This is a genomic window from Streptomyces sp. NPDC034103 (assembly GCF_055575395.1).
This window is the reverse complement of the sequence record NZ_JBVISS010000007.1, coordinates 395200-450309: the sequence shown is the minus strand read 5'-3', so window position 1 is coordinate 450309 and position 55110 is coordinate 395200. Positions and strand designations below refer to the sequence as shown.

Here is a 55110-nt window from a genome sequence, read left to right as displayed (position 1 = left end):
GCCGCCGGCGGCGGCCGGGACGACGGCGACGGAGTCGGGGCCGAGGTCGGCGAACTGGAGGATTCCCATGGTCGTACGCCCTGTTCCGATCATGGCGACGGCCTGGGCGAAGTCCAGGTTCGGCGGGATCTCGTGGACGCGCTCGACGTCGGTGACGGCGAGTTCGGCGTAACCGCCGGGGGCGAAGCCGAGGTGGGCGACGACGTGCTTGCCCAGCCAGTGGGCGCCGACGCCCTCGCCGAGGGACTCGACGGTGCCGGCGACCTCGCGGCCGGGAATGGTGGGCAGTTCGGGCAGGGCGGGCAGGGGGCCCTGCATGCCCTCGCGCAGGGCGGTGTCGAGGAGGTGGACGCCGGCCGCCCGCACGGCGACGCGGATCTGGCCCGGGCCGGGCCGGGGGTCCTCGACCTCCTCGTAGGTGAGGTTCTCGGCCGGGCCGAAGGCGTGCAGGCGGATGGCGCGCATCAAGGACTCCTCTGGTCGACTGTCCTGTCCTCAGGCCGTCCACTGTTCAACCTCAAGCGCGATTGAGGTCAAGTGGCGTTGTCAGTGGTGGGGTGCAGCATGGGGGCATGGCGAGCAGAGCGGTGGGTGGAGCGGGCGGGGCCGGGGTGAAGGGCGCGCGGCGGCCGGAGGTGCGGCTTCCGCCCCTGGTGGCGTACGAGGGGGGCGGGTTGGAGCCGGACGGGGACTATGACGGGCTGGCGTTCACGGAGGCGGACTTCGCCGGGCAGGACGGCTCGGGTGCCCGTTTCATGGACTGCGCGTTGACGGGGTGCGCGCTGGACGAGACGCGGCTGCGCCACGCGCGCCTGCTGGACTCGGTCCTCTCGGGGGTGCGGGGGGTGGGCACGGACCTGTCCGAGGCGACGCTGCGGGACGTGGAGCTGGTCGACGCCCGGATGGGCGGGGTGCAGTTGCACGGGGCGGTGCTGGAGCGGGTGGTGATCCGCGGCGGCAAGATCGACTATCTGAACCTGCGTTCGGCGCGCCTGCGGGACGTGGTCTTCGAGGGCTGTGTCCTCGCCGAGCCGGACTTCGGCGGGGCCCGGCTGGAGCGGGTGGAGTTCGTGGACTGCGCCCTGCGCAGCGCGGACCTCACCGGGGCGACGCTCAGGGACGTGGATCTGCGGGGCGCGGCGGAGCTGGACATCGTGCGGGGGGTGGAGCGGCTCGCGGGGGCCGTGATCAGTACCGCGCAACTGCTGGATCTGGCGCCGGTGCTGGCGGGGCAGTTGGGGATCCGGGTGGAGGGCTGACGGGGTGGGGGCTTTCTACGGCAACGTCCTGGTCGCGCGGGAGTGCGCCGAGGTCGTGCCGCTGCTCGCGGGCGCGGTGCGGGCGGGCGGTGTGGCGCTGCGGGGGTACGCGATGCCGGTGGGGCCCCTGCACACGGCGATCTTCCCGCCGGAGCCGGAGCGCGACGCGATCGAGCTGGCCGGACCGCTGAGTGTGCTGCTGGGCGCGGCGACGCTGAGCGCGTACGTCCATGACTCGGTTGTGCTGGACCTGCGGGTGTTCGTGGAGGGGGAGGAGCGGCACCGCTTCGACTCGTGTCCCGGGTACGTCGAGACGGGGCAGGCGCGCGCGAACGGCGGGGCGGTGGGCGTCGGCCCCGCCTGCCCCGACCCGGTCGGCGCCGACCCGGATGCCTTTCTGCCGCTGGCGGCCGGGCCCGTGGACCGGCTCGTGCTGGGGTCGGTGCTGCGGGGCATACCGCTGGATCCCGACGACGCGGAGGACGGCCGGTATCTCTTCGCGGACGCCCAGCACCATGACGTGATGGAGGCGCTGGGCCTGGACGCCCACCGGTTGAGCACCGGGTTCGCCTTTCTCGCCCGTGGTTATCTGCCCGAGGGGCTGCCGCCGCAGGAGCTGCGGGCGTTCGGGTCGCTGCCGGGCTGACCGGGGCGGCGGGGGCGGCGGGCGGAGCCGGTTGTCAGCGGATGCGGGGGAAGCGGGCCTGGAGGGTCCAGATCGCCGGGTTCTCGGCGAGGTCGTCGTGGAGGTCGCAGAGGTCGGCGATCAGGTCGTGGAGGAAGTCCCGTGCCTCGCGGCGGAGTTCGGCGTGGGAGAAGGTGAGGGGCGGTTCCTCGGCCGGCATCCAGTCGGACTCGATGTCGACCCAGCCGAAGCGGCGCTCGAAGAGCATGCGGTCGGTGGACTCGGTGAAGTCCAGTTCCGCGTGCTGGGGGCGGGAGGCGCGGGAGCCGGCCGGGTCCCGGTCGAGGCGTTCGGCGATGTCGCACAGCGCCCACGCGAAGTCGAGCACCGGCACCCATCCCCAGGCTGTGGACAGTTCCCGGTCCGCCTTGGTGTCGGCGAGGTAGACGTCGCCGCAGAACAGGTCGTGACGCAGCGCGTGGACGTCCGCGCGGCGGTAGTCCGTCTGGGGCGGGTCGGGGAAACGGTTGGAGAGGGCGTAGCCGATGTCGAGCACGTACGTGATGGTGTCACGGCGGGGTGGCCGAGACGGGGGCACGGTGGGGCGCGCGGCCCGCGCGCGGTGGGGGCAGGGTGGGGCGGCGGCCCGCGCGTGACGGTGTCGTGGTGGACGGCGGTCCGTGTCTGACGGACTCAGGGTGGGGCGGTCTGCGCGCGATGGGGGGCACGGTGGGGCGGCCTCCCGCGCGTGACGGGGGCGCGGTGGGGCGGCCTGCCGCGCGTGACGGTGTCGTGGTGGACGGCGGCCCGCGCGTGACGGGCTTACGGCGGGGCGGCCGCCCCACGGTGTCACCGTGTCGCGACCCCCGCGTCCTAGGATCACTGTCATGTCCCGATCCGCACGCCTTGTCCCGGACCGTACGTCCCTGGACCTGGACCTGGTCCTGGCCCTGGCGCTGGTCCTCGTCCTGGCGCTCACGGCGTGCGGCGCGAGTGGGACGCGGGGTGCGCCCGGCGGGGCCGGGGTGGGTGACCCTTACTTCCCGGAGGCGGGCAACGGTGGCTTCGACGTCTCCCACTACGCGCTGCGGCTGTCCTACGACCCCGACGCGGAGCACCTGTCCGGGACGGCGACCGTCACCGCCCGCGCCACCGGGGACCTGTCCGCCTTCGACCTGGACCTGAAGGGGATGGACGTCGCCGAGGTCACCGTCGAGGGACGCACGGCCCGTTGGGAGCGCGAGGGGCAGGAGCTGACCGTGCGTCCGGACGGTGGCCTGGAGAAGGGCGAGACCTTCGAGGTGCGGGTCCGCTACTCCGGCACCCCGCGGACGATCACGGACCCCGACGGCTCCGAGGAGGGCTGGCTGCCCACCGAGGACGGCGCGGTCGGGCTCGGCGAACCGACCGGCTCGATGGCGTGGTTCCCCGGCAGCCACCACCCCTGCGACAAGGCGTCGTACGACGTCACGGTGACCGTGCCGGAGGGACTGGAGGCCGTGTCCAACGGGGAGTTGGCGCGGAGGACGACCCGCGACGGCCGCACGACGTTCACCTGGCGCACCGCCGAGCCGATGGCGAGCCATGCCGTCACGCTCGCGGTCGGCGACTACGAGGTGAGCCGCTCCACCGCCGGTGACCTGCCGGTGTACACGGCCGTCGCCGCGGGGCAGGAGGAGGCGAGCGAGGAGGTCCTGGCGCGGCTGCCGGAGGCCCTTCGGTGGGCGGAGGTGAACTTCGGCCCGTACCCCTTCGCCTCCACCGGCGCGATCGTCGGCGGCGAGGCCGACGCCGGGTACGCGCTGGAGACGCAGAACCGCCCCTTCTTCCCCGGCGCCCCGGACACCGCTTTGCTCGTCCACGAGCTCGCGCACCAGTGGTTCGGGGACTCCGTGACACCGCGGACCTGGCGGGACATGTGGCTGAACGAGGGCTTCGCGACGTACGCGGAGTGGCTGTGGGAGGAGGACGAGGGCGGCGACAGCGCCGAGGAGACCTTCGACGCGCTCTACGACCACGGCGAGGACCGCTTCGAGGACCTCTGGGCCTTCCCGCCGGCGAAGCCCACGAGCGCCGCGCACATCTCCGACGAGGGCCCGGTCTACCAGCGCGCCGCGATGGTCGTCCACAAGATCCGGCAGACCGTCGGCGACGACGCCTTCTACGACATCGTCCAGGGCTGGACCGCCGCCCACCGGCACGGCAACGCGGACACCGGGGACTTCACCGCGTTTGTGGAGCGGCGGGCGCCGGGCGAGGACTTCGACGGAATCTGGGCGGACTGGCTGTACGGGGAGGGGAAGCCGGCGCACCGCTGACCCGCTGACCCGCTGACCCGCTGACCCGCTGTCCCGCGATCAGTGCCCGTCGTACGCGTCGAGGCGCTGTGCGAGGTCGGGCGGCCACATCGCCTCGGGCGCCTGTCCGAGTTCCCGCCGGGTCCACCAGCGCCAGCTGAGGATGCCGTCCTCGGCATGGGCGGCGGCGAGGTGGGGGCCGGTGGGTTCGCGGCGCGGGCCGTGGGTGACGTAGACGTGCTCGTGCTGGCGGACGGGGCCGACGGCGGCGTGCGTGAAGTCGTGCTCCCACGTGCACAGCAGCGGTCCGACCGCCAGGTCCGTCCAGCCCGTCTCCTCGCGCAGTTCACGCAGGACGCCCTCGTGCGGGGTCTCGTCCGGTTCCAGGCCGCCGCCGGGAGGGGCCCAGTGGACGCCGACCTCGACGTTGTCGTACCGGAAGAGGAACACCGCGCCCTCGGGGTCTAGCACCACGGCCCGGGCGGCCCGGCGCGGGGTGCGCAGGGGCTTGCGCAGGACCGCGCAGGGGCGGCCGAGCGCGCGGTCGTCGCGGTGGTCGACGACCTCGTAGCCGAGGGCGGTCCAGAAGGCGAGGCCCCGGGGGTTGGCGTCGAGGACGGCGAGACGTACGGCGTCGCGGCCGGCCTTGCGGAAGTGGTCCTCGACGAGGCCGGCCAACCGGCGCCCGTACCCGCGCCGCTGCCTGTCCGCGGCCACCATCAGCAGGCCGATCCACGGGTCGGGGTCGGCCGGGTCGGGGTGGTGGGCGAGCGTGACGACGATCCCGACGAGCCGTCCCTCGCTGCGGGCGAGCAGCACCTCGGCGTCCGGGTCGGCGAGGTCGTCGGCGAGCGCGGCCGCCACCTGCTCGGGGCGCACGTCGTCCGGGTCCGGGAAGTCGCCGCTGAGGGCGTGGAAGTCACGGTGGGCCGCGTACAGCGCGGTGAGTTCGGTGAGGACCGGGGCCGGGATGTCGTGGTCGGGGGTGAGGGGGACGGGGGCGAGGATCATGCGGGGCAACGTATCCCCGTCAGGCCCGGCGATGCCGGAACCCCCGGCCGAAACCGGGGGTCCCCGTACAGCGTGGCGGCCGAGCGGCCGTCGGGTGGGTCAGACGCTGACGCCGAAGTCCTGGGCGATGCCCACCAGGCCGGAGGCGTAGCCCTGGCCGACGGCGCGGAACTTCCACTCGGCGCCGTTGCGGTAGAGCTCGCCGAAGACCATGGCGGTCTCGGTGGCGGCGTCCTCGGACAGGTCGTAGCGCGCGATCTCGGCGCCGCCGGCCTGGTTGACGATGCGGATGTAGGCGTTGCGGACCTGGCCGAAGTTCTGCGAGCGGTTCTCGGCGTCGTAGATCGAGACCGGGAAGACGATCTTCTCGACGTCGGCGGGGAGGCCGGCCAGGTTGACGTTGATCGCCTCGTCGTCGCCGGCGCCCTCGCCGGTGCGGTTGTCACCGGTGTGGACGATGGTCTGGTCCGGGGTCTGCTTGTTGTTGAAGAACACGAAGTGGCCGTCGGAGTACACCTTGCCCTCCGGGTTGACCGCGATCGCCGAGGCGTCGAGGTCGAAGTCCGTGCCGGTGGTGGTGCGGACGTCCCAGCCCAGGCCCACGGTGACGGCGGTCAGGCCCGGGGCCTCCTTGGTCAGCGAGACGTTGCCACCCTTGGACAGGCTTACAGCCATGGTTGGGATTCCTTCCCTCGTTATGCAGTGCACGCACAGGCGGTACGGGCTCGAAGCTACATCTACCCCCATGAACGCCGTGAGGGGTACCGAAGGTTCCAGGTGTCTTTACTTTCTTTACCGAGCACTTTCTTTACCGAGCCGTTGGCCGGGGATATTCGCGTGACGTGTGCGGGTCAGTCGCGCGACCATAGGGGGCATGTCCGGTCCCCACGTCATCCGCGGCTCCGTCTCCCTCCCGGAGGCCGAGCTCATGTGGCGTTTCTCGCGCTCCTCGGGGCCCGGCGGGCAGCACGTCAACACCAGCGACTCGCAGGTGGAGCTCCGTTTCGACCTGGCCGGCACGGAGGCTCTGCCCGAGGTGTGGAAGCAGCGCGCCCTGGAGCGCCTGGCCGGCCGCCTCGTCGACGGCGTCCTGACGGTCCGCGCCTCGGAACACCGTTCCCAGTGGCGCAACCGGGAGACCGCCGCGGTACGCCTGGCCGCCCTGCTCGCCGAGGCCACCGCCCCGCCGCCCAAGCCCCGCAAGCCCACGCGGATCCCGCGCGGCATCAACGAACGCCGGCTGCGCGAGAAGAAGCAGCGCGCCGACACCAAGCGGGGCCGCTCGGGCCGCGACTGGGGCTGACCGGGGCCGGGAGCCGGGCGGTTCCCGGGCGCGGGCCCTGTCACATCAGCGTCGTCCGATCCGTCATGTCACCGACCCCATGACGAGAGGCTGTGACGTCGGATGAGCGAGAACGACTTTCTTGCCGAGCGGTTCGAGGAGCACCGGCGGCATCTGACCGCGGTCGCCTACCGGATGCTCGGGTCGGCCGCGGAGGCGGACGACGCGGTGCAGGAGGCGTGGGTCCGGCTGAGCCGTTCCGATCCGGAGCAGGTGGCGAACCTCGGGGGATGGCTGACGACGGTCGTGGGGCGGGTGTGTCTCGACATGCTGCGCTCCCGCACCTCGCGGGCCGAGCAGCCGCTGGAGCCGGACGTGCCGGTGCCGGGCGTGGTGCCCGGTCCGGAGCAGGACGCGCTGCTCGCCGACTCGGTCGGTGTCGCGCTGCTCGTCGTCCTCGAGACGCTGACGCCCGCCGAGCGGCTGGCGTTCGTGCTGCACGACCTGTTCGCGGTGCCCTTCGAGGACATCGCCGACATCGTGGGCCGTACGCCGACCGCAGCGCGGCAGCTCGCCAGCCGGGCCCGGCGCCGGGTGCGGGGTGCCCCGGAGCCCGAGGCGGACCTGGCCCGGCAGCGGGAGGTCGTCGACGCCTTCCTGGCCGCCGCGCGCGGGGGCGACTTCGAGGCGCTGGTGGCCGTGCTCGACCCGGACGTCGTGGCGCGCGCCGAGGCCGGGGTCACCGCGGGCGCGCTCGCGGTGGCGAAGGGTGCGACGAGCTTCGCGCACCTCGCGCTCGTCGCGCGGCCCGCGCTGGTCGACGGGGCCACCGGGCTGGTGGTGCTGTCCGAGGGGCGGGTGGAGCGGGCGCTGACGTTCACGTTCGTACGGGAGCGGATCGCCGTCATCGACGTCGTGACCGACCCCGCGCGCGTGGCGGGGCTCGACGTCGAGCTGCTCTAGGGCTCGCAACAGGCCCCAGGCGCCGTGGCCGTCGCGACTAGGCGAGGTCGAGGACGGCCACGACCTCGCCCTCCTCTACCTCGCCGTTGGGGCGGAAGCCGAGGCCGAGGTAGAAGTCCTGGGGGCCGTGTTCGCCGGGGTGCCAGCTGACGTACAGCTCCTTGCCGCCCCGGCGGCGGATCTCGGCGGCGACCGCGCCGACCGCGAAGCGGCCGTATCCGCGGCCCTGTTCGTCGGCGGCGATGTTCAGCCGCCACAGCCCGGAGCGGAACAGGGTGCCGTCCTCGCGCCAGTCGATGTCGAGGAAGGCCATCAGGAAGCCGACCGCCCGGTCGTCGTCGACGATCAGGCGCGGCCAGGCGGTGCCGGGATGCGCGTAGGCCTCGGCGAGGGATTTCACCACGGGTGCGACTGCGAATTCCTGCTCGGGGCGCACCCGTATTCCCAGGGCCGCTTCGAGATTACGGGAGGTGATCTCCTCAAGACGGATCGTCATGCGCGCACCCTAAGCCCTGCCGTCACCCCAACTGCCGGTACCGGCCCCGGAAGTAGGCCAGCGGACCGCCGTCCGCGCTGGGGAGGCCCGCCGTCAGGACCCGCCCGATGACCAGGGTGTGGTCGCCGGCCCGCACCCGCTGTTCCGTGCGGCACTCCAGGGTGGCGAGGGCGCCGCCGACCAGGAGGGCGCCGGTGGCGTCGCCGCGGACGTAGGGGATGTCCTCGAACAGCAGGCGGTCGCTGATGCGGCCCTTCATGGCGAAGCGGCCGGCGATGTGGCGTTGGCTCTCGGAGAGGACCGAGACGGCCCACAGGGGCTGTTCGTCGAGGAGGTCGTCCATGCGGGAGCCGTCGCGCAGGCTGACCAGCACCAACGGCGGGTCGAGGGAGACCGACATGAACGCGGTGGCGGTCATGCCGACGTCCTCGCCCTTGGGGCCGTCGGGGCCGAGCGGGGCCTCGTAGGCGGTCACCAGGACCACACCCGCGGCCAGCCGGGACATGGCGGCGCGGAACTCGTCGTTGCTCACCCCCACAGGATGCCCGTCGGCGGGCGGAGCGGTGATCGGGGAAGTGTTCGGCACGTCGGGAACGCTAGTGTCCGCCCGGTCCGGTGCGCATCGGACCTCCGCCCGAGCCCGGTCCTAGGACCGCCGGAGTACCTGTGACCAGGGCCTCCACAAACACCCAAAGTTTGCGTTCAGTAAACGCACAGGGAAAACGCAGAAACCCCACTCAATTGTTCATCTTTCGCTGTGACTTGAGTCACAAGGGGCATTAATTGTTGACCCTGTGTACCGAGTGGGCAGCGCGCTGTGATTCAGTGGCTGGGAAACTGCCAGAACGATACGCCGATGAGAACCCTTGATTCGCTGCGAGGTCTCGGGGGGAGGGCGAGCATGGAGACCGAGTCGGAACCCTACGTCCGTCTTGCGACTCTGCGACAACTGCATCAGGTGATGGCGGACATGAACACCGCCCGGTCTCTCGCGGACACCCTCCAGACAGTCGCCGACGGCGTCGTCACCGGCCTCGGCTACGAGCTTGCCTGCGTCAACCTCGTGCGCCCCGACGGCGACCTGGTCGTCGCCGCCTTCGCCGGCAATCCCGCCGCCGAGGCGCTCATCACCGGCCGGGTCGGCTCCCGGGACTCCTGGGAGCGCCGCCTGAGCATGGGCGAGAACTGGGGCGACCTGGTCTTCATCCCGCACACCGAGGGCTGGGTCCTCGACGACGACGACGTGCCGCAGTGGTACACCGACGGCCCCGCGCCCCGTTTCGAGGACGAGTGGCACCCCTCGGACCGGCTCTTCGCGCCCATGTTCACGCCCGGCGTGCAGGGCGCCTCCTGCGGCGAGCTGATCGGCGTGCTCTCGGTGGACCGGCCGCGCAACGGCCGACGTCCCGGCGCGTGGGGGCGCGAGGCGCTCCAGATGTACGCGTTCCAGGCCGCGATCGCGATCAGCAACGCCCGGCTGCGCGCCAACATGCAGCGCGCCCTGGTCCGGCTGGAACGGGACCAGCAGGCGCTGCGCGCCAGTGAGGAAAGCTTCCGGCAGGCCTTCGAGTACGCCCCCTCCGGCATGGCCATCGCCGAGATGGGCGGCGACCAGCACGGCCGCATCCTGCGCACCAACGACGCCCTGTGCCGCCTCCTGGGCCGCCCCGCCTCCGCGATGCGCCGCTACGCCTTCTCCGACCTGGTCCACCCCGAGGACATAGGAACCCTGCTGCGGACCTCGGCGGAGGGCGGCCGGGCGGAACTCCGCCTCGGGCGCCGTGACGGCACCTACATCTGGGTGTCGCTGCGCAACTCCGTCGTCGCCGACGCGGCCGACGGCCCCCGCTTCCTCCTCAGCCATGTCGAGGACATAGAGGAGCGCAAGCGCCGCGAGCTCCAGCTCGCCCACCGTGCCTCCCACGACTCCCTCACCGGCCTGCCGAACTCCGCCGAACTGCGCGCCCGGCTCGCCGCCCGCCTGTGCAAGCGCCCCACGCACGCCGCCCTGGAGTCCATCGACGCGGCCTACGGCCACGCCGCCCACGACGCCAACGGCCACGGTTTCGACTTCCGGCCCGACGTCGAGGCCCTCGACGTCGCCTACGACCACCACGTCCACACCGTCGCCCCCGAGAACGACCACGACGACGGCACCAAGGGGCTCGCGGTGCTCTTCTGCGACCTCGACGGCTTCAAGTCGATCAACGACCGGTTCGGGCACAACGCCGGTGACGCGGTCCTCATCGAGGTCGCCCGCCGGCTGACCCGGCAGGTCCGCGACGGTGACACCGTGGCCCGGCTCGGCGGCGACGAGTTCGTGATCCTCGCCGACGGCCTCGGCCGCGCGGACGCCGCCGACCTCGCCGCCCGGCTGCGCAACGAGATCATCCAGCCCATCCGCGCCGAGGGCCGGGCCGTCCGCGTGGGCGCCAGCTTCGGCATCGGCTGGGCGCACTGCGGGATGACGGCGGACGAAGTGCTGAAGTCGGCCGACGAGCGGATGTACGTAGAGAAACGATCTCGTCCCAAACAGCACAGGCGCGCGGGCTGATCCCCAGGTCAGCGAGCTGATGCGATCCGGGTCACCCGTTTGGGTCAGCAGGAGCGGGTAGGCTCGCCCTTCTCAACCCCTCGTATCGCATCCGCCCCGCACCCGCTGAGGAGTACCTGGATGACGTCCGGCACCAACGGCGCGAGCACGCCGCCCGAGGACGACGACCCGTTCGGCTACCTCTACGCCGACGGGCAGGCCAACGGAGCCCAGCCGCCGTCCGGTGGCTACGGATACCCGAACACCGTCAACCGGGTACGTCCCGTCGGTCAGCGCCAGTACGGCCAGCAGCAGCCGACAGCGCCGTACGGACAGGTGCCGCAGCAGCAGGGCGCCCCCGGCCGGCCCAGCGCGCACTACGCGGCCCCCGAGACCCTCCCGGGCGGCCCCACCACCACGCAGAGCCCCCAGCCGGGCTACGGCGGCGGTGGCCGCGGCCGGGGTCCCAACACCAGGGGCCTGCTGATCGGCGCGATCGCGGTGGTCGCGGCGGTCGTGATCGGCATCGGGGTGGCGATGCTGGGCGGCGGCGACGACGACGCGAGCGGCGACGACGCCTCGAGCACCCCGTCGGTGGCGCAGAGCGACGAGCCGAGCCCGTCGCAGAGCACCGGTGAGGCCGCCGAGGAGGACGACCTGCCGAAGGCCGACGTGAAGGCGCTGGCCCTCAGCCCCGGGCTGACCACGGCGACGGACGTCCAGGGCGCCAAGGCGGACGGCGGCGCCTACATCAACGGCTTCAACACCGTCGGCGCCTCGATCACGTGGAACGTCAGCGCCATCCCGAAGACCGGCAAGTACACGCTGTACACCGGCTACAGCGTCCCCGGCAAGGACGCCACCGCCACCCTCGCGGTCAACGGCACGGCCTCCACCACTCCGGTCGGCATGGACAACTACGCGCACGCCGCCGAGGGCGACTACGCCAAGGGCTGGACGCAGACCTACAACTACGTGCAGCTCAACAAGGGTTCCAACACCATCAAGATCTCCTGCGAGCAGGGCAACCAGTGCGACGCCCTCCTCGACCAGCTGTGGCTGGTCAAGGGCTGGGTCAAGTAGTCAGGCGGCGGTGGCCTCGGCCGTGACCGCCACCCGCCCCCGCAGCTCCTCGTAGGCCTCCCGGTCGAACTCGCCCGCCACCGGCGCCAGTACGGACGCCGCCGACAGGGCGACCGCCTGGATCAGGCGGTCCGGCCAGGGCAGGTGCCGCACCAGCCCCGACAGCAATCCCGCGACCGCCGAGTCGCCGGCGCCCGTGGGATTGCCGTGCAGGCGGGCCGGTGGGGCGGCGCGCCAGCGGCCCTCGGGGGTGGCGGCCAGCAGGCCCCCGGCACCGAGTGAGGTCACGACCGCCCGGGCGCCCCGCCGCCGCGCGTCCTGCGTGGCGCGCAACGGCTCGTGGGAGCCGGTCAGTTCGGCCAGTTCGTCGGCGTTCGGCTTGATGATGTCCGGGCGGGCCGCGACCCCGCGCCGCAGGGCTTCGCCGCCGGTGTCGAGCAGGACCGGGACCCCGGCGGCTCTCGCGGTGCGGACCAGCCCCGCGTACGCCCCCACCGGCACGCCCGGCGGCAGGCTGCCGCACAGGGCCACCGCGGACGCCGAGCGGAGCAGGTGCGCGTAGGCCTCCTGGAAGGCGGACCACTCGGCGGGCTCGATGAACGGGCCGGGTTCGTTCAACTGCGTGGTGTCGCCGGTCCGTTCGTCCACGACCGCGATCGTGCGCCGGGTCGGTCCGGTGACCGGGACGAGCGCGTCGGTCACCCCCGGGGTCGCCGTGAGCAGCTCCTGGACGACCCGTCCCGTCGCGCCGCCCGTGAAGCCGGTGACCGTCACCTCGTGGCCGAGGGCCGCGAGCACCCGGGCCACGTTCAGGCCCTTGCCGCCCGGGCGTTCGGTCACCGCCAGGACGCGGTGGGAGGCGTGCGGGGTGAGGGACCGCACGCGATGGGTGATGTCGAGAGCGGTGTTCAGCGTGACCGTGAGGATCACCCGGACCGACCTCCCCCGAAGACTCGATGGACCACCCATCCAGTCTCCCAGGACCGGCCCCGCCCTCAACAGCCGGACACATCACCCCAGTTGCGGATCGACCACCCATTCACCCCGGCGCATGACGCCCTTGAGGGCGAAATGACGGTCCAGCAGTACGAGATCGGCGTACTTGCCCGGCTCCAGCGAGCCGATCGAGTCGTACATCCCCAGCAGCCGGGCCGGGTTGGCGGACAGGGCGGCGACCGTGTCCTCGACGGACAGCCCGTCCACCGTCACCGCCCGCTGGAAGGCGCGGTCCAGGGTGAGGGTGGAGCCCGCGATCGAGCCGCCCTCCACCAGGCGGGCCACGCCCTCGCTCACCTCCACCTCCAGCGGGCCGAGCAGGTATCGGCCGTCCCCGAAGCCGGCCGCGTCCATCGCGTCCGTGATGAACGCGACCCGGTCCGCGCCCGCGTGGTGGAACGCCAGCTGGAGGGCGGCGGGGTGCAGATGCGTGCCGTCGTTGATCAGCTCGACCGTGATCCGCTCGTCCTCCAGCAGGGCGGTGATCGGGCCGGGGGCGCGGTGGCCGAGGGCGGGCATCGCGTTGAACAGGTGGGTCGCCACGGTCGCCCCCGCGTCGATGGCCTCCACCGTCTGCTCGTACGTCGCGTCCGTATGGCCGATCGCCGCGATGACGCCGTGCTCGGCGAGCAGGCGCACGGAGTCGAGGCCGCCGGGGAGCTCGGTGGCCAGGGTGAGCATCCGCGCCTGTCCGCGGGCGGCGTCGAGCAGCTTGCGGACCTCCGCCGGGTCGGGGTCGCGCAGCAGTTCCTCGGAGTGCGCACCCTTGCGGCACGGGGAGATGAACGGGCCCTCGAAGTGGATGCCCGCGATGTCGCCCTGCTCGGCGAGTTCGGACAGCAGGCCGGCCCGCTGGGCGAGGAAGTCCATGTCGCCGGTGACGGTGGAGGCGATGAGGGTGGTGGTGCCGTGGAGGCGGTGGGTGTGAATGCCCTTCAGCACGTCCTCGACCGTGCCCGAGGTGAAGGAGGCTCCGCCGCCGCCGTGGTTGTGGATGTCTACGAAGCCGGGCACGAGCGTGTGACCGGTGACGTCGACGACCCGGGCGTTCTCGGGAGCGGCGCCGACGATTCGGGTGCCGTCCACGATCACTCGGCCGTCCTGGACGGTTCCGGTGGGGAGGACCACGGTCGCGCCGGACAGGATGAGGGGGGACGAGCCCGTCGCGGGGTGCGCGTGCGCTGTGGCTGGGCGCGCAGTTCCCCGCGCCCCTAGCGGCGTTGCCATCAGGCTGATTCCTCCGTGCGCTCGGGTGTGGTGAGGAGGTCCCAGGCCAGTAGGCCGGCACCCAGGCATCCCGCCGTGTCCCCGAGTGCCGCGGGGACGATCGTCGGCAGCTTCTGGAAAGTGATCCGCTGCCGGACCGCGTCCCGCAGTGGTGTGAACAAGGTTTCCCCCGCCTCCGCCAGACCGCCACCGATGATCAGGGTGCGCGGGTCCAGGAGGGTGAGGGCGGTGACCAGGCCGTCGGCGAGGGTGTCCACGGCGGACTGCCAGACAGTCCGCGCCCGCGGGTCCCCGGACTCGACGGCCTTCGCGCAGTCGGCCGCGTCCGCGTCCGGGTCGCCCGTCGCCGCCGCCCAGGCCTCGCTGACGGCAGAGGCGGAGGCGTACCGCTCCAGACAGCCGCGCTGGCCGCACGGGCACGGGGTCCCGCCGGGTCGTACGACGATGTGGCCGATCTCGCCGGCGAAGCCGTGCGCGCCCGCCTCCACCCGGCCGGCGATGCCGATCGCGCCGGCGATGCCGGTGCCGAGGGGGACGAAGAGGAAGCGGTCGGCGCCCCGGCCTGCGCCGACGCGGCCCTCGGCGAGGCCGCCGGTGCGGACGTCGTGGCCGAGGGCGACCGGGACGCCGCCGAGCCGTTCGGTGAGCAGCGCGCGCAGCGGCACGTCGCGCCAGCCGAGGTTGGCGGCGTAGGCGGCGATGCCGCGCTCGGTGTCGACGATGCCGGGGACGGCGACGCCGACGGCGGACGCGCTCTGCCCGAACCGCTCGGTGCCGTGGGCGCGCAGTTCGGCGGCGAAGCCGAGGATGCCCTCGACGACCGCGTCGGGGCCGCGCTCCCGGCCGGTCGCGCGGCGGGCCTGGTGCAGCAGCTCGCCGGAGGGGCCGACGAGGGCCGCCTTCATCCCGGTGCCGCCCACATCGAGGGCGATGACATGTCTCACGGGGAGTAGTGTGGCCCGCCGACCCATGAGAGGTCTAGTCCACTTACGTGGTGTAGACCTTATGTCTGACCTTTCGAAACTTTCGGCGAGAATGGGGCCTGGCAGTGCAGCGGCGTAGGACGGGAACGATCGCGGTGGTGTCCGCACTGGGCATGACGGCGGTACTGGGCGGCTGCGGCCTCGGGTCGGACACCGACGAGGTGACGCTGAGACTGGTCGCCGCCGACTACGGCGACAGCGAGGCCAACAGCTCCAAGAAGTACTGGGACAAGCTCGTCGAGGAGTACGAGTCCGAGCACCCGGGCGTGACGGTGGACGTCACCGTCCACTCCTGGAACGACGTGGACCGCGAGGTCAAGGAGATGGTCGACGCCGGGGACGCGCCCGACATGGCGCAGATCGGCGCCTACGCCGACTACGCCGCCGAGGGCCTGCTGTACTCGGCCGACGAACTGCTCTCCATCTCCACCCAGGCCGACTTCGTCTCGCAGCTCTCCTCCGCCGGCGAGGTGGAGTCCACGCAGTACGGGATGCCGTTCGCCGCCTCCACCCGGCTGCTCTTCTACAACAAGACCCTCTTCGCCAAGGCCGGCCTCAGTGCCCCGAAGACCTGGGATGAGCTCGCCGCCGACGCCGCCGCCCTCAAGCAGGAGGGCGTGAGGTACCCCTACGCGCTCCCGCTCGGCTCGGAAGAGGCGCAGGCCGAGACCATGCAGTGGCTGCTCAGCGGCGGAGGCGGCTACACCGAGAACCTCGGCGCGTCCTACGGCTTCGACTCCGCCGAGAACGTCGCGACGCTGACCTGGCTCAAGGACGACCTCGTCGGCAAGGGCCTGACCGGGCCGGTCGCGCCGGGCAAGCTGAACCGGGCCGCCGCGTTCGCCGCGTTCGCCGACGGGAAGGTGGGGATGCTCAACGGGCATCCCACGCTGATGAAGCAGGCCGCGAAGAAGGGCGTGAAGTTCGGCATGGTGCCGATGCCCGGCGTCGACGGCCAGACCAAGTACTCCATGGGCGTCGCCGACTGGATGATGGCCTTCAGGAAGAACGGCCACGCCGAGCAGGTCGGTGACTTCCTCGACTTCGTCTACGAGGAGAAGAACGTCCTCGACTTCTCCCGCGAGTACGACCTGCTGCCGGTCACCACGTCCGCGTCCAAGGCCATGAGCACCTCCGCGCAGGACGAGCACCTGCGGCCCTTCCTCCAGGAGCTGCCCGGCTCCGAGCTGTACCCGGTCGGGCGGACCTCCTGGGCCACGGTGAGCGCGGCGGTCAAGCAGCAGATAGGGCAGGCGGTGACGGCCAACGGCAGCCCCGAGGCGGTCCTCGGCCGGCTCCAGGCGACCGCCCTGCGCGTGGAGGGCGAGGAGAACGAGTAACCGCGCGCCCGGCCCGGTGTCAGTGGCGGGGGCTACCGTGCGGGGTATGGACGACCAGGAGGGGCTCGGGGCCCGGGAGCGGGCGATCCTCGTGCTGGAGCGGCGTGGTTTCGCCGGGCCGGGAGCGAAGGAGCGGGCGATACGGGAGGAGCTGGGACTGGCGCCGGTGCGCTACTACCAGCTCCTGAACGCCCTGCTGGACGACCCGCGGGCGCTGGCGTACGACCCGGTGACGGTGAACCGGCTGCGCAGGGTGCGGGAGTCCCGCCGCTCGGAGCGGTGAGGCGGGCATCGCGCCGGTCCTGACCGGGCCGCGTCCTCGCACACCGGACGGGCTCGAAAGACACGGCCTAAAGACCGCCGCGCTGGATAGGGTCCCCGTATGGGCAGCCACACCTACGACAGCCACGACACGGACGACTCCCTGCCGACCCCCCTCACCCAGGCCGGCCGCGACGGACTGCGGGCCATCCTCGACCGGCCCGACAAGGCCGTGCTCGCCTTCGACTTCGACGGCACCCTCGCGCCGATCGTCCCCGACCCCGAGCAGGCCGGCGCCCACCCCGACGCGGTGCCCGCGCTCGCCGCGCTGGCCCCGAGGGTCGCCTCCGTCGCGGTGATCACCGGGCGCCCGCCCGGGCTCGCCGTACGGCTCGGCGGGTTCGCCGGGGTCGCGGGCCTGGACCACCTCGTCGTCCTCGGCCACTACGGCGCCGAGCGCTGGGACGCCGCCACCGGCGACCTCTCCGCCCCCGCCCCGCACCCCGGGGTCGCCGGCGCCCGCGCCGAACTGCCCGGGCTCCTCGACCGGATCGGCGCCTGGCAGGGCACCTGGATCGAGGAGAAGGGCCGCGCCCTCGCCGTCCACACCCGCCGCGCCACCGACCCCCAGGCCGCCTTCGAGACGCTGCGCGCACCCCTCACCGACCTCGCCGGCCGGCACGGCCTGATCGTCGAACCCGGCCGCCTGGTGCTGGAGCTGCGGCCGCCCGGCATCGACAAGGGCGTGGCCCTGCTCGACCACGTCCGCGAGCTGGGCGCCGAGTCCGTCCTCTACGTCGGCGACGACCTCGGCGACCTGCCCGCCTTCGGCGCCGTCGACAAGCTCCGCTCCGACGGCGTCCCCGGCCTGCTGGTGTGCAGCGGCAGCGAGGAGGTCACCGAGCTGGCGGAACGCGCGGACCTCGTCGTCGACGGGCCGCGCGGGGTCGTGGGGCTGCTGCGGAAACTCGCCGCTCAGCTGGGCTGATCCTCCAGGGCGTGCAGCTGGTCCAGGAACCACTGGGCCGGCGGCAGCGCCGTGGCCGCCGCGGCCAGGCGCTTGGTCCGCTCGGCCCGCTCCGCCGCCGGCATGGTCAGCGCCTCGTGCAGGGCGCGGGCCGTCCCGGTCACGTCGTAGGGGTTCACGACGATCGAATCCTCGCCCAGCTCCTCGTACGCCCCCGCCTCCCGCGACAGCACCAGCGCGCACCCCTCGTCGGAGACCACCGGCACCTCCTTCGCGACGAGGTTCATGCCGTCCCGGATCGGGTTGACCAGCGCCACGTCGGCCAGCCGGTACGCCGCCAGCGAGCGCGCGAAGTCGTCCTTGACGTGCAGCACGACCGGCTTCCAGGTCGCCGTCCCGTAGGCCGCGTTGATCTCCTCCGCCTGCCGCTGCACCTCCGCGGTGTACTCCCGGTACACCGCGAGGTCCTGCCGCGAGGGGTAGGCGAACGCCACGTGCACCACCCGCTCGCGCCACTCGGGGTGGTCGTCGAGCAGCTGCCGGTACGCCAGCAGCCCGCGCACGATGTTCTTCGACAGCTCGGTGCGGTCGACCCGGACGATCGCCTTCCTGTCGCCGTCGCCGCCGATCTCCGCCCGCAGCGACGCCATCCGCTCGTCGACGTCCGCCTCGTGCGCCCGCTCGCGCAGGAAGTCCGCGTCCGCGCCGAGCCCGTGCACCCCGACCCGGGTGTCCCCGAGGCCGCCGGCGAACTCCGCCGCGCAGGCCTCGAACGCCGACGCCCACCGCCGGGTCAGAAAGCCCAGCCGGTCCGCGCCCAGCATGCCCCGCAGCACCTGCTCGGCCACGTCGTCGGGGAGCATCCGGAAGTACTCCGGGGGTGCCCACGGGGTGTGCGAGAAGTGGCCGATGCGCAGGTCCGGGCGCAGCTCGCGAAGCATCCCCGGCACCAGCGTCAGGTGGTAGTCCTGCACCACGACCGCGGCGCCCTGGCGGGCCTCCTGGGCGAGCGCCTCGGCGAAGGCGCGGTTGTACGTCTCGTAGGACGCCCACTGGCGCCGGAACTCCGCGTCGAAGACCGGCTCCAGCGGGGTCTGGTACAGCATGTGGTGGACGAACCAGAGCACCGAGTTCGCGATGCCGTTGTACGCGTCGGCGTGCACGTCGGCGGGGATGTCGAGCATGCGGACCCCCGCCTCGCCCGCCCCGCGCCGGACCGCCTCGCGGTCCCCGTCGGAGAGCGCCGAGCACACCCACAGGGAGTCCGCGTCCGACCCGATCGCGGAGAGTCCGGAGACCAGCCCGCCGCCGCCGCGTTTGGCGGACAGCGTGCCGTCCTGCCGCACCTCGTAGGAGATCGGGCCGCGGTTGGACGCGACGAGCACTCGGGCACCCTGGTCAGACTGCGTGGAAGCCATACGCCTCAACCTAGCCCGACCCGTAAACGCTCAAACGTACGGGTTCGCCGTATACGGAACCGTGTCCGCCGTGACCCGGCCGAGGTCAGGCCACCTTCCGGGAGGCGTACTCCGCGATCTCCGCCATCGGCGGTCGTTCCTCGGTGTCCACGGAGTGCGTGCGGGGCTCGAAGCCGTCCTGGCCGCGCTCGAACTGGGTCAGGGCCGGGCGGATGAGGTGGCCGCGGGCCAGGCGCAGCTGGGCCGTGCGGTAGATCGCGGCGGACATCCGGCCGAGGGCCTGGCCGTCCTGGTGGCGGTGCTTGCGGACACCCACGTCCACCTGGGCCAGCGCGTCCAGGCCCACCAGGTGCAGCGCGTCCACGAGCATGCCGAGCTCCACGCCGTAGCCGACGGGGAACGGCAGCCGCTCCAGCAGGGAGCGGCGGGCCGCGTACTCGCCGCCGAGCGGCTGCACGAAGCCGGCCAGCTGCGGCCAGTGCATGTTCAGCAGCGGGCGGGCCATGAGTTCGGTGACCCGGCCGCCCTGGCCCGCCGCGCCGCCGAGCGGGCGGTCGTACATGCCCTTGACGAGGTCGACACCCGGGTCGGTGAGCAGCGGGCCCACGATCCCGGAGACGAAGCCGGAGGAGAACTCCCTCAGGTCGGCGTCGATGAAGCAGACGATGTCGCCGCGGGTCACCAGCAGCGACCGCCACAGCACCTCGCCCTTGCCGGGCACGGCCGGGATCCGGGGCAGGATCTCGTCCCGGTGCACCACGGTCGCGCCGGCCGCCGCGGCGACCTCGGCCGTACGGTCGGTGGAGCCCGAGTCGACGACGACTATCTCGTCGACCAGGGGGACCTGGAGCACGAGGTCGTGGCGGATCACGGAGACGATGTCACCGACCGTCTCCTCCTCGTTGAGCGCGGGCAGCACCACACTGACCGACTGGCCCGTGCGCTGCTTGGCCGCCAGGATCTGGTGGAGCGGGCGATCGGTCAGGGACCAGGACCGGGTGGTCAGCCAGCGCTCGACTTCGTTCAGCACAGTGCGCGGCTCCTAACGTGTGTGATCCATCTCGCGGTTCGGACGACTCTCTCAACTGTCCTGGTCGTCGGTTACAGTCTTGAACAACGCGGATGACCATCGCATGTCCAGGGTGGCCCGCCGTTCACACAACTTCATACCGCTCATCCAGAGGGGCAGAGGGATACGGCCCGATGAAGCCCCGGCAACCCTCCAGTCGGTTCTCGTAGATCACTGTTGATCGCTCAGCGAGGCTCCCGACTAGGGAAGGTGCCAAATCCGTCTCACGGCGAGATGCGTCGTGAGGAAGATGAGGAGAAAGGGCCTCGCCTCCATGGCTGCGCAGACTGTTGCAAGCACCACCGAAACCACCGTAGACCTCGGCCCCGCCGCGGCTCTCAGCTGCCGCGAGTGCGGTCACCGCGTGCCCCTCGGCCCGGTCTTCGCGTGCGAGGAGTGTTTCGGCCCGCTCGAGATCGCCTATGACTTCTCGGCCTACGACACCGAGGACCTCCGCAAGCGGATCGAAGCGGGACCCGCGAACATCTGGCGTTACGCGCCCCTGCTGCCCGTCCCCGCGGACGTGGCCGACAAGCCCAACATCAACCCCGGCTGGACCCAGCTCGTCAAGGCCGACAACCTGGCCCGCGAGCTCGGCGTCACCGGCGGCCTGTACGTGAAGGACGACTCCGGCAACCCGACGCACTCCTTCAAGGACCGTGTCGTCGCCCAGGCCCTGGAGGCCGCCCGCGCCTTCGGTTTCACCACCCTGTCCTGCTCCTCCACGGGCAACCTGGCCGGTGCCGTCGGCGCCGCCGCGGCCCGCGCCGGCTTCCGGTCCTGCGTGTTCATCCCGCACGACCTGGAGCAGGGCAAGGTCGTCATGGCCGCGGTCTACGGCGGCGAGCTCGTCGGCATCGAGGGCAACTACGACGACGTGAACCGCTTCTGCTCCGAGCTGATCGGCGACCCGGCCGGCGAGGGCTGGGGCTTCGTCAACGTCAACCTGCGGCCCTACTACGCGGAGGGGTCCAAGACCCTGGCGTACGAGATCTGCGAGCAGCTGGGGTGGCGGCTCCCCGACCAGCTGGTGGTGCCGATCGCCTCCGGCTCGCAGCTGACGAAGATCGACAAGGGGCTCCAGGAGCTGATCAGGCTCGGGCTCGTCGAGGACCGGCCGTACAAGATCTTCGGTGCCCAGGCCGAGGGCTGCTCGCCGGTGTCGGTCGCCTACAAGGCGGGCCACGACGTCGTCCGTCCCCAGAAGCCGAACACCATCGCCAAGTCCCTCGCCATCGGCAACCCCGCCGACGGTCCCTACGTGCTCGACATCGCGCGCCGGACCGGCGGCGCGGTGGAGGACGTCACCGACGAGCAGATCGTCGACGCGATCAAGCTGCTGGCGCGCACCGAGGGCATCTTCGCCGAGACGGCGGGTGGCGTGACGGTGGGTGTCACGAAGAAGCTGATCGACAGCGGGCTGCTGGACCCGACGCTGACGACCGTCGTCCTGAACACCGGCGACGGACTGAAGACGCTGGACGCGGTGGCGGGTACGGGTCTCACCGCGACCATCCGCCCCAGCCTCGACTCCTTCCGTGAGGCTGGGCTCGCCTGACAGGTAGTTGTTCGTCTGCGGGCCCGCGGGGGCCGGCCGCGCAGTTCCCCGCGCCCCTGGGTGCGTCATCCCGACCGGAGGTTTCCACGTGAGCGTCAACGTCCGCATCCCCACCATCCTGCGCACCTACACGGGTGGCCGGGCCGAAGTGACCGCCGAGGGCGCGACCCTCGCCGAGGTCATCGCCGACCTGGAGAAGAACCACACGGGTATCGCCGCGCGCGTGCTCGACGACCAGGGCAAGCTGCGCCGGTTCGTCAACGTGTACGTCAACGACGACGACGTCCGCTTCGAGCAGGGCCTGGAGACGGCCACCCCGGACGGGGCCGGCGTCTCGATCATTCCGGCGGTCGCGGGAGGCTGACCGGAGCCTCGTTCGTTACCCTGGGTAACGTCGATTACCAAGAGTTCATCGAATTGCCCCCTCCGCGAGAGAAGCGGAGGGGGCAATTCTCTATGGTTGAGCGCGGTACAGTTGGGGAACCCGCTCCACTCCTCATGCCACCCGCATATGAGTTCTCGCGTCGCATGCGATGAGAAGTAGCCAAAGTGTGCGGTTCTTTTGCGAATTTTGCGCCTTTTGTGGAGCCCGACTTGCCCCGAATTCGGGCGAATTCTCACTACATTCCGGACCCTTCGCGTCCAGAATTCTCGTCCGATTGACCTGTTGCAGACGGCAGTTGGACAGATACATTCAGCCGCGGTCGACGCGTTCCGGCGCACGCCCCCAATCCGTGGGGGGTGAGGTCTGACCCGGATCCGCGAAGTGTGGATCTGTGCAAGGGCCAGTAATAGGGGAGTTAGGCATGGCTCAGGGCACCGTCAAGTGGTTCAACGCGGAGAAGGGGTACGGCTTCATCGCGGTCGACGGTGGTGCGGATGTATTCGTCCACTACAGCGCGATTCAGATGGACGGCTACCGCACCCTGGAAGAGGGTCAGCGGGTCGATTTCGAGATCTCGCAGGGCCAGAAGGGGCCGCAGGCGGACATGGTCCGACTGGCGACCGGCTGAAGCACGCGCCGACTGAACTAGCAGCGACGTTCTTCTTCGAAGGGCCCGCACCTCATGGGGAGTCATGGGTGCGGGCCCTTCGGCGTGCCCGGAGCCCCTCCGGCCCCTGCCCGGACCCCGTGCGGGGCCTGGACGATCCCGGAGAGGCGCTTGCACTCGACGGGGTCGAGTGCTAATCATTGGCGTTAGCACTCTGAAGGTGAGAGTGACAACGAGGACCGGGTCGGTGAGGCCCGCAAGCCAGGTGGGGCAAGGAACCACGAGGTGTGCGAGCCGTCCGTCGCGGGCGCGGGCGCGGTCCGAAGGAATCACCCCCAGTCCTGGAGGGACCACTTCACATGGCCAAGATCATCGCGTTCGACGAGGAGGCGCGGCGCGGCCTCGAGCGCGGCATGAACCAGCTCGCGGACGCCGTGAAGGTGACGCTCGGCCCCAAGGGCCGCAACGTCGTCCTCGAGAAGAAGTGGGGCGCCCCCACGATCACCAACGATGGTGTGTCCATCGCCAAGGAGATCGAGCTCGAGGACCCGTACGAGAAGATCGGCGCCGAGCTGGTCAAGGAAGTCGCGAAGAAGACCGACGACGTAGCCGGTGACGGCACGACGACCGCGACCGTCCTGGCCCAGGCCCTGGTGCGCGAGGGTCTGCGCAACGTGGCCGCCGGCGCCAACCCGATGGCTCTCAAGCGCGGTATCGAGAAGGCCGTCGAGGCCGTCTCCGGTGCCCTGCTCGAGCAGGCGAAGGATGTCGAGACCAAGGAGCAGATCGCTTCCACGGCCTCCATCTCCGCCGCCGACACCCAGATCGGCGAGCTCATCGCCGAGGCGATGGACAAGGTCGGCAAGGAAGGCGTCATCACCGTCGAGGAGTCCCAGACCTTCGGTCTGGAGCTCGAACTGACGGAGGGTATGCGCTTCGACAAGGGCTACATCTCCGCCTACTTCGCGACGGACATGGAGCGTATGGAGGCGTCCCTGGACGACCCGTACATCCTGATCGCCAACTCCAAGATCGGCTCCGTCAAGGACCTGCTCCCGCTCCTGGAGAAGGTCATGCAGTCGGGCAAGCCGCTGCTGATCATCGCCGAGGACGTCGAGGGCGAGGCCCTGTCGACCCTGGTCGTCAACAAGATCCGCGGCACCTTCAAGTCCGTCGCCGTCAAGGCCCCGGGCTTCGGTGACCGCCGCAAGGCCATGCTCGGCGACATCGCCATCCTCACGGGCGGCGAGGTCATCTCCGAGGAGGTCGGCCTCAAGCTGGAGAACGCGACCCTGGACCTCCTGGGCCGCGCCCGCAAGGTCGTCATCACCAAGGACGAGACCACCATCGTCGACGGTGCCGGCTCCGCCGACCAGGTCCAGGGCCGGGTCAACCAGATCCGCGCCGAGATCGAGAACAGCGACTCGGACTACGACCGCGAGAAGCTCCAGGAGCGCCTGGCCAAGCTCGCCGGTGGTGTCGCCGTCATCAAGGCCGGTGCCGCGACCGAGGTCGAGCTCAAGGAGCGCAAGCACCGCATCGAGGACGCCGTGCGCAACGCCAAGGCGGCCGTCGAGGAGGGCATCGTCGCCGGTGGTGGCGTGGCCCTGCTCCAGGCCTCCTCGGTCTTCGAGAAGCTGGACCTCGAGGGCGACGAGCTGACCGGCGCCAACGCCGTCAAGCTGGCGCTGGAGGCCCCGCTCAAGCAGATCGCCGTCAACGGTGGTCTCGAGGGTGGCGTCATCGTCGAGAAGGTGCGCAACCTGCCCGTCGGCCACGGCCTGAACGCCGCGACCGGTGAGTACGTCGACATGATCGCCTCCGGCATCATCGACCCGGCGAAGGTGACGCGTTCCGCCCTGCAGAACGCCGCCTCCATCGCCGCGCTGTTCCTCACCACCGAGGCCGTCATCGCCGACAAGCCGGAGAAGGCCGCCGCGCCTGCCGGTGGCGGCATGCCGGGCGGTGACATGGACTTCTGATCGACCTGACGGTTGATCGCCTGTCCTTCGTTCCGAGGGCGGCACCCCCAGCGGGTGCCGCCCTCGGGCGTTCCCGCCCGCCCGTTGTCCGGCGTGTGCGGGATCACAGGGCCTACGGGACGAGCGTGGTGGCCGCGGCGGTTGAAGCGTGCGTAGTGTTCATGCGCGTGCACATACCAGCCGGTATCACCCGGCCCGTCCGTCCCCGAGGAGCCCCCACGTGACCGCCCCCGCCCCCACCCGCGCCGCCGAGGTCCTCTCGCGGCCGATCTCGATCAACGGCCTCGACATCCCGAACCGCATCGCCATGGCGCCCATGACCCGCATGTTCTCCCCGGGCGGCGTGCCCGGCGCGGACGTGGCCTCGTACTACGCGCGCCGGGCGGCGGCCGGGGTCGGCCTGATCGTCACCGAGGGCACCTACGTCGGTCACGACTCGGCGGGCGAGAGCAACCGCGTCCCGCGCTTCCACGGCGAGGAGCAGCTCGCGGGCTGGGCGAAGGTCGCCGCGGACGTGCACGCGGCCGGCGGCACGATCGTCCCGCAGCTGTGGCACATCGGCATGACCCGTACCCCGGGCAAGGGCCCCGTCCCGGACGCCCCCTCCGTGGGCCCCTCCGGTCTGCGCCCCGGCGCCGACGAGCCCACCGGCCGGGCGATGACCCAGCGCGACCTGGACGACGTCATCGGCGCCTTCGCCGAGGCCGCGGCCGCCGCCGAGCGCATCGGCTTCGACGGTGTCGAGATCCACGGCGCCCACGGCTACCTGATCGACCAGTTCCTGTGGGCGGGCACCAACCGGCGCACCGACGCCTACGGCGGTGACGCCGTCGCCCGGACGAGGTTCGCCGCCGAACTCGTGGCCGCCGTGCGCGAGACCGTCTCGCCCGGCTTCCCGATCATCTTCCGCTACTCGCAGTGGAAGCAGGAGGCCTACGACGCCCGGCTCGCCGAGACCCCGCAGGAGCTGGAGGCCCTCCTCGCGCCGCTGGCCGCCGCCGGTGTCGACGCCTTCCACGCCTCCACCCGCCGCTACTGGCTGCCCGAGTTCGAGGGCGCCGACCTCAACCTCGCCGGCTGGACCAAGAAGCTCACCGGCAAGCAGGTCATCACCGTCGGCTCGGTCGGCCTCGACGGCGACTTCATCAAGGGCTTCATGGGCGAGGGCTCCCCGGTGCGCGGCATCGACGACCTTTTGGACCGCCTGGAGCGCGAGGAGTACGACATGGTCGCCATCGGCCGCGCGCTGCTCCAGGACCCGCAGTGGGCGGCGAAGGTGCTGGCGGGCCGGACGGACGAGCTGAAGCCGTACGACGCGGCGGCGCTGCGCTCGCTGAGCTGATCGCGCCGCGGGCCGGCGGGGGCGCGTCCCTGGGGCTGCGCTTTCGTCGGCCCGAAGGGCCTCGTCCTCGAACGCCGGACGGGCTGAGACACACGTCAACGCGCACTACAGGTTGCCCAGCGGCTCGATGTCCACCTTCACCGGTGTGCCCCACACCCGCAGCACCTCGTAGTCGGTGAACTCGTGCACCAGCCGGTACGCCATCGCGGCACGCGGGGCGCGGCGCTGGGCGGCGAGGTAGATCTCTGCCTCCCGCCGGTCCCGCCTCGGCGTGCCGCACAGCTGCCACACCTGCCCGTTCCACATCTCCGGGAGCCACCGCTGCTGCGGCCGGGGCCGGTCCTCGCGGACCCCGTACCGGGAGGGGGCGGTGACGGAACCGGCCTGCGCCGCCGGGCCGTTGATCTCGGCGCGGCGGGCGGCGCGGCGCCGGGTCTCGCACAGCAGGCACAGGTCGGGGGCGTTCTCGTCGACCGGACCGTTCGGGTGTTCGGCGCACCGGGTGCTGGGGGCGGCGGCGGTGACACTGTCGTCCAGCAGCTCCAGGGCACGCCTGATGTCGGCCTTGACCTCGTGCAGCTTGGTGTCCGGGGTGTCGGCGGTGAGGGCCTCGCCGTGCTCGCCGAGGAGGCGGAGGGCGCGGCCCAGGGCGGTGAGCTGGGCGTGGTTCATGGCTATCAGTCTGCGCAGTCCTCGGGGTTTTCGGTAACCGGCCCGGCGCTCGCGCGTGCGGGGCGCCACAACGGCCCGCGCCGTCACGGCGCCCAGTAGTCGCGTTCCGGCAACTCCACCCAGGTGTCCGGCAAGCCGGTGATCCCTCTGGCGTCCGTGGGGCGCAGACCGGCGTAGGCGAGGGCGTAGGTGACCGCGTTGCCCTGGTGGACGTAGGAGAACAGGACCTCCTGCGGGGTGTCGTCCTCGTCCGGGCCGCCGCCCGGATGGAGGTCGCAGGCCTCTCCGGTGCCGTCGCGGTAGACATCGCCCTGGTTGCCGCTCTTGGGGTTGGCGTACAGGCTGTAGCAGACGGTGCCCACCGACAGGGGCTTCTGGACACCCGGCTGGCTCGGGGCGTACCCCCACGGCTGGCTGACGACGCAGCCGCCCGGCACCGTCGTCACGCCGACGAGCCGCAGGGTCTCGTCCGTGTCGAGGGCGTACGGGTCCTCCAGCAGCTCGGCGATCACCTCACCGTCCGCCGGTGTCGCCTCCAGGCGGCGGATCGCCTCCTCGGCGTCGATCCCGGCCACGCAGGCCAGTCCGAAGCCGTCGTGGTCCGGCGCGCTCACCGCCGCGCGCAGCCGCCGGCCCTCCCGCGCCACCGCCCGCTCCGCGTCGGTCAGGTCCGGCACTCCCTCGGGCAGCGGGAGGAACAGGTCCGGGGTGGGGCCGGCCAGGCTCAGGCGGCCCGCCGACCAACCGCCGAACCCGGGGCGCCACGGGTCGGCCCCCGCCTCGGCCAACGCGCGCGCGTTCTCCGCGCGGCCGTAGGTGAGCGCCCCCCACAGCGCCGTCGCACCGTTCTCCAGGGCGTCGACGTCCGCCACCCGCCGGGCCAGTTCCGCGACGACCTCCGGGGAGCCGAACACGGCCGCCCGGTGCAGTGGCCGCGAGCCGCCCGCGCCCCACGCCTCGGGATCGGCGCCCGCGTCGAGCCGCCGCCGTACGTCCTCGTGGTCCTGCCAGCCCCGGTAGTCCATGCCGGCCCAGCCCTCGCCCCGACCCGTCATCACGCGCCCCCTACGGGGTCTTCACCGCCTCGACGAAGGCGGTCCAACTCGCCGCCCGGAACACGAGCTTCGGGCCGTGGGGGTTCTTGGAGTCCCGTACGGGGACGGTGGTGGGGTGGCCGTCGGCGACTTCGAGGCAGTTGTCGCCACCGCCGCCGCTGTAGCTCGACTTGCGCCAGATCTCAGGGATGTTCCTCATGGAGGTAATCCTGCGCCATCGTCTCCAGCAGGGCCAGGGACTCCTGACGTGGGCGGGTTGAGGCGACAAGGAGATCGACGCGCCCCCTACGGGGTCTTCACCGCCTCGATGAAGGCGGTCCAACTCGCCGTCCGGAACACGAGCTTCGGACCGTGGGGATTCTTGGAGTCTCGGACGGGGACGGTGGTGGGGTGGCCGTCGGCGACTTCGAGGCAGTTACCGCCACCGCCGCCGCTGTAGCTCGACTTGCGCCAGATCTCAGGGGTGTTCCTCATGGTCGTAATCCTGCGCCATCGCCTCCAGCAGAGCCAGGGACTTCTTGCGGGGGAGCGCGGAGGCCACAAGGAGGTCGAACGTGAACTTCAGTTGGGCGACCGTGGCTGGGTCGTCTTCCATCCGTCCGGTGTGAACCCCTTCGCGATAGACCAGGGGCGGGGCGTCCTCGAACTCCATCAGTTTCAGGGCGCCTTCCATCGCGGAGTGCGCTCCCGCGTCGAACGGCAGGACCTGCACGAGGGCTCGGTTCCGATGGGTCAGGCCTGCGATGTGCCGCAGGACCTCCGCCATCACCGCTGGCCCACCCGTCTGCCGACGCAACGCAGCCTCGTCAAGAACGATCCACAACAACGGCTTTGTTGGATGGTCAAGCAGCCGGATCCGCTCCAGTCGGCCCTCCACCCACTCGTCGATGGTCTCCTGCGGCGCTGTGGGGTCGTAGGCCTGGTTCACGGCCCGCGCGTACGCGGGTGTCTGGAGCAGGCCGGGGATCAGGAGCGGCGCGTACTCGCGGATCGCCGTGGCCTGTGCCTCCGCCTCCGCCGCCTCCGCGAAGTGCTCCGGGTACTTGGACTTCGCCGCCGCGACGCAGTTCCGCTGGAAGAACCCCTCGGTGCCCAGTACGTCGTCCAGCATCCGCGCACAGTCCGGCTGCATTCTGCGCGTCCCCGCCTCCAGCTGCCCGATGAACGTCCCGCTCACGAACAGCCGCCGCCCGAGCTCGTCCTGGCTCAGTCCCGCCTTCTCCCGCGCGTGCCGTAGCTCCGCTCCCAGCAACGCCCTCGGTGACGACGACGGATCGAGATCCTTCGGTCCTGCCATGTGCAACCCCCGGCCCAGCACCAGTAGTTGTTGGGAATCCCTGTATGGCCAGGTTAGGGCCGGGTGCGCCACTCTGTGTCGCGAACGGTGAACTCAGCGTGCATACGGAGGCAAGAGTGCGGTCGACCGAAGAAGTCGTGGCGTCCCTGCGGGAGGCGCTCGTGGGTGCCGGAGTGGTCCTCCCCTCGCTCCGCGTGGACGCCGTGTCCGCCGCCACCGGCGAACCCTTCGCGCTCGTCGATCTCGGCCGCTGCAACGTCCGCACGGCCGAGCGGCTGGCCTCCGTGCTGCGGGGCGAGGAGCCGGCGGTCGGGGCGTACGCGCTCGACGAGCGGGACGGGCGGGTCGGCGAGGTCATGGGGCATGTCGGCGGCGCGGTGCAGCTGCGGCCGGTCGGGGGCGGCCGGGAGTGGGACTGTCCGCCCGGGGCGGTGGGGGCCGCGTCGGACGAGGAGGTGCTGCGGGCGCGGGTGCGGGGGCTCAACAGGGAGGGGCGGATGCCCTGTTGAGCCCGCCGTGGGTCAGGTCGGGCTTCCGGCGCGCGGGGGCTCGGAGGCCGTTCGGCCGCGGGGCAGCCCGAACGCGTAGGTCGCCCCGAACCCGACCGCGTACCCGGTCAGCAGCCCGCCCCCGTAGACCGCCACCGCCGTACCCAGCCCGCCGTCCCCCGCCAGCAGCGGGAACAGCGCCCACCCCGACGGTCCGATCGCCGTGGCTCCCACCCGCTGCCCGAGCATCGCGAACAGCCCGACGAAGGCACCCCCGGCCGCACCGCCCGCACAGGCGGTCAGGAACGGCCGTCCCAGCGGCAGCGAGACCCCGTAGATCAGCGGCTCGCCCACGCCCAGCAGCCCCGCCGGGAGCGCCGACCTGATCGTCGTGCGCAGCGGCTCGTCGTGGCGCAGCCGGACGTAGACCGCGAGGCAGGCGCCGACCTGGCCCGCGCCCGCCATGGCCAGGAGGGGGAGGAGGACCGTGGAGCCCTGCTGTTCGATGAGGGTGGTGTGGACGGGGATGAGGGCCTGGTGCAGTCCCAGCATCACCAGGGGCAGGAACAGGCCGCCCAGCACCAGGCCCGCGAGGGCGCCGGTGGTCGTCAGCAGCCAGTTCGCCGCCGTGCCGATCGCGGAGGAGACCGCGCCGGCCGTGGCCATGAGGACGTAGAGCGTCGCCAGACCGGAGACGAGGAGGGTCAGGGTCGGGGTGAGGAGCACGTCCAGCGTCCCCGGCAGCCGCTTGCGGCACCACCTCTCCACGTACGTCCCCAGCAGCGCCGCCGCCAGCGCGCCCAGCACCCCGCCCTGCCCCGGCGCCAGCGTCACCCCGAACGCCGTCACCTTCGCCACGCCGGGGTGGACCACGATGGCGGCGACCGCGCCGCCGAGCACCGGGGTGCCGCCGAACTCCTTCGCCGTGTTGTGGCCGACGAAGACCGCGATCAGGGCCATGAAGGCACTGGCGATCGCACCCAGGGCGGGGGTCAGCGAGGGCAGCAGGCCCAGGTTCAGGAGCAGGCCGTTGAGACCGGCCAGGATGCCGCAGCCGATCAGGGCGGGGATCAGCGGCACGAAGACGTTCGCCACGCGGCGCAGCGCCAGCTTCACCGGGGTCGCGTTGCGGGCCCCCTGCGTCTCCTTGCGCAGGCGCGCCTCGAAATCGGCCGTCACCCGCGCCACCGCGCCCGGGCCGAGCACGATCTGGTACGTGTCGTCCTCGACCACGCCCAGCACCCCCGGCAGGGCCCGCAGCGCCTCCCCGTCCACCAGCGCGCGGTCCACCAGGCCGAGGCGCAGTCGGGTCATGCAGTGGGCGACGGAGGTGATGTTCGCGGGGCCGCCGACGAGGGGCAGGAGGGCGGCGGCGAGATCGGTCGAGGTAGGCACGCCACCGAGCGTGCGGGTCAGCCGCCCGCCGCCGCCAGCGCGGCGCGCAGATGGCCGCCGGAGTCCTCCAGAAGGCGGGTGGCGGTCGGGCCGTCCACGTCGGCGAGGAGCACCAGGATGGCGTTCTTCACCTCCCCGTCGGTGGCCGCCAGGGCCCGCTCGATCTCCTCGTCGGCCGCGCCGGTGGCGAGCGCGACGATCCGGTGGGAGCGGGCGCGCAGCTTCTCGTTGGAGGCGCGGACGTCGACCATGAGGTTCCCGTACGTCTTGCCCAGGCGGATCATCGTGATCGTCGACAGCATGTTGAGGACCAGCTTCTGGGCCGTGCCCGCCTTCAGGCGCGTGGAGCCCGTGAGCAGCTCCGGGCCCACGACGATCTCGATGCCGTGGTCGGCGGCCGCCGCGAGCGCGCTGTGCGCGTTGCAGGACAGACCGACCGTCAGCGCGCCCCGGGCGCGGGCGTGTTCGACGGCGCCGATCGCGTACGGGGTGCGGCCGGAGGCGGAGACGCCGACCACCGTGTCGGACGCCCCCAGCCCGAGCGCGTCCAGGTCCGCCTCGGCCAGCTCCCGGGAGTCCTCGGCGCCCTCCACCGAGGCGACCATGGCCGCGGGGCCGCCCGCGATCAGGCCGACGACCTGCGCGGGGTCGGTGTTGAAGGTCGGCGGGCACTCGGAGGCGTCCAGCACGCCGAGGCGCCCCGCGGTACCGGCACCGGCGTAGACCAGGCGCCCGCCCCGGCTCATACGGTCGGCGATGTCCTCGATGGCGGCGGCGATCGCGGGCAGCCCGGCGGCGACGGCGGCGGCGACGGTCGCGTCCTCCGCGTTCATCAGCCGCGCGATGTCGAGCACGGGCAGCCGGTCGATCTCGGCCAGCTCGGGACGGAAGGCCTCGGTGGTCAGCGTCGCCAGCTCGGCGCGCAGATCCCGGGGCTCGGAGGTGGAAGTCATGGGGGGTGGCTCTTTCAGGCGGCTCTTTTTGAGGTGGCTCTCTTCGGTGGCTCTCTGCGGTGGTTCTCTGCGGTCGCTCTTCGAGGTGGCCCTTTCAGTGGCGGACCGAGGGTGCGGCCACGGCTCAGGTCCGGCCGCGGTGCCGGTGCGCCAACGCCTCGTAGGACGCGGCGAGCGCGGGGGCCGCGGTCTCGTAGGTGCGTTGCGCCACCCCCACGAACAGACAGTCCACCACCAGCAGCTGGCTCGTGCGCGACGACATGGCCGCGGGCCGCAGTTCGCTCTCCCGGGCCGTGGACGTCGTCAGGACGTGGTCGGCGTACTGCGTGACCGGGCTGTCGGGGCGGCCGGTGATCGCCACCGTCGTCGCCCCGTGCTCGAAGGCCGCCCGCAGCGGCTCGATGACGTCACCCGTGGCACCCGAGTGCGTGATCGCGATGGCCACGTCGCCCGCGCGCAGCTGCACGGCGTTGGTCACGGCGAGGTGGGGGTCGTGGTGGGCGTGCGCTATCAGGCCTATGCGCAGCAGCTTCTGGGTGAGGTCCTGGGCGACCAGGCCCGAGGCGCCGACGCCGTAGACGTCGATCCGGCGGGCGGTCGCCGCCGCCACCACCGCCGCGGCCAGCTGCACGGTGTCCAGACCGGCCGCGGTGTCGGCGAGGGTCTGCTGCTCGTCGTAGGCGAGTTTCGCGACCACGTCCGCTATCGGGTCGTCGACCGCGATGTCGGTCGTGATCGCGGGTGCCCGCCCGGACTGCTGTTGTGCGGCGAGGCCGGCGAGGGCGAGGCGCAGGTCACGGTAGCCGGGGTAGCCGAGGATGCGGGCGGTGCGCACGACCGTGGCCTCGCTGGTGCCGGTGAGTTCGGCGAGGCCGGTGACCGTGAGGGCCGCGCAGCCCGCCGGGTCAGCGGCGACGGCCTCGGCGACGCGCTGCATGGAGCGGGTCATCGAGGGTGCCAGGGTGCGCACCTTGGCCGCGAGGGCGGCGGGGGCCGGCGGGGCGCCTCCCGCACCGCGCGAGCCGCTGCCGAAAATTTCCTTCACTTCCCGGGTCACCCATGAAAGATATTTTCGGCTCGGTCCTGTGGTCAAGAGTGCGCACAATGGGTGCATGGATCCCTCCGGCCTCCCCATCAGCCCCCTGGAGCAGGCGTTGCACGCGGCACGCGCCCTCGTGCTCGCCGACCTCGTCGCGGGCCAGGTCGCCGAGGCGGACGTGGTCTCCCTCGTCGAGGACGCCGTCGTCCAGCGCCGCTGGTGGGTGGAGCAGTGGCCGGACGGCACGGAGTTCGTGGCCGGGCTCGTCGCCCAGGACGTACAGGACGCGCTCCTGGAGCGGTACGGACGCTGGCCGCTGTGCCCGGTGTGCGGGGCGGGCGACCCGCACGCCCTCGAGGTCGAGCCGGAGCTCGGGCCGGACCCGCACTGGGTGTGCCACAAGGCCGGGGTGAAGGTCGCCGCGGTGGGGGCGCTGGGCCCCGCGACCGGCGGGGCGGCCTCCTCGTGACCGTCTACATAGACCCGCCCGCCTGGCCGGGCCACGGCCGCATGTGGTCCCACCTCGTCAGCGACGTCTCCTACGACGAACTGCACGCGTTCGCCGACCGGTTGGGCGTGCCCCGGCGCGCCTTCGAACGGGACCACTACGACATCCCCTCGCACCGGTACGCCGACGTGGTGGCCGCCGGCGCGGTGGAGGTCAGCAGCCGTGACGTGGTGCGGCTGCTGACGGAGTCGGGGCTGCGGGTGCCCAAGGGGCGCCCTCAGCGCCCGAGTTCGTAGGCGAGCACCTCCGCGTCCTCGCTCGCCCGGGTGAACCCCGCCCGGGAGACCACCCCTTGGGAGGGGATGTTCGCCCGGTCGATCGTCGCGAACAGGGTGCTCACGTCGTCCCGCTCCAGCGCCCAGTCCGCCAGCCCGCGCAGCGCCTCGGTGGCGTAACCCCGGCCGCGCACGCCCTCCACGAGGTCGTAGCCGATCTCCACCCGGCCCTCCTCGTCGGGCGCGCCGTGGAAGCCCACGCCGCCGACCGCGAGGTCGTCCTCCCGGCGGACGAGGACGAACAGCCCGAACTCCGGCCGGTGCACGCCCGCCTCGTACGCCTTCAGCACCATCCCGGACGCGTCCCGCGTGCCCTGGTACGGCCCGCCCACCACCCAGTCGAAACCGCCCGTGCCGCCCGCGGCCAGGTCGGCGGCGGCCGCGGGCGAGACACCCTCCAGGGTGAGCCGCTCGGTGTCCAGGACCAGGTTGTTGTTCCAGCGCCACCCGGTGAGCGGGGCGCGGCCGGGCAACTCCCCGCGGCCGGTGGCCCACAGCAGGGTGCGCCAGTGGTCGGGGCCCGGCTGGACGTGCGGGAAGATCCCGGTCAGCACGTACTCGGCGAGGTGCGCGGGCGGCTCGTACGGCAGGCCCAGGCCCTCGGCGATGTCGTGCGCGTGCAGCAGCACCTCGGCGACGCCCATCGCGGCGAAGCCCTCGCGGCCGGCGCTGCGGAAGGGGTAGGGGTGGAAGGCGCGGACGGCGCGCGGGGTGGTGCGGACGGTGGTCGAGAGCAGCACGCCGGTGGTCTCGACGAGCTGGATGATCCCGGCGTTGTCGGTGCCCTCCTCCAGGGCGATCTCGAAGGGCACGTAGGCGTTTTGCGCCCGGCCCGCCAACTGCCCCGCGTACGCGATGAGATCCTCCGCGATGTGCGTCGCCGTCTCCCGGCAGCTCCACTCCAGCCGGCCGGCCCGCACCCCCTCCCAGTCCCGGCCCACCGCCGTCCGCAGCAGCGCCACCGCGCTCGCGACAGCCTCCGTCACCCGTTCCGCACCCATGTCTGCCATGCGGGCAGGCTAGGCGGCCCGCCCTCTCAGGGCGACAGCATTTCCAGCTCCCCGGCGAGGTTGTAGCGGGCCGTGGCCTCCCACTCCGCCCGCCCGTACGGCGTCCTGAACAGCCGCGGCAGTTCCAGGAGCCGGCGCAGCACCGCCGCCCGGCCCTCCCGGAAGGCCTCGCTGGGCACGAAGCCGTACTCCTCGCGGACGGCGGCGGTGTACGCGGCGTACGCGGCGGGCGGCGCGGCGAGGATCGCGAGGTCGGCGTCGCACAGCACCTGGCCGTCGCGGTCGTCGTCGGCGGGGTCGTGGGTGACGGTGAGGCGCACCAGCCGGGCCACCTCGGCGGTCCTGGCCGCCGACAGGCCGGCCTCGGGGAGGGCGCGCTCGGCGAGACGGGCGGAGCGTTCCTCGTTCTCCGACCGGTCGGGCAGGTACACCGCGTCGTGGAACCAGGCCGCCAGCCGGACCACGTCCGGGTCGTCCGCGTGCTCCGCCAGTACGTCGACGTGGTCGAGGACCGCGGTCAGGTGCGCGAGCGTGTGGTAGCGGCGCTGCGGCTCCTGCCAGCGGCCGAGCAGGTTGTCGGCATAGGGGTCGGGATCGGGTCCTTCGGGTCCCCGGGCTCCTTCCAGGGTCCGGCGGAAGCGGGCGCGCAGGGCGTCGAGATCAGCCATGCCCCGATTGTCCCGCGCCCTGCCCGGGCGGGGGCGGGAGGCGGGGCGCGGGAGGCGGGGGAAGAGGTGATCGTCGGCGGAGGTGGGCGTAGTCTGGAGATTGGACTAGACCTGTAGTGGTCGATGTCCGAGCCGTCCCTCGCCGACGAATGGGGTCCCATGAGCAAGCGTGCAGTCCTGGAGGTGATCGCCCTCGACGTCGAGGACGCGCTCGCGGCCCAGACCGGTGGCGCGGACCGGCTGGAGCTGGTCACCGACATGGCGGCCGACGGCCTGACCCCGACCGTGGAGACCTTCGCCGGGATCCGCGCGGCCGTGGACATCCCCCTGCGGGTGATGCTCCGGCCGGCGGACGGGTTCGACGCGGGGGACGTCTCACGGGTGGTCCGGGTCGCGCGCGAGCTGCGCCGGGCCGGGGCGCAGGAGTTCGTGCTCGGCTTCCTCGACGCGCAGGGCGGCGTGGACGTGCACGCGGTGGAGCAGGTCGTGGCCGCGCTGGACGGCTGCCGGTGGACCTTTCACCGCGCGGTCGACCACGCCGCCGACCGGGACGCCCTGCGCAAGCAGCTGGACGGCCTGTCGGGACTGGACACCTACCTGACGGCCGGATCGCCGGCGGGGGTGGACGCCGGCCTCCCGACCCTCCTCGCGGAGGCGGCGAGGGCCGGGGAGCCCGGGTACGAGCAGCAGATCCTCGTGGGCGGCGGCCTGCGCCTTGACCACGTACCGGTGCTGCGGGCCGCGGGCATCGACGCCTTCCACATCGGCGGCGCGGCGCGACCGGGAGGCTGGGAGACGCCGGTGTCGGCGGCAGCGGTGGAGCAGTGGCGCCGCGTTCTTGACGCCGGGTGAGCGGGATTCGCCGCAGGCGCGGGTCGCGTCGAGGTGCGGTCAGGCCCCCCGGAAGCCCGGGCCCGGCAGCGGTCAGAGCTGCGCCGGCAGTGGTGTCGTGTGTGTGACGATCAGTCCCGACACCGCTCGGGTCAGGGCCACGTACAGTCGCCGCAAGCCCGTCCGCTCGTCCGGTTCCCCGGCCACCACCGCTGACGGCTCGTCCAGCACCACGTAGTCGTACTCCAGGCCCTTGGCCAGCGACGCCGGTACCAGCGTCAGCCGCGTCTCGGCGGTGGTCTCCTCACCGGGTGCCAGGTACCCGATCCCCGCCGACGCCAGCGCCGCGGCCAGCACCGGCACCCGCTCGTCCGCCGCGATCAGCCCGGTCGACCCCTCGTTGCCGAGCAACTCCTCGCACGCGGCGACCACTTCGGCCGTGTCGCCGATCTCGCGCAGGTCGAAGAACCCCGGGTTCTCGCGGACCGAGGCGACCGGGGTGAGCCCCGGCGCGATGTGCGGGAGCAGCCGGGAGGCGTAGGCGATGACGTCCGTGGGGACACGGAAACCGGCCGTCAGCTCCTCGATCACGCCGTCGGACTTGCCGAGGTGGGCCAGCGCCTCGGCCCAGCTCCGCGTCGCCCACGGAGTGGTGCCCTGTGCGAGGTCGCCGAGGACGGTCGCCGAACCGGTCGTGCAGCGGCGCCCCACCGCGCGGTACTGCATGGGGGACAGGTCCTGCGCCTCGTCCAGCACCACATGGCCCAGGGAGTGCGTGCGCTCGATCACGTCCCTCGCCTCGTCGATCAACACCGCGTCCGCCGCCGACCACTTGGCCGACTTCACGCTCCGGACGGGCTTCGCCCACAGGATCGTCCGCTGCTCGTCCTCGTCGAGGACCCCGTCCGCGTGCACGGCGAGGAAGTCCGCGTCCGTCAGCAGCCTCAGCACCAGCCTGGCCGGGTCGACGGGCGGCCAGATCGCCTTCACGGCCGCCTTCACCGCGCTGTTGCGGGCCACCGCGTCCTGCACTCGGTCGTCCGGAGCCTCCCCCGAGCGCTCCATCTGCACCAGCACGGCGTGCGCGATGCGCTGCGGGAGGGCCTCGCGGGCAGCCCCGTAGCGGATGTCACGGCCGAGCAACTCACGGACGATGGCCTCCAGTTCGTACGCCGGGACCCGCCAGCGCCGCGAGCCCCGCACGACGACGACCGGCTCGGTCGGCATGCTCACGTGCGCGTAGACGGCCCGCCGGACCACCTCCGCCATCCGGGCGTCGCCCTTGATGACCGCCGCCGCCGCGTCGTCGGTGCCCCGCACCTCCGCGCCACCGGCGACCAGGTCGTCCACAGTGGCCTGCTTCACCGCCAACTCGCCCAGCGCCGGGAGGACTTGCTCGATGTAGTGCAGGAAGGACCGGTTCGGCCCGATGACGAGGGTCCCCGTGCGGGCGAGCCGCTCCCGGTGGGCGTAGAGGAGATACGCGACCCGGTGCAGGCCGACGGCGGTCTTCCCGGTCCCCGGACCGCCCTGCACGCAGACCGTCCCGCCGAGCCCGGACCGTACGATCTCGTCCTGCTCGGGCTGGATGGTGGCGACGATGTCCCGCATCGGGCCGACGCGCGGCCGCTCGATCTCCTGCTGGAGGAGCTTGCTGGTGGTGGCGACCTCGTCGGGGTCGGAGAGGTGCTCGTCCTCGTACGCGGTCAGCTCGCCGCCGGTGTAGCCGAAGCGGCGCCTGAGAGCGACGTCCATCGGGTCCTTCTTGGACGCCCGGTAGAACGGCTGGGAGACCGGCGCGCGCCAGTCGATGACCATCGGGTCGCCGTCGTGGTCGTGGACGTGCCGGCGCCCGATGTAGAAGCGCTCGCCCTCGGCGCCCTCGGCCCGGTCCGCGCCGGGGGCGTGCAGGTAGTCGAGGCGGCCGAAGAAGAGCGGGGTGTCGCTGAGGTCGGCGAGGGCCTTGATGCGCTCGTCGATCTGGCGGGCGAGGACCTCGGCGTTGACCCAGTTCGCGGTCACGTCGCTGATGTCCAGCGACTCGACGTCCTCACGCATGGCGCGCAGGGCGGCGCGGGACGCGGCGAGGTGGGAGCGTTCGCGGCCGAGCGGGTCGTCGACGATCGTGGACAAGGGGGTGCCTCCGAAGGTGCTGCGGGCGTGAGCGGCTGCTGCTGCGAGATGCCGACCGGTTTCCGTCCGGCCGGCGGCGCTCCGAGGAGGAGGCGGGCAAGAGCGGGGATTCTAGGCGAGCCGGAGGGGCCGGAGCCAACGGATTTCCCGCGGACCGGCAGGCCCGCCCGTCCCGGATCCCCTAGGGGGTCACCCCTGCGTCGGGTGGGGGAGGCGCCACCCTGCGGGTGTACCCAGGTAGCAGGGCGGAAGGGGACCTGCGGCCGATGCCCTCTTCCTGCCTCGCGCGCCACCATGGAGACATGAGTGCAGCGACCTTCACCCCAGCCCCCCGTCGCCCGTCCGGAGCGACCCCCCTGTCCGGCGGCCACACCACCCACCTGCTCGGCGACGCCTTCCGCGCGGTCCGCGTCTTCGCGGGCGCCGCCTTCGACGTCGTCATACTCGGCGAGTACGGCGAGGAAGCCGGCGTCCGCCGCAAGTAACCGGCCCCGGCCTGCGGGCCTCCGGGCCCCGCCCCTGCGGCCCCCTGGCCTACGCCCTTGCGGGCCACGCCCCTGCGTGCTCCGGCCCACGCGCCTCGGTCCCCTGGCCCCACGCCCCTGCGGGCCTCCGGGCCACGCCCACGCGCCTCGGTCCCCTGGCCCACGCCCTGCGGGCCTCCGGGCCACGCCCTGCGGGCCCCTGGCCCACGGCCCCCGGGCCCACGGCCCCCGGGCCCACACCCCCCGGGCCCCCGGCCCACACTCCCCGCGGCCTCCGCCCCTCACCCCTCCGACAGCAGCTCGTCCGCGTCCACGATGCGGTAGGCGTACCCCTGCTCGGCCAGGAACCGCTGGCGGTGCGCGGCGAAGTCCTGGTCGATGGTGTCCCGGGCCACCACCGAGTAGAAGTGCGCCTGGTGCCCGTCCGCCTTCGGCCGCAGTACCCGGCCCAGCCGCTGCGCCTCCTCCTGCCGCGACCCGAACGTGCCCGACACCTGGATGGCGACCGTCGCCTCGGGCAGGTCGATGGAGAAGTTCGCCACCTTCGACACCACCAGCACGCTGATCTCGCCCTCCCGGAAGGCGCCGAAGAGCTTCTCGCGCTGCGCGTTGGACGTCTCGCCCTTGATCACGGGCGCGTTCAGATGCTCACCGAGCTCGTCGAGCTGGTCGATGTACTGCCCGATCACCAGGATCTGCTGCCCCGCGAACCGCTTGACCAGCGCCTCCGTGACCTTCCGCTTGGTCGCGGTCGTCGCACAGAAGCGGTACTTCTCCTCCTGCTCGGCCGTGGCGTAGGCGAGCCGCTCGGAGTCCGTGAGGTTGACGCGGACCTCGACACAGTCGGCGGGCGCGATGTACCCCTGCGCCTCGATCTCCTTCCAGGGCGCGTCGAACCGCTTGGGCCCGATGAGGGAGAACACGTCGGACTCCCGCCCGTCCTCGCGCACCAGGGTGGCCGTGAGGCCGAGGCGCCGCCGGGCCTGGAGATCGGCCGTGAACTTGAAGACGGGGGCCGGGAGCAGATGCACCTCGTCGTAGACGATCAGGCCCCAGTCCCGGGAGTCGAAGAGCTCCAGATGCGGATAGACACCCTTCCGCCGGGTGGTGAGCACCTGGTAGGTGGCGATGGTGACGGGCCGGATCTCCTTGCGGGTCCCGCTGTACTCGCCGATCTCCTCCTCGGTCAGCGAGGTCCGCTTCACCAGCTCGTGCTTCCACTGCCGGGCGGAGACGGTGTTGGTCACCAGAATCAAGGTCGTCGCCTTGGCCTGCGCCATGGACCCGGCGCCGACGAGGGTCTTGCCGGCACCGCAGGGCAGCACGACGACCCCGCTGCCGCCGTGCCAGAAGTTCTCCACGGCCTGCTTCTGGTACGGCCTGAGCGCCCACCCGTCCTCGGCCAGCTCGATCGGGTGCGCCTCGCCGTCGACGTACCCCGCGAGGTCCTCGGCCGGCCAGCCCAGCTTCAGCAGGGTCTGCTTGATCTGCCCCCGCTCGGAGGGGTGCACGACCACGGTGTTGGGGTCGAGGCGGGCGCCGACCAGCGGGATGATCCGCTTCGAGCGCAGGATCTCCTCCAGCACCGGCCGGTCGGTGGTGGTGAGCACCAGCCCGTGCGCGGGGTGCTTGCTGAGCGTGAGCCGCCCGTACCGGTCCATCGTCTCGGCGACGTCCACGAGCAGCGCGTGCGGCACCGGGTACCGGCTGTACTGCACCAGCGCGTCGACCACCTGCTCGGCGTCATGCCCGGCCGCGCGGGCGTTCCACAGCCCCAGCGGGGTCACCCGGTAGGTGTGGATGTGCTCCGGCGCCCGCTCCAGCTCCGCGAACGGCGCGATGGCCCGACGGCACTCGTCGGCCTGCTCGTGGTCGACCTCCAGAAGCAGAGTCTTGTCCGACTGGACGATCAGCGGTCCGTTCACGCGCGGCACACCCTTTCTACGGCCAAACCTCCAGTGTGCCGTACCGCGCGCCGAAGCGGTGGCCCCGTCGTGGGCAACCCTGGTCCCCCCTCGACCGTCTGACCTGGCGAGCGCCGCACGGGGCGCGGGGAGGGCGGTGGGCGCTGTGGCGGGGCTGTCGGTGCGCGGCTGGGTGACCGGCGGGGGCGCGGTGGGGGTGCTGGTGGTGACGGGCGCCTGGGTGATGGGACCGGCCGGGGTGGACGGCCGGCTGTGGGGCGAGGTGCGGCCGGTGATCGAGGCACGGCTCGCGGCGGACTCCCGGGGGAGCGGGTACGGCGAGGCGGTGCCGGGGATCGACGCGCGCTGGTTCTGCCGCGCGAAGGCGCTGGAGCTGGACGAGCGCGAGGGGCGGATACGGGCGGGCGTCAACACCCTGTGCATGGAGTACGGGGTCCACGACCACGCCCTCGTGGAGTGCGGCGGGGGCGCGTACCCGCAGGTGGTGCGGCTGACCCGGGAGGCGGACGGCGGCTTTCGCGTCGACTCCCTGGAGGAGCCGCCGGACGGCGCCGAGTACGCGGACTGGACGGAGGCGCACTTCGGGTTCCTCGCCGAGTCCGAGGCGGACACCCCGCTCTCCTCCGGGCCCCTGGAGGCGGCCGCCCGCGCCCACTTCGGCCTGCCGGCGGACGCCCCGGTCGGGGAGTGCTGACCGGGCCTAGTCGTCCGCCGGTTCCGCCAGTTCCGCCACTCCCGTGATGCGGTGCAAGGGGTATGTCCTCACCTCGTCCGCCGTGTGGTCGTACGCCGTCACGAAGCCGCCCTCCACCCGGATCGGGGCGACGACCCGCTGACTCGCGGTGCCCTCGGCGTTGACGTAACCGATCCACAGGGCCTCGCTGGTGAGGACGGCGGCCTGCATGGTGGCGAGGGTCTCGGCGGAGCTGGTGCGGGGGAGTTCGCCGGGGGCGGTGGTGGCGGGGCTCTCCTTGCGGGGGGTCGTGGCGGCCAGGTCGCCCGCCCGGATGGCGCGGACCGCGGCCGTGAGCAGGGTGGCGTCCGGGACCGGGGGGCCGTCCGGGACCGGTGCGGGGGCCGTGCGGGGCGGGGTGCGGTGGGCGTGGGCCCGGGCGATCAGGACGTCGCCCTCCGCCGACTCGGCGGCCGGCGCGAAGCCCATATGGCGCAGGCCCTCCAGGAGCGTGGCCGGGTCGACCTGGGCGGCCAGGACCGTGGGCGCCAGCCGGCGCAGGCCCAGACCGGCGGCCCGCTTGTCGGCGAGGATCTCGTTGAGCTGGGTGTCGTCGTCGCAGCGGACGTACGCGGAGGCCGCTCCCACCCGCAGGTGGCCGTGTCTGCGGGCCACGTCGTCGATCAGGTAGCTCAGCGGCTGGGGGACCGGCGTACGGGAGTGCGCGGCGAGGAAGGCGTGCAGGTCGGAGGCGGACCGGCCGGCGTCCAGGGCCCGGCGGACCGAGCCGGGCGTGAAGCGGTACACCGTCGCCCCGCCCTTCGACTCCACGTCCGCCAGCACACCCAGCACCTCGGCCAGGGGGCGGCGCAGCGGACCCGGGGCCACGGCGGTCAGGTCGGCCTGGAGCAGCACGTGGTCCAGCGGCTCGGGCAGGAGCGGCGCCAGCAGACGGGCGGCCGCGGCGGAGGCCACCGCCTGCTCGGGGCCCGCCAGGGGCTCGGGGGCGGGCGGCGTGTGATGGTGGACCGGGAGCTTGTCGCCGGGCCCGGACGGCTGCTCCCGCGTGGCCTTCGCGGGCGGCGCCCCCAGCAGGGCCCGGCCCTGCCCCGACAGCGCGCCCCGGCCCGTCACGCCCAGCAGCTCCGCCTCGCTCAGCGTCCACCGCGCGAGCCGTGAGCGCAGGTCGTCGTCGCGGTGCGGCCCGCGCAGCGGACGCTCCCAGCGCAACCGGGCCAGCACCGACTCCGCTGCCGGCGCGGCCCCCTCCGGCAGCGAGGCCAGCAGGGTCAGCACACGGTGGCGCACCTCCGGTGCCGCGCTGCGGTCGAGGCCGGGGCCCAGCGCGGACAGGGTGCGGTCCTTCGCGTCCCGGCCGCCGATCAGGCCCGCCGTCCGGGTCGCCGTCAGCCAGGTCCCGGCCAGGTGCGCCCAGCGCTCGGCCGCGGGGCGCTCCAGCCACTCGTCGTAGGCGGGGGTCGCCGCGTAGCGCTCCTCGGCCTCGCCGTCGGAGGCGATCAGGCCCGCCGCGTAGGCGAGTTCGACCCAGAACGCGGCGATCGGCTCGGAGACGTCGAGGGCGACCGCGGTGCGCTTGAGATCGCGCACGCTCAGACCGCCGGCGCGCAGGACCGCGGGCCCGCCCTCGTCCCAGTCCTTCAGCAGTTCCTCGACCGTCGCCAGGGCCGTGTACGCCTGGCCCGCCGCCGTCGCGTCCACCACCTGCGGGCGGTGGGCGGCCGCGGCCTCGACGGCCGGCGGCAGGGGCTCGGTGACGCGGTGCGCCAGACCGCCCCGCAGGTGCAGTGCCGCCTCCCGCGGCAGGACGACCGTCCCCGGCGCCGTCGGCAGCAGCAGCCCCAGGTCCAGCAGGCGCCGCAGCCTCGCCGCCGGGTCGGCGCTGACCTGCCCGTACGGCGGGCCCCACACCAGCCGCCGCAGCACCTCCAGGGAGTCCTCGGGCAGGCCGTCGAGCAGGGCCGTCATCCGCGCGCGGTCGGTGAACAGGGCCGTGAGCGCCGTCACCGCGGAGACCGAGTCGTGCGTCGACGGCAGACCAGCGGCCGTCACGATCTCCTGGATCCGGCCCGGCGACATCCCGGCCGTGGCCTCCCGCACCGTCGGCCCGAGCCCGGTGGGCGAGGGGTGCTGCGGCGAGGGCGCCAGCAGCTCCCGCGCGGTCCGCACCAGCCGCAGCCGGTCGTCCTCGCCCCACACCAGCGCCTGCTCGCGCAGGGTCCCGAGAGCACGGGGCAGCGCCCCGGTGACCACCGGGTCACCGGCGTCGCCCGCCAGCAGAGCGAGCAGTTCCTCGTGCGACGCCGGGTCCCCGGCGACCGCCAGCGCCTCCGCGGTCTGCAACGCGAACCGGTCCAGCCGCTCCAGCGCCCTGACCACCGAGGCCCGGGTCCCCGCCCGGGTCGCCAACTGGGTGAGGTCGGTGGGGACGGGGGTGATGAGATCGGGGCGGGCCCGCAGGAGAGCGCCGAGGGAGGCGTCGTCCCTTGCGCGCAGAGCCTCTGCGAGGGAGCGGGGCGGTGTGGCCGGGGTGCTCATCCGACCCACGGTAGCGGGTGGGCACGACAGCGAGTTCCGCGTCCACGGACCGGGGCACCCCCGCGCCCCGCCCGCGTACGGCCGCGCCGGGTGCCCTCCGCGTCGCGCGGCACGCGCCCCGTGCGGCTACGTCGGCCGGCCCGCGCGCGATACGGTCGTGCCCGGGGAATCAACGCGCCGCCCCCCGGAGGGACTTCGTGGGTATCGAGAGCGACCAGGTCGTCTACGAGTATCTGAGCCGCGTCGGTGACGTGGCCCAGCAGCGGCAGCTGCCGTCCGGCACCCGGATGCGGCTCGTGTCCGAGCTGCGCGACGAGATCGACCGGCGACGGGCCAAGACGCCCGTGGACAGCCCCGCGGCCGTGCGCCGGATCATCGCCCGGCTCGGCAGCCCGGACGACGTCGTCACCGCGGCGGGCGGCACCGGCGCCGCACCGCGGACCCCGGCCCCCGCCCCGCCCCCCACCGCCGTACCCGTGCAGCCGGACCGGGAGGGCGGGGAGAGCCGGGCCAAGGGGCTGCGCCGGATCGTGCCCAGGCCGCGCCCCGCCGAGCCCGTGCACGAGGCCTCCGTGCCGCCGCACCTCGCCGGGGAGGCGGAGATCGGGGACCGCTCGCGCCAGCCGGACTGGTGGCGCACGGACCCCACCCCGTTCGGGATCGGGGAAGCCGTACCGGCGGGGTTCGTGGGCGGTGTGGAGATCCCGGAGCTGCTCAAGCCCCCGCCGCCGAAGGAGGAGGAGCCCGGGCCGGTCCTGGAGAAGGCCGCCGTGCTCGAACCCGCGGTGGTCGAGGAGGCCCCCGCCGCGCGCCGCCGGTGGCTCTCCCTGCCCCGGGGGAGGTGGAGCAACCCGCTGCTGCTGATCGCCGCGGGCCTCCTCGTCGCCGGGGCGGTCCTCGGCAACCTCGTCGCCCTCCTCCTCGGCTGGCTCATCGCCTACGCCTCGCGGCGGCTGACCGACGCGGAGACCAAGTGGGCGGTGATGTTCCTGCCCGGACTCGCGCTCACCGCCGGGGTGGTGTGGCTGTGGGGCCGCGGCGAGGGCCGCTGGGGCGCGCCCATCGCCGAGGGGCAGATGAACGACGCGGTCGCCGACACCTGGCCGTGGGTGCTCCGGGGCGCGGCCGTCGCCTCGGCGCTGTTCCTCGTGTGGCGTTCGCAGAGGCGCCGGTAGGACGGTCGTACCCACTGGGCACAATGGCCCATATGGCCTCTGCACACGTCTGCGCCCCGACCGTCGGGTTCGATCTCGACATGACGCTCGTCGACTCCCGCCCCGGTATCCGCGCCTGCTTCCTGGAGCTGTCCGCGCGGACGGGCGTGTACGTCGACGCCGACCTCGTGGTGACCCGGCTCGGACCGCCGCTGGCGGACGAGCTGAGCAACTGGTTCCCGGCGGAACAGGTCCCCGCCATGGCCGACCTCTACCGGTCGCTGTACCCGTCGATCGCGATCGCCGCGACGACCGCGATGGCGGGCGCCCGCGAGGCCATCGCCGCCGTGCGGGCCGCCGGCGGCCGGGCGATCGTCGTGACCGCGAAGTACGCGCCCAACGCCAAGCTCCACGTGGAGCACCTCGGTCTCGACCCGGACGCGGTGATCGGCGACCTGTGGGCCGAGCAGAAGGCCGAGGCGCTGCGCGAGCACGGGGCGAGCGTCTACGTCGGCGACCACCTCGGCGACGTACGGGGCGCCCGGACCGCCGGGGCGCTCTCGGTCGCCGTGGCCACCGGCCCGTGCAGCGCGCAGGAGCTGGCCGAGGCCGGGGCGGACGTGATCATGGCCGACCTGACCGAGTTCCCGGCCTGGTTCGCCGGCTACCGTCCGGCCCGCGCCTGACGCCGCCCCGCCGCGACCGACCGGAGCACGCCCGCGCCGGCCATCAGAAAACCGACGCCCATCAGCATGCTCAGTCCGAACATGTACGTCGGAAAGGGCGTCGTCCCGAGGAGCAGCGGGGCCACGGTGACCAGTGTGGCCACCGCACCGATGAAGAACACGACGGCACCGGCGCGGATCAGTCGGTCACCGGGCGCGGCGGAATTCGTTTGGGTTTTGTCACGCACCGGACCAGGGTAGTTCCCTGCCCGGAGGAACAACCGGGCGACGTCTTGTCACCGGCCACAAGACCATTAGCCTTGGTACCGGCGGGTCCCGACGACCCGCCCCAGTGCTATCAAGAGCCGTTTCAGAAGCAGTTTTCCGACGAGTACGAGGACGAGGAACAGACGTGCCTACCGGCAAGGTCAAGTGGTTCAACAGTGAGAAGGGCTTCGGCTTTCTCTCCCGCGACGACGGCGGTGACGTCTTCGTCCATTCCTCGGTCCTCCCCGCCGGAGTCGAGAGCCTGAAGCCGGGCCAGCGGGTGGAGTTCGGAGTCGTCGCCGGACAACGCGGTGACCAGGCGCTTTCGGTCGTCGTCCTCGATCCGACACCGTCGGTCGCGGCCGCCACCCGCAAGAAGCCGGACGAGCTGGCCTCGATCGTGCAGGATCTGACGACCCTTCTCGAGAACATCACGCCGATGCTGGAGCGCGGGCGTTACCCCGACAAGGCCGCCGGAAAGAAGATCGCGGGTCTGCTGCGGGCGGTCGCCGACCAGCTCGACGTTTAGAGCAACTGTCCAAAAACCCTTGATTTCTAAGGGAATTCCAGTGCGTCCGGGCCGAGGGGCGGCACCAGCCCCTCGGCCGCCGCACGGGTGAGGAGTCCGCGGACCGCGGCATAGCCGTCCACGCCGAGATCGTGGGTGAACTCGTTGACGTACAGCCCGATGTGCTGGTCGGCGACGGACGGGTCCATCTCCTGGGCGTGTGCCATGACGTAGGGGCGGGAGACCTCGGGGTCGTCCCAGGCGGCGCGCACCGAGCGGCGGATGGCGTCGGCCAGGCCCGTCAGCGTCCGCGCGCCGAGGGAACGCTTCGCGATGATCGCGCCGAGCGGGATCGGCAGCCCGGTCGTCGCCTCCCAGTGCTCGCCCATGTCGGCGAGCTTGTGCAGCCCGTAGCCGTGGTAGGTGAAGCGGGCCTCGTGGATGACCAGTCCGGCGTCGACCTTCCCGTCGCGCACGGCGGGCATGATCTCGTGGAACGGCATGACGACGATCTCCCCGACCCCGCCGGGCAGGGTGTCGGCCGCCCAGAGCCGGAAGAGCAGATACGCCGTCGACCGCTCGGAGGGCACCGCGACCGTACGGCCCCTCAGGTCCACCCCGGCCTCCCGCGTCAGCACCAGCGGCCCGCAGCCCCGGCCCAGCGCGCCCCCGCAGGGCAGCAGGGCGTACTCGTCGAGGACGTAGGGCAGCACGGCGTACGACACCTTCAGGACGTCCCACTCGCCGCGCTCGGCCATGCCGTTGGTGAGGTCGATGTCCGCGAACGTCACGTCCAGCTCGGGCGCGTCGGGGAGACGGCCGTGGGCGAGGGCGTCGAAGACGAAGGTGTCGTTCGGGCAGGGGGAGTAAGCGATCTGAAGGCTCATGACTGGTTCCAACTCTCCAGTACGGGCGCGAGCTTCCCGAAGCCCTCGGTCAGGGCGGCCAGGGCGTCCGGGATGCGCCAGGCGGCACGGTCGCGGGGACCGACGGGATTGGACACGGCCCGCACCTCCAGCACGGGCACCCCGTGCAGCGCGGCGGCCTCGGCCACCCCGAAGCCCTCCATGGCCTCGGCCAGGGCGGTGGGGTGGCGGGCGCGGAGCGCGGCGGCGCGGGCGGCGGTGCCGGTGACGGTGGAGACGGTGAGCACGGCACCGCGGCGGGCCCCGGTGGCGGCCACGGCGTCCCGTACGAGGGCCTCGGGCGGACGGTGGGTGACGGTCCCGAAGCCCAGCTCGGTCACGGGCAGGAACCCCTCGGCGGTCTCGGCGCCGAGGTCGGCCGCGGTGATCTCGTCGGCGACCACGAGGCAGCCGACGGGGGCCTCGGGCTGGAAGCCGCCGGCGATCCCCGCGGAGACGACCAGGCCGTAGGGGGTGCCCGCCAGGGCGGTGGCCGTGGTGGCGGCGGCGAGCGCGGGACCCACCCCGGCGGCGATGACGTCGACCGTCGGGGCCGTCGTCCCCGTGAACGCGCGGGCCACCGCGTCCCGTTCTACGGGGACCGCGGTGGCCACGAGGACGCGCATCGGTTGGGTACGGCTCAGGCGTCGTCGTTGACGAGCTTGAAGTTCCACACGCCCTCGTACTGCTTGCTGGTGCCTTCCTTGCCCGGCTTGTTCTGCTGGACGATGCTGATGTACAGCTGCTTGGGCGCGGCCTGGCCCTGCTGCTCGGAGAAGAGGTCGACGCCCTGGAAGGAGTAGTACGTCTTCTTGTAGACCGGCGTGACCTGCTGGCCGTTGATCCACAGCGCCCAGCCGGTGTCCGCGATCTCAGGGTCGACGCCGATGCGCAGGGTCTCGCTCTGCGGCACGTCGATGGAGTCGGAGGATTTCTTCAGGGCGCACTTGGTGGCCTTCTCCTGGCCCAGGTTGTCGCCGCCGTCGTAGCACTCGGCCTCGGCGCTCACCGAGCTGTCGCCGACCGTGACGGTGGCTCGCGGGGTCGGCTTGTCGCAGGCCGACAGGACGAGCAGTCCGGCGGAAACGGCGCCGGCGACGGCGACGGCGCGGCGGCGTCGCACAACGGATCGCATCATGGTCATGGCCGAAGGCTATCGGGCGCCTTCACCGGCATCGCCATGTGGGGTGCGGCGTGCCGTGCGTTACGCCACGCGCGTGCGGGTGCCGCCGCCGTGCCGGGCCGAGCTCAGCAGCCCTCTGGCCGTCGTCAGCCAGCCCGCGGCGACGGCCACGGCGGCCACCGACAGGCCCAGCGAGCCGTTCAGCGGCATCACGATCCCGACCGCGCCGCCGAACACCCAGGACACCTGGAGCAGCGTCTCGGAGCGGGCGAACGCCGACGTGCGGACCTGCTCGGGCACGTCCCGCTGGATCAGCGCGTCCAGGGACAGCTTGGACAGCGCCTGCGCGAACCCGGCGACCGCGGCGAGGACGGCCACCAGGAACGCCCCGAAGAAGATCGCCGCGGTGATCGCGACACCGAGGACGAACGCGACGACGGTCACGATGAGCAGCTCGGGCGCGCGTTGCCGCAGCCATGCCCCGACCGCGGTGCCCAGCGCGTTGCCGACGCCGGCCGAGACGACCACCAGGCCCAGCGACACCGCGGCGCTCTGCCCGGACAGCGGGTGTTCGCGCAGCAGGAACGCCAGGAAAAAGGTCAGGAACCCGGACAGGAAGCGCAGGGAGGCGTTCGCGCCGAGGGCGTGGGTGACGGCGATGCCGACCGTGCGCAGCCCGGGGCGTTTGACCGGGTGGCGGTGCGGGCCGTGCAGGTGGTCCTTGTCCGCGGCGAGCAGCGCGATGTCCTCGCCCTTGGCGGAGTCGACCTTCGGCGGCAGCGTGAAGGACAGGAACATCCCCACCAGGAAGATGACGAAGGCGCCGTAGAGCGGCCAGCGCGGTCCGAGCGACTGGAGTCCCGCGGCGATCGGCGCGGCGATCGCGGTGGCGAGGAGTCCGCCGAGGGTGACCCGGGAGTTGGCCTTCACCAGGGAGAAGCGGGGTGGCAGCAGGCGGGGCACGACCGCGCTTCTGACCACGCCGTACGCCTTGGAGGAGACCAGGACGCCCAGGGCCGCCGGGTACATCTCGATGCTGCCGGTGGCCACCGCCCCGGCCAGCACCAGCGCGAGCAGCGCCCGGGCCAGCATGGCGCCCGCCATCGCGGCCCGGCGGCCGTGCGGCAGGCGGTCCAGGAGCGGGCCGATCACCGGGGCGAGCACGGTGAAGGGGGCCATGGTGATGGCGAGGTAGAGCGCGACACGCCCGCGTGCCTCGTCGGTGGGGACGGAGAAGAAGACCGTGGAGGCGAGGGCGACCGTGATCATCACATCGCCGGCGCCGTTCACACCGTGCAGTTCGATCAGCTTGCCGAGGCCGGACTCGCCGGCTCCGTGCGCGTGGGTGGCCTTGCGGATGCCGCGGGCGGGGCCGGTGAACGGCAGGTGCAGGGCGCGGCCGACCGAGCGGAAGGAGCCGCGCGCCCGGCCCGTGCCGGTGCGTCGGCTGCTTCCCTTGAGCCCTTTGGCCCCACCGGTCCCGGTGGCTCCTTGGGGTGTCTTCGCGGTTGCCACGACGTCATAGTGCCCCGACTGAGGGGTTTGTAGTGCCGTTACCGCGCGTATGGCCGCGCGTTCGCGGACGTGCTGTGGCCATACCGAGACCGGTGGGCGGGTGGCAAACGTCCCGTCGGTGTAGGCCGAGCGCACGCGAACAGGTAGCGTGCGTATCTCAGCCATCCCGCACAATGGGTGGCACAGGTGCGCCCGAGCGCGAGCGGGCGTGGACGTCGACGCGGTCCCCCGGTCCGCTCCGTCCGCCCCCTCGCCACCGGCGTACGCACCACAGTGACGGCGTAGGAGAGAAGCGATACCTGTGAGCGCAGCGACCACGCGAAGCCGCACCCCCGACCGCCTGTGCGCCGAGGCGGTCGACCTCGCCCGCACCGCAGCGGAGGAGGCGGCGGCGCCCGGCGTCGTCGGTGAGCACGCGGGCCTTGAGTCCGAGGGCGACCGGGTCGTCACGCACTTCTTCGAGTGCAAGGAACTCGGCTACCGGGGCTGGCGCTGGGCGGTCACCGTCGCGCGGGCCTCCCGGGCGAAGATCGTGACCCTCGACGAGGTCGTGCTGCTGCCCGGCCCCGACGCGCTGCTCGCCCCCGAGTGGGTGCCGTGGAGCGAGCGGCTGCGCCCCGGGGACATGGGGCCGGGGGATCTGCTGCCCACCGACGCCGAGGACCTCCGTCTGGAGCCCGGTTACTCCGGCGGGGACGAGCCGGTGCCGAGCGCCGCCGTCTCCGAGGAGATGGCCGAGCTGGTGGAGGCCGAGGACGCGGACATCACCTCGGGCTCGCCGGCGCACCTGCCCGTGGTGCCCGCGCGCGGTTCGATCGCCGCCGTCGCGGAGGAGCTGGGCATGCGTCGCGCCCGGGTCCTGTCCCGCTACGGGCTGCACATCGCCGCCGACCGCTGGGAGGAGTCCTACGGCGCCAAGACCCCCATGGCCCAGGCGGCCCCCGCGACCTGTGCCAGCTGCGGCTTCCTCCAGCCGATCGGCGGCTCCCTCGGCCAGGCCTTCGGTGTCTGCGCCAACGAGTTCGCCCCCGCGGACGGCCGGGTGGTGTCGCTCGCGTACGGCTGCGGCGGCCACTCCGAGGCCGCGGTCATGCCGACGCCGCCGCGTCCGGCGGCGCCGGTGATCGACGAGACGAAGGTGGACCCCTTCCCGCTGCGCCCGGCCCCGGACTCGGGCTCGGTCCCGGCGCTCGCGGACGAGGAGTCGGCGGAACTGGGCCACTCGTAGGCCCGCGGCCGGTCCGTGTTTCTGAGCCGGTCCGGCGTTTGAGGACGAGGCCCGTTCAGGACCGGCAGCGGGGGTCCGGGGTCGGCAGCCCCCGGTGGGGGACCCTCCTCTGGGGGAGGGACGGGCGGGGGCGGCGGGGGCGAGACCGCGTTCAGCGGCGGCTTTGCCGTGGGCGCGCGGCCGCCCGGGCCGGACAAGGCTTCCCCGATCTACGACCCCCTCTCCTCGCGGTACCTTCGACCCCACGCCGACGAGGAGAGTGTTGAACGTGAGCAAGTTCGTGCGGCCCGCTGCCGAGGGTGCCGACCCGTTCGGGACCGCCCGTCTGAGGCGGGGTGTGCTCGACGCCTGGGCCACCAGCCCCGCCCGGTTCCGGGAGGACGCCAACGCCGAGGAGGACCTCGTCCTCGGCGGGTACCGGGACCGGCTGGTCGTGGAGCTCGCCCAGAACGCGGCCGACGCCGCCGCCAGGGCGAACGTGCCCGGACGGCTCCGGCTCACCCTCCGCGAGGGTGTGCTCGTCGCCGCCAACACCGGCGCCCCGCTGGACGCCGCCGGTGTCGAGTCGCTCTCCACGCTGCGCGCCTCCGCCAAGCGGGACACCCCCTCCATCGGCCGCTTCGGCGTCGGGTTCGCCGCCGTGCTCGCCGTCACCGACGAGCCCGCCGTCGTCGGCCGGCACGGAGGCGTGCGCTGGTCCCTGGCCGAGGCCCGGGAGCTGGCCGCCGACGTCGCCCGGCACAGCCCGGGGCTCGGGGACGAGATCCGGCGCCGCGACGGGCACGTCCCGCTGCTCCGGCTGCCGTTCGCCGCCGAGGGCAGCGCCCCCGACCCCTACGACACCGCCGTCATCCTGCCGCTGCGCGACCCGGCCGCCGCGGACCTCGCCGAGCGGCTCCTGGACGCCGTCGACGACGCCCTGCTGCTCGCTCTGCCCGGGCTGGAGGAGGTGGTGATCGAGACCGACACCACCCGGACCCTGCGCCGCGGCACCGACGGCGCCTTCACCGTGGTGGAGGACTCCCGGGCGGGCGTGACCCGGTGGCGGGTGGCCGCCTCGCACGGGCCGCTGACGCCCGACCTCCTCGCCGACCGTCCCGTCGAGGAACGGCAGCGGCCGCACTGGTCGGTCACCTGGGCCGTGCCCGCCGACGCCGACGGCACCCCCGTCCGCCCCCGCACCAGCCCGGTCGTGCACGCCCCCACGCCCAGCGACGAGCCGCTCGGGGTGCCCGCGCTGCTCATCGCCTCCTTCCCGCTGGACCCCACCCGCCGGCACGCGGCGCCCGGTCCGCTGACCGACTTCGTGGTGCAGCGCGCGGCCGACGCCTACGCCGAACTGCTCGGCGCGTGGCGGCCGGTGACCGCCGGCGCCATCGACCTGGTGCCCGGTCCGCTCGGCAAGGGCGAGCTGGACGGGGCGCTGCGGCAGGCGATCCTGGAGCGGCTGCCGAGGACCGCGTTCCTGCCGCCGGCCCTGGCGCCCGGCGAGGACGACGACCTGCCCGAGGCGCTGCGCCCGAGGGAGGCGGAGGTGGTGGAGGGCGCCGGCGCCGACACCGTGCGCGTCCTCGCCGAGGTGCTGCCCACCCTCCTGCCCGCCGGTCTGGAACGCCGGGTGGAACTGCGCACCCTGGGCGTCGCCCGTATCCCGCTCACCGACGCCGTCGACCGGCTCGCCGGGCTGGAGAAGGAGCCGGGCTGGTGGCAGCGGCTGTACGACAGCCTCGCCGGGGTCGACCCCGACCGGCTGTCCGGGCTGCCCGTGCCCCTGGCCGACGGCCGTACGACCATCGGGCCCCGGCAGGTCCTGCTGCCCACCGCCGACAGCGGTGCCGTCGAGCCGGCGCTGCTCGCCCGGCTCGGCCTGAAGGTCGCCCACCCGGACGCCGCGCATCCGCTGCTGGAGAAGCTGGGCGCGCTGCCCGCCTCGCCGCGCGCGGTGCTGACCACCCCGCAGGTGCGGGCCGCGGTCGCCGCGTCGCTGGACGACGACGGCGGGGCGTGGGACGAGGACACCCTGGACGCGGAGGAGCTGGCCGACACCGTCCTCGCGCTCGTCCGGGACGCGGGCCTGGAGCCCGGTGACGAGCCCTGGCTCGGTGCGCTCGCGCTGCCCGACGAGGACGGCGAGTTGGCGCCCGCGGGCGAACTGGTCCTTCCCGGCAGCCCGTTCGCGCAGGTGATCCGCGAGGGTGAACTGGCCGCCGTGGACGCCGAGCTGGCGGAGCGCTGGGGGGAGCAGCCGCTGGCCGCCTGCGGTGTGCTCGCCGACTTCGCGCTCGTCCGCGCCACCGACGTGGTCCTCGACCCGGACGAACTGGATCCGCGCGACGGGGACTTCGCCGAGCCCGACGACGCCGGACTGCTGGACGCCGTGGACGTGTGGAGCGAGGACGTCCTGGACCGCTTCCCCGACTCGCCGGTGCCGCCGGTCGCCACCGAACTGGTCGCGGTGCGCGATCTGGACCTGGTGGACGAGGAGTGCTGGCCGCAGGCGCTCGCGATGCTCGCCCGGCCGCCGCTGCGGGACGCGCTCACCCAGCAGGTGCGGATCCTGCTGCCGGACGGCACCCATGAGCTCGTACGGCCTTACACGGCCTGGTGGTTGCGCGGGCACCCGGTGCTCGACGGCCGCCGCCCGGCCGGTCTGCTGGCCGCCGGGGGAGACCCGCTGCTGCGGGGCCTGTACGACGAGGCCGACGCGACCGGCTTCGACGACGAGCAGGTCCTGCGGGCGCTCGGGGTCCGCACGTCGGTGGCGGCGCTGCTGGACGAGCCGGGTGGGGCGGCGGAGCTGCTGGACCGCCTGGCCGACCCCTCGCGCGTGGTGACCGGGGCTCAACTGCACGCCCTCTACGGTGCGTTGGCCGACCTGGACCCTGAGCAGGTCACCCTGCCCGACGAGTTGCGAGCCGTCGTGGACGGGCGGGTGGAGGTGGTGGACGCGGCCGACGCCGTGGTCGTCGACTCGCCCGACCTGCTGCCCTTCACCGCGGGCGTGCCGCTGCTGCCCGTACGGTCCGCGCGGGCCGCCGAGTTGGCGGAGCTGTTCCAGGTGCGGCGGCTGAGCGAGTCGGTCACCGGGTCGGTGGACTCCGAGGGCGCCGAGCACGACGTGCCGGAGTCCGTACGGGTGCTGCTCGGACCGCGGACACCGGAGACCTACGTCGAGCACGAGGAACTCCTCGTGGACGGGGTGGAGTTGGACTGGCGGCTGACCAACGACGCTGTCCTGCACGCCTCGACGCTCGAAGGCGTGGCCGCGGGGCTGGCCTGGGCGGCGGGGCAGTGGCCGCGGCGGTTCGAGGTGGGGGCGCTGCTGGAAGATCCGTCGCGGACGGAGGAGTTGGCGCGGGACCGGTGGTTCGACTGACCGGACAGCTTCCGGAATCTTGAAATTTCTCGCACAAATTTCTCACCACCCGTACAACCATTCACTCCCGTCATGAATCTGATCATGTGAGTCAACAGACTCCTTGATCACTTGGGCCCCGGCGTGTGGGCGATCGCCGTGGGGGACGACGACCGTCGGGGCCCTTTCGCCACACGGGGATCGCATGCGTATTCGAGCCATCGGGGCGGCCGCCATCGGCGCCCTGGCCCTGTCCGTCCTGGCCGTGCCCGCCGCGCAGGCGGACGGCAGCCTGGGCGACACCACGATCACCAAGGTCGTCGTCGACGGCGACAACAAGGCGTCCGTCGGCATCTCGGACGTGAAGACCATCAAGGTCAGCGTCACGGCCAAGGACGACTCCGGTATCGCCGGCGCCCAGGAGTTCTCCCTCACGGGCCCGGGCTACGGCTTCCTCACCACCGGCAAGCCGACCTGCACCGCGTCCAGCGCCACCACCTCGACCTGCACCGCGTCGGTGACGGTGGACCCGAGGACGGACTACCTCAGCAACGCCAGCGCCGGCACGTGGTACGTGGACGCGTGGATCGACGCCAAGGACGACGACTACGTCTGGACGGAGAAGGCCGGGTCCTTCACGTTCCAGCGGGCCGCCAAGCTGACGGCCAACGCCTCTCCGGAGCCGGTGAAGAAGGGCAAGACCATCACGGTCACCGGCAAGCTCTCCCGCGCCAACTGGGAGT

General features: G+C 72.9%; 56 protein-coding genes and 1 riboswitch (2 of these 57 cut by a window edge). Of the genes, 27 read left to right on the top strand and 29 right to left on the bottom strand.

What is annotated here, in order from left to right; translation table 11 throughout:
* Window positions 1-465 carry the beginning of a zinc-binding dehydrogenase gene (locus ACZ56U_RS18405; RefSeq protein WP_469085026.1) on the bottom strand. 519 nt of this gene lie to the left of the window's left edge, so only the first 465 of its 984 coding nucleotides appear in the window; it begins with the start codon at window positions 463-465; its stop codon lies beyond the left edge, outside the window.
* Between the two features lie 107 nt (window positions 466-572).
* Between ACZ56U_RS18405 and ACZ56U_RS18400 the strand changes: the two genes are divergently transcribed.
* Window positions 573-1259 carry a pentapeptide repeat-containing protein gene (locus tag ACZ56U_RS18400; protein ID WP_469085025.1) on the top strand — a complete coding sequence of 229 codons (687 nt, stop codon included), beginning with the start codon at window positions 573-575 and terminating at the stop codon, window positions 1257-1259.
* A gap of 4 nt (window positions 1260-1263) precedes the next feature.
* Complete coding sequence (locus ACZ56U_RS18395) at window positions 1264-1905, top strand: hypothetical protein (RefSeq protein WP_469085024.1); 642 nt, start codon at window positions 1264-1266, stop codon at window positions 1903-1905.
* A gap of 34 nt (window positions 1906-1939) precedes the next feature.
* On the opposite strand, the gene ACZ56U_RS18390 is transcribed toward ACZ56U_RS18395, so the two are convergent.
* A complete protein-coding gene (locus tag ACZ56U_RS18390) occupies window positions 1940-2440 on the bottom strand; it encodes a hypothetical protein (RefSeq protein WP_469085023.1) in 501 nt (166 codons plus the stop codon).
* Window positions 2441-2771: 331 nt separating this feature from the next.
* Here ACZ56U_RS18390 and ACZ56U_RS18385 point away from each other — a divergent pair, with 331 nt between their 5' ends.
* On the top strand, window positions 2772-4202 hold the full coding sequence (locus ACZ56U_RS18385) for a M1 family metallopeptidase (protein WP_469085022.1): 1431 nt from the start codon (window positions 2772-2774) through the stop codon (window positions 4200-4202).
* A 39-nt stretch (window positions 4203-4241) separates the two neighbouring features.
* Here the strand turns inward: ACZ56U_RS18385 and ACZ56U_RS18380 are convergent, their stop codons facing one another.
* Together ACZ56U_RS18380 and ACZ56U_RS18375 are read right to left on the bottom strand one after the other, a co-directional pair.
* Window positions 4242-5192 carry a GNAT family N-acetyltransferase gene (locus ACZ56U_RS18380; protein ID WP_469085021.1) on the bottom strand — a complete coding sequence of 317 codons (951 nt, stop codon included), beginning with the start codon at window positions 5190-5192 and terminating at the stop codon, window positions 4242-4244.
* Window positions 5193-5291: 99 nt separating this feature from the next.
* Window positions 5292-5867 (bottom strand): TerD family protein, encoded by a 576-nt coding sequence (locus tag ACZ56U_RS18375; protein WP_469085020.1) that lies wholly within the window; start codon window positions 5865-5867, stop codon window positions 5292-5294.
* 190 nt (window positions 5868-6057) lie between these two features.
* On the opposite strand from ACZ56U_RS18375, the gene arfB reads away from it, so the two are divergent.
* Both arfB and ACZ56U_RS18365 read left to right on the top strand, forming a co-directional pair.
* Window positions 6058-6495, top strand: coding sequence for an alternative ribosome rescue aminoacyl-tRNA hydrolase ArfB (gene arfB / locus ACZ56U_RS18370; protein ID WP_469085067.1), 438 nt, complete (start codon window positions 6058-6060; stop codon window positions 6493-6495).
* A 102-nt stretch (window positions 6496-6597) separates the two neighbouring features.
* The gene (locus tag ACZ56U_RS18365; protein WP_469085019.1) at window positions 6598-7437 is read left to right on the top strand and encodes a sigma-70 family RNA polymerase sigma factor; all 840 of its coding nucleotides are present in this window, start codon (window positions 6598-6600) and stop codon (window positions 7435-7437) included.
* A gap of 37 nt (window positions 7438-7474) precedes the next feature.
* On the opposite strand, the gene ACZ56U_RS18360 is transcribed toward ACZ56U_RS18365, so the two are convergent.
* Together ACZ56U_RS18360 and ACZ56U_RS18355 are read right to left on the bottom strand one after the other, a co-directional pair.
* Complete coding sequence (locus ACZ56U_RS18360; protein WP_469085018.1) at window positions 7475-7933, bottom strand: GNAT family N-acetyltransferase; 459 nt, start codon at window positions 7931-7933, stop codon at window positions 7475-7477.
* Between the two features lie 22 nt (window positions 7934-7955).
* Window positions 7956-8465: a flavin reductase family protein gene (locus tag ACZ56U_RS18355; protein ID WP_469085066.1), complete on the bottom strand. Its 510-nt coding sequence runs from the start codon at window positions 8463-8465 to the stop codon at window positions 7956-7958.
* A 369-nt stretch (window positions 8466-8834) separates the two neighbouring features.
* On the opposite strand from ACZ56U_RS18355, the gene cdgB reads away from it, so the two are divergent.
* Together cdgB and ACZ56U_RS18345 are read left to right on the top strand one after the other, a co-directional pair.
* Window positions 8835-10487 carry a diguanylate cyclase CdgB gene (gene cdgB / locus ACZ56U_RS18350; RefSeq protein ID WP_469085017.1) on the top strand — a complete coding sequence of 551 codons (1653 nt, stop codon included), beginning with the start codon at window positions 8835-8837 and terminating at the stop codon, window positions 10485-10487.
* Window positions 10488-10607: 120 nt separating this feature from the next.
* Entirely contained in the window at window positions 10608-11549 is a 942-nt protein-coding gene (locus tag ACZ56U_RS18345; RefSeq protein ID WP_469085016.1) for a CBM35 domain-containing protein, read from the top strand.
* Here ACZ56U_RS18345 and ACZ56U_RS18340 read toward each other — a convergent pair whose 3' ends face one another.
* From ACZ56U_RS18340 to ACZ56U_RS18330, 3 genes are all read right to left on the bottom strand, one after another.
* The gene (locus tag ACZ56U_RS18340; RefSeq protein WP_469085015.1) at window positions 11550-12479 is read right to left on the bottom strand and encodes a 1-phosphofructokinase family hexose kinase; all 930 of its coding nucleotides are present in this window, start codon (window positions 12477-12479) and stop codon (window positions 11550-11552) included.
* A gap of 81 nt (window positions 12480-12560) precedes the next feature.
* Window positions 12561-13772 (bottom strand): N-acetylglucosamine-6-phosphate deacetylase, encoded by a 1212-nt coding sequence (gene nagA, locus ACZ56U_RS18335; RefSeq protein WP_469085014.1) that lies wholly within the window; start codon window positions 13770-13772, stop codon window positions 12561-12563.
* On the bottom strand, window positions 13772-14716 hold the full coding sequence (locus tag ACZ56U_RS18330; RefSeq protein WP_469085013.1) for an ROK family protein: 945 nt from the start codon (window positions 14714-14716) through the stop codon (window positions 13772-13774). Before ACZ56U_RS18330 ends, nagA begins: the two co-directional genes overlap by 1 nt.
* A 104-nt stretch (window positions 14717-14820) precedes the next feature.
* On the opposite strand from ACZ56U_RS18330, the gene ACZ56U_RS18325 reads away from it, so the two are divergent.
* The 3 genes from ACZ56U_RS18325 to otsB all read left to right on the top strand — a co-directional run bounded on the left by ACZ56U_RS18325 (window position 14821) and on the right by otsB (window position 17344).
* Entirely contained in the window at window positions 14821-16095 is a 1275-nt protein-coding gene (locus ACZ56U_RS18325; protein WP_469085012.1) for an extracellular solute-binding protein, read from the top strand.
* Window positions 16096-16141: 46 nt separating this feature from the next.
* Entirely contained in the window at window positions 16142-16378 is a 237-nt protein-coding gene (locus ACZ56U_RS18320; RefSeq protein WP_391234117.1) for a DUF3263 domain-containing protein, read from the top strand.
* A 99-nt stretch (window positions 16379-16477) separates the two neighbouring features.
* Window positions 16478-17344: a trehalose-phosphatase gene (gene otsB / locus ACZ56U_RS18315; RefSeq protein ID WP_469085011.1), complete on the top strand. Its 867-nt coding sequence runs from the start codon at window positions 16478-16480 to the stop codon at window positions 17342-17344.
* Here otsB and ACZ56U_RS18310 read toward each other — a convergent pair.
* Window positions 17332-18741, bottom strand: a complete 1410-nt coding sequence (locus tag ACZ56U_RS18310) for an alpha,alpha-trehalose-phosphate synthase (UDP-forming) (RefSeq protein ID WP_469085010.1) — start codon at window positions 18739-18741, stop codon at window positions 17332-17334. The two genes, otsB and ACZ56U_RS18310, sit on opposite strands and share 13 nt — an antisense overlap.
* 85 nt (window positions 18742-18826) lie before the next feature.
* A complete protein-coding gene (locus ACZ56U_RS18305; RefSeq protein ID WP_469085009.1) occupies window positions 18827-19771 on the bottom strand; it encodes a glucosyl-3-phosphoglycerate synthase in 945 nt (314 codons plus the stop codon).
* Window positions 19772-19911: 140 nt separating this feature from the next.
* Window positions 19912-20067: riboswitch (SAM riboswitch) on the top strand.
* 17 nt (window positions 20068-20084) lie between these two features.
* Here ACZ56U_RS18305 and thrC point away from each other — a divergent pair.
* The 5 genes from thrC to ACZ56U_RS18280 all read left to right on the top strand — a co-directional run bounded on the left by thrC (window position 20085) and on the right by ACZ56U_RS18280 (window position 25684).
* On the top strand, window positions 20085-21368 hold the full coding sequence (thrC, locus tag ACZ56U_RS18300; protein ID WP_469085008.1) for a threonine synthase: 1284 nt from the start codon (window positions 20085-20087) through the stop codon (window positions 21366-21368).
* An 88-nt stretch (window positions 21369-21456) separates the two neighbouring features.
* Window positions 21457-21732, top strand: coding sequence for a MoaD/ThiS family protein (locus ACZ56U_RS18295; protein ID WP_391234122.1), 276 nt, complete (start codon window positions 21457-21459; stop codon window positions 21730-21732).
* Between the two features lie 442 nt (window positions 21733-22174).
* Complete coding sequence (locus ACZ56U_RS18290) at window positions 22175-22381, top strand: cold-shock protein (RefSeq protein ID WP_007493268.1); 207 nt, start codon at window positions 22175-22177, stop codon at window positions 22379-22381.
* A 338-nt stretch (window positions 22382-22719) separates the two neighbouring features.
* A complete protein-coding gene (gene groL, locus ACZ56U_RS18285) occupies window positions 22720-24342 on the top strand; it encodes a chaperonin GroEL (protein WP_391234123.1) in 1623 nt (540 codons plus the stop codon).
* 220 nt (window positions 24343-24562) lie between these two features.
* The gene (locus ACZ56U_RS18280; protein WP_469085007.1) at window positions 24563-25684 is read left to right on the top strand and encodes an NADH:flavin oxidoreductase; all 1122 of its coding nucleotides are present in this window, start codon (window positions 24563-24565) and stop codon (window positions 25682-25684) included.
* 105 nt (window positions 25685-25789) lie between these two features.
* Here the strand turns inward: ACZ56U_RS18280 and ACZ56U_RS18275 are convergent, their stop codons facing one another.
* From ACZ56U_RS18275 to ACZ56U_RS18255, 5 genes are all read right to left on the bottom strand, one after another.
* Window positions 25790-26356 (bottom strand): hypothetical protein, encoded by a 567-nt coding sequence (locus tag ACZ56U_RS18275; RefSeq protein WP_469085006.1) that lies wholly within the window; start codon window positions 26354-26356, stop codon window positions 25790-25792.
* Between the two features lie 83 nt (window positions 26357-26439).
* A complete protein-coding gene (locus ACZ56U_RS18270) occupies window positions 26440-27411 on the bottom strand; it encodes an ankyrin repeat domain-containing protein (protein ID WP_469085005.1) in 972 nt (323 codons plus the stop codon).
* 10 nt (window positions 27412-27421) lie between these two features.
* The gene (locus tag ACZ56U_RS18265) at window positions 27422-27610 is read right to left on the bottom strand and encodes a DUF397 domain-containing protein (RefSeq protein WP_469085004.1); all 189 of its coding nucleotides are present in this window, start codon (window positions 27608-27610) and stop codon (window positions 27422-27424) included.
* Between the two features lie 86 nt (window positions 27611-27696).
* Entirely contained in the window at window positions 27697-27885 is a 189-nt protein-coding gene (locus ACZ56U_RS18260) for a DUF397 domain-containing protein (protein ID WP_469085003.1), read from the bottom strand.
* Window positions 27869-28708, bottom strand: a complete 840-nt coding sequence (locus tag ACZ56U_RS18255; protein WP_469085002.1) for a helix-turn-helix domain-containing protein — start codon at window positions 28706-28708, stop codon at window positions 27869-27871. Before ACZ56U_RS18255 ends, ACZ56U_RS18260 begins: the two co-directional genes overlap by 17 nt.
* Window positions 28709-28824: 116 nt before the next feature.
* Between ACZ56U_RS18255 and ACZ56U_RS18250 the strand changes: the two genes are divergently transcribed.
* Window positions 28825-29217 carry a hypothetical protein gene (locus ACZ56U_RS18250; protein ID WP_469085001.1) on the top strand — a complete coding sequence of 131 codons (393 nt, stop codon included), beginning with the start codon at window positions 28825-28827 and terminating at the stop codon, window positions 29215-29217.
* Between the two features lie 12 nt (window positions 29218-29229).
* On the opposite strand, the gene ACZ56U_RS18245 is transcribed toward ACZ56U_RS18250, so the two are convergent.
* The 3 genes from ACZ56U_RS18245 to ACZ56U_RS18235 all read right to left on the bottom strand — a co-directional run bounded on the left by ACZ56U_RS18245 (window position 29230) and on the right by ACZ56U_RS18235 (window position 32601).
* Window positions 29230-30591, bottom strand: coding sequence for a PTS transporter subunit EIIC (locus tag ACZ56U_RS18245; protein ID WP_469085000.1), 1362 nt, complete (start codon window positions 30589-30591; stop codon window positions 29230-29232).
* 17 nt (window positions 30592-30608) lie between these two features.
* Complete coding sequence (gene murQ, locus ACZ56U_RS18240; protein ID WP_469084999.1) at window positions 30609-31544, bottom strand: N-acetylmuramic acid 6-phosphate etherase; 936 nt, start codon at window positions 31542-31544, stop codon at window positions 30609-30611.
* 124 nt (window positions 31545-31668) lie between these two features.
* Window positions 31669-32601, bottom strand: a complete 933-nt coding sequence (locus ACZ56U_RS18235) for a MurR/RpiR family transcriptional regulator (RefSeq protein ID WP_469084998.1) — start codon at window positions 32599-32601, stop codon at window positions 31669-31671.
* A gap of 55 nt (window positions 32602-32656) precedes the next feature.
* Between ACZ56U_RS18235 and ACZ56U_RS18230 the strand changes: the two genes are divergently transcribed.
* Both ACZ56U_RS18230 and ACZ56U_RS18225 read left to right on the top strand, forming a co-directional pair.
* Window positions 32657-33052, top strand: a complete 396-nt coding sequence (locus ACZ56U_RS18230; RefSeq protein WP_469084997.1) for a hypothetical protein — start codon at window positions 32657-32659, stop codon at window positions 33050-33052.
* Window positions 33049-33327 carry a DUF4031 domain-containing protein gene (locus tag ACZ56U_RS18225; protein ID WP_469084996.1) on the top strand — a complete coding sequence of 93 codons (279 nt, stop codon included), beginning with the start codon at window positions 33049-33051 and terminating at the stop codon, window positions 33325-33327. Before ACZ56U_RS18230 ends, ACZ56U_RS18225 begins: the two co-directional genes overlap by 4 nt.
* On the opposite strand, the gene ACZ56U_RS18220 is transcribed toward ACZ56U_RS18225, so the two are convergent.
* On the bottom strand, window positions 33309-34376 hold the full coding sequence (locus ACZ56U_RS18220; RefSeq protein WP_469084995.1) for a GNAT family N-acetyltransferase: 1068 nt from the start codon (window positions 34374-34376) through the stop codon (window positions 33309-33311). The genes ACZ56U_RS18225 and ACZ56U_RS18220 overlap by 19 nt on opposite strands.
* 26 nt (window positions 34377-34402) lie before the next feature.
* Complete coding sequence (locus ACZ56U_RS18215) at window positions 34403-35044, bottom strand: HD domain-containing protein (RefSeq protein WP_469084994.1); 642 nt, start codon at window positions 35042-35044, stop codon at window positions 34403-34405.
* 159 nt (window positions 35045-35203) lie between these two features.
* Between ACZ56U_RS18215 and ACZ56U_RS18210 the strand changes: the two genes are divergently transcribed.
* A complete protein-coding gene (locus ACZ56U_RS18210) occupies window positions 35204-35896 on the top strand; it encodes a copper homeostasis protein CutC (protein ID WP_469084993.1) in 693 nt (230 codons plus the stop codon).
* Between the two features lie 72 nt (window positions 35897-35968).
* On the opposite strand, the gene ACZ56U_RS18205 is transcribed toward ACZ56U_RS18210, so the two are convergent.
* The gene (locus ACZ56U_RS18205; RefSeq protein ID WP_469084992.1) at window positions 35969-38008 is read right to left on the bottom strand and encodes a HelD family protein; all 2040 of its coding nucleotides are present in this window, start codon (window positions 38006-38008) and stop codon (window positions 35969-35971) included.
* A gap of 302 nt (window positions 38009-38310) precedes the next feature.
* Here ACZ56U_RS18205 and ACZ56U_RS18200 point away from each other — a divergent pair, with 302 nt between their 5' ends.
* Window positions 38311-38493: a hypothetical protein gene (locus ACZ56U_RS18200; RefSeq protein ID WP_469084991.1), complete on the top strand. Its 183-nt coding sequence runs from the start codon at window positions 38311-38313 to the stop codon at window positions 38491-38493.
* A 281-nt stretch (window positions 38494-38774) separates the two neighbouring features.
* On the opposite strand, the gene ACZ56U_RS18195 is transcribed toward ACZ56U_RS18200, so the two are convergent.
* Window positions 38775-40418, bottom strand: a complete 1644-nt coding sequence (locus ACZ56U_RS18195; protein ID WP_469084990.1) for a DNA repair helicase XPB — start codon at window positions 40416-40418, stop codon at window positions 38775-38777.
* 136 nt (window positions 40419-40554) lie between these two features.
* Here ACZ56U_RS18195 and ACZ56U_RS18190 point away from each other — a divergent pair, with 136 nt between their 5' ends.
* Window positions 40555-41112: a hypothetical protein gene (locus ACZ56U_RS18190; protein ID WP_469084989.1), complete on the top strand. Its 558-nt coding sequence runs from the start codon at window positions 40555-40557 to the stop codon at window positions 41110-41112.
* A 6-nt stretch (window positions 41113-41118) separates the two neighbouring features.
* Here the strand turns inward: ACZ56U_RS18190 and ACZ56U_RS18185 are convergent, their stop codons facing one another.
* On the bottom strand, window positions 41119-43647 hold the full coding sequence (locus ACZ56U_RS18185; protein ID WP_469084988.1) for a helicase-associated domain-containing protein: 2529 nt from the start codon (window positions 43645-43647) through the stop codon (window positions 41119-41121).
* A gap of 197 nt (window positions 43648-43844) precedes the next feature.
* Here ACZ56U_RS18185 and ACZ56U_RS18180 point away from each other — a divergent pair, with 197 nt between their 5' ends.
* Entirely contained in the window at window positions 43845-44822 is a 978-nt protein-coding gene (locus ACZ56U_RS18180; protein ID WP_469084987.1) for a hypothetical protein, read from the top strand.
* A gap of 32 nt (window positions 44823-44854) precedes the next feature.
* Entirely contained in the window at window positions 44855-45487 is a 633-nt protein-coding gene (locus ACZ56U_RS18175) for an HAD family hydrolase (RefSeq protein ID WP_469084986.1), read from the top strand.
* On the opposite strand, the gene ACZ56U_RS18170 is transcribed toward ACZ56U_RS18175, so the two are convergent.
* Entirely contained in the window at window positions 45466-45714 is a 249-nt protein-coding gene (locus ACZ56U_RS18170) for a hypothetical protein (protein WP_469084985.1), read from the bottom strand. The two genes, ACZ56U_RS18175 and ACZ56U_RS18170, sit on opposite strands and share 22 nt — an antisense overlap.
* Window positions 45715-45878: 164 nt before the next feature.
* Here ACZ56U_RS18170 and ACZ56U_RS18165 point away from each other — a divergent pair, with 164 nt between their 5' ends.
* Complete coding sequence (locus ACZ56U_RS18165; RefSeq protein WP_361518438.1) at window positions 45879-46262, top strand: cold-shock protein; 384 nt, start codon at window positions 45879-45881, stop codon at window positions 46260-46262.
* Between the two features lie 26 nt (window positions 46263-46288).
* Here the strand turns inward: ACZ56U_RS18165 and ACZ56U_RS18160 are convergent, their stop codons facing one another.
* Genes ACZ56U_RS18160 through ACZ56U_RS18145 form a run of 4 tightly spaced genes read right to left on the bottom strand, consistent with a single transcriptional unit; the run spans window position 46289 to window position 49784 of the window.
* Window positions 46289-47128 (bottom strand): 1,4-dihydroxy-6-naphthoate synthase, encoded by an 840-nt coding sequence (locus ACZ56U_RS18160; protein ID WP_469084984.1) that lies wholly within the window; start codon window positions 47126-47128, stop codon window positions 46289-46291.
* The gene (locus ACZ56U_RS18155) at window positions 47125-47772 is read right to left on the bottom strand and encodes a futalosine hydrolase (RefSeq protein WP_469084983.1); all 648 of its coding nucleotides are present in this window, start codon (window positions 47770-47772) and stop codon (window positions 47125-47127) included. Before ACZ56U_RS18155 ends, ACZ56U_RS18160 begins: the two co-directional genes overlap by 4 nt.
* A 14-nt stretch (window positions 47773-47786) precedes the next feature.
* Window positions 47787-48290 (bottom strand): hypothetical protein, encoded by a 504-nt coding sequence (locus ACZ56U_RS18150; RefSeq protein WP_469084982.1) that lies wholly within the window; start codon window positions 48288-48290, stop codon window positions 47787-47789.
* A 60-nt stretch (window positions 48291-48350) separates the two neighbouring features.
* Window positions 48351-49784 (bottom strand): MFS transporter, encoded by a 1434-nt coding sequence (locus ACZ56U_RS18145; RefSeq protein ID WP_469084981.1) that lies wholly within the window; start codon window positions 49782-49784, stop codon window positions 48351-48353.
* 301 nt (window positions 49785-50085) lie between these two features.
* On the opposite strand from ACZ56U_RS18145, the gene ACZ56U_RS18140 reads away from it, so the two are divergent.
* The 3 genes from ACZ56U_RS18140 to ACZ56U_RS18130 form a co-directional block, all read left to right on the top strand.
* Window positions 50086-51012: a DUF3027 domain-containing protein gene (locus ACZ56U_RS18140; RefSeq protein WP_469084980.1), complete on the top strand. Its 927-nt coding sequence runs from the start codon at window positions 50086-50088 to the stop codon at window positions 51010-51012.
* Window positions 51013-51280: 268 nt separating this feature from the next.
* Window positions 51281-54388 carry a sacsin N-terminal ATP-binding-like domain-containing protein gene (locus ACZ56U_RS18135; RefSeq protein ID WP_469084979.1) on the top strand — a complete coding sequence of 1036 codons (3108 nt, stop codon included), beginning with the start codon at window positions 51281-51283 and terminating at the stop codon, window positions 54386-54388.
* Window positions 54389-54572: 184 nt separating this feature from the next.
* Window positions 54573-55110, top strand: the 5' portion of a protein-coding gene (locus tag ACZ56U_RS18130; protein WP_469084978.1) for a calcium-binding protein. It continues 221 nt past the right edge of the window; only the first 538 of its 759 coding nucleotides appear in the window; its start codon is at window positions 54573-54575; the stop codon falls past the right edge of the window.

What these genes read in the sequence shown, in the direction of transcription:
- ACZ56U_RS18400 (WP_469085025.1), top strand. Translation starts at nt 573, where the DNA reads ATGGCGAGCAGAGCGGTGGGTGGAGCGGGCGGGGCCGGGGTGAAGGGC.
- ACZ56U_RS18385 (WP_469085022.1), top strand. Translation starts at nt 2,772, where the DNA reads ATGTCCCGATCCGCACGCCTTGTCCCGGACCGTACGTCCCTGGACCTG.
- ACZ56U_RS18380 (WP_469085021.1), bottom strand. Translation starts at nt 5,192, where the DNA reads ATGATCCTCGCCCCCGTCCCCCTCACCCCCGACCACGACATCCCGGCC.
- ACZ56U_RS18375 (WP_469085020.1), bottom strand. Translation starts at nt 5,867, where the DNA reads ATGGCTGTAAGCCTGTCCAAGGGTGGCAACGTCTCGCTGACCAAGGAG.
- ACZ56U_RS18365 (WP_469085019.1), top strand. Translation starts at nt 6,598, where the DNA reads ATGAGCGAGAACGACTTTCTTGCCGAGCGGTTCGAGGAGCACCGGCGG.
- ACZ56U_RS18360 (WP_469085018.1), bottom strand. Translation starts at nt 7,933, where the DNA reads ATGACGATCCGTCTTGAGGAGATCACCTCCCGTAATCTCGAAGCGGCC.
- cdgB (WP_469085017.1), top strand. Translation starts at nt 8,835, where the DNA reads ATGGAGACCGAGTCGGAACCCTACGTCCGTCTTGCGACTCTGCGACAA.
- ACZ56U_RS18345 (WP_469085016.1), top strand. Translation starts at nt 10,608, where the DNA reads ATGACGTCCGGCACCAACGGCGCGAGCACGCCGCCCGAGGACGACGAC.
- nagA (WP_469085014.1), bottom strand. Translation starts at nt 13,772, where the DNA reads ATGGCAACGCCGCTAGGGGCGCGGGGAACTGCGCGCCCAGCCACAGCG.
- ACZ56U_RS18320 (WP_391234117.1), top strand. Translation starts at nt 16,142, where the DNA reads ATGGACGACCAGGAGGGGCTCGGGGCCCGGGAGCGGGCGATCCTCGTG.
- otsB (WP_469085011.1), top strand. Translation starts at nt 16,478, where the DNA reads ATGGGCAGCCACACCTACGACAGCCACGACACGGACGACTCCCTGCCG.
- ACZ56U_RS18310 (WP_469085010.1), bottom strand. Translation starts at nt 18,741, where the DNA reads ATGGCTTCCACGCAGTCTGACCAGGGTGCCCGAGTGCTCGTCGCGTCC.
- thrC (WP_469085008.1), top strand. Translation starts at nt 20,085, where the DNA reads ATGGCTGCGCAGACTGTTGCAAGCACCACCGAAACCACCGTAGACCTC.
- ACZ56U_RS18290 (WP_007493268.1), top strand. Translation starts at nt 22,175, where the DNA reads ATGGCTCAGGGCACCGTCAAGTGGTTCAACGCGGAGAAGGGGTACGGC.
- groL (WP_391234123.1), top strand. Translation starts at nt 22,720, where the DNA reads ATGGCCAAGATCATCGCGTTCGACGAGGAGGCGCGGCGCGGCCTCGAG.
- ACZ56U_RS18275 (WP_469085006.1), bottom strand. Translation starts at nt 26,356, where the DNA reads ATGAACCACGCCCAGCTCACCGCCCTGGGCCGCGCCCTCCGCCTCCTC.
- ACZ56U_RS18270 (WP_469085005.1), bottom strand. Translation starts at nt 27,411, where the DNA reads ATGACGGGTCGGGGCGAGGGCTGGGCCGGCATGGACTACCGGGGCTGG.
- ACZ56U_RS18265 (WP_469085004.1), bottom strand. Translation starts at nt 27,610, where the DNA reads ATGAGGAACATCCCTGAGATCTGGCGCAAGTCGAGCTACAGCGGCGGC.
- ACZ56U_RS18260 (WP_469085003.1), bottom strand. Translation starts at nt 27,885, where the DNA reads ATGAGGAACACCCCTGAGATCTGGCGCAAGTCGAGCTACAGCGGCGGC.
- ACZ56U_RS18255 (WP_469085002.1), bottom strand. Translation starts at nt 28,708, where the DNA reads ATGGCAGGACCGAAGGATCTCGATCCGTCGTCGTCACCGAGGGCGTTG.
- murQ (WP_469084999.1), bottom strand. Translation starts at nt 31,544, where the DNA reads ATGACTTCCACCTCCGAGCCCCGGGATCTGCGCGCCGAGCTGGCGACG.
- ACZ56U_RS18230 (WP_469084997.1), top strand. Translation starts at nt 32,657, where the DNA reads ATGGATCCCTCCGGCCTCCCCATCAGCCCCCTGGAGCAGGCGTTGCAC.
- ACZ56U_RS18220 (WP_469084995.1), bottom strand. Translation starts at nt 34,376, where the DNA reads ATGGCAGACATGGGTGCGGAACGGGTGACGGAGGCTGTCGCGAGCGCG.
- ACZ56U_RS18215 (WP_469084994.1), bottom strand. Translation starts at nt 35,044, where the DNA reads ATGGCTGATCTCGACGCCCTGCGCGCCCGCTTCCGCCGGACCCTGGAA.
- ACZ56U_RS18210 (WP_469084993.1), top strand. Translation starts at nt 35,204, where the DNA reads ATGAGCAAGCGTGCAGTCCTGGAGGTGATCGCCCTCGACGTCGAGGAC.
- ACZ56U_RS18200 (WP_469084991.1), top strand. Translation starts at nt 38,311, where the DNA reads ATGAGTGCAGCGACCTTCACCCCAGCCCCCCGTCGCCCGTCCGGAGCG.
- ACZ56U_RS18185 (WP_469084988.1), bottom strand. Translation starts at nt 43,647, where the DNA reads ATGAGCACCCCGGCCACACCGCCCCGCTCCCTCGCAGAGGCTCTGCGC.
- ACZ56U_RS18175 (WP_469084986.1), top strand. Translation starts at nt 44,855, where the DNA reads ATGGCCTCTGCACACGTCTGCGCCCCGACCGTCGGGTTCGATCTCGAC.
- ACZ56U_RS18160 (WP_469084984.1), bottom strand. Translation starts at nt 47,128, where the DNA reads ATGAGCCTTCAGATCGCTTACTCCCCCTGCCCGAACGACACCTTCGTC.
- ACZ56U_RS18155 (WP_469084983.1), bottom strand. Translation starts at nt 47,772, where the DNA reads ATGCGCGTCCTCGTGGCCACCGCGGTCCCCGTAGAACGGGACGCGGTG.
- ACZ56U_RS18150 (WP_469084982.1), bottom strand. Translation starts at nt 48,290, where the DNA reads ATGACCATGATGCGATCCGTTGTGCGACGCCGCCGCGCCGTCGCCGTC.